Annotated in this window: 37 protein-coding genes (1 of these 37 only partly in view); 28 read left to right on the forward strand and 9 right to left on the reverse strand. The window is 44.6% G+C overall.

Annotated features, from left to right (window positions below; all coding sequences use genetic code 11):
* The first annotated feature begins 87 nt into the window (after nt 1-87).
* The 20 genes from ED312_RS09495 to ED312_RS09590 all read left to right on the forward strand — a co-directional run bounded on the left by ED312_RS09495 (nt 88) and on the right by ED312_RS09590 (nt 37,136).
* A complete protein-coding gene (locus tag ED312_RS09495; protein ID WP_123215770.1) occupies nt 88-999 on the forward strand; it encodes a DUF5777 family beta-barrel protein in 912 nt (303 codons plus the stop codon).
* Nucleotides 1,000-1,267: 268 nt separating this feature from the next.
* The gene (locus tag ED312_RS09500) at nt 1,268-1,855 is read left to right on the forward strand and encodes an RNA polymerase sigma-70 factor (protein WP_123215771.1); all 588 of its coding nucleotides are present in this window, start codon (nt 1,268-1,270) and stop codon (nt 1,853-1,855) included.
* Nucleotides 1,856-1,991: 136 nt separating this feature from the next.
* Nucleotides 1,992-2,912, forward strand: a complete 921-nt coding sequence (locus ED312_RS09505; RefSeq protein WP_123215772.1) for a FecR family protein — start codon at nt 1,992-1,994, stop codon at nt 2,910-2,912.
* A gap of 84 nt (nt 2,913-2,996) precedes the next feature.
* Complete coding sequence (locus tag ED312_RS09510; RefSeq protein WP_206363239.1) at nt 2,997-6,497, forward strand: SusC/RagA family TonB-linked outer membrane protein; 3,501 nt, start codon at nt 2,997-2,999, stop codon at nt 6,495-6,497.
* Between the two features lie 17 nt (nt 6,498-6,514).
* Nucleotides 6,515-8,278 (forward strand): RagB/SusD family nutrient uptake outer membrane protein, encoded by a 1,764-nt coding sequence (locus ED312_RS09515; RefSeq protein ID WP_206363240.1) that lies wholly within the window; start codon nt 6,515-6,517, stop codon nt 8,276-8,278.
* 207 nt (nt 8,279-8,485) lie between these two features.
* Nucleotides 8,486-9,334 (forward strand): endonuclease/exonuclease/phosphatase family protein, encoded by an 849-nt coding sequence (locus tag ED312_RS09520; RefSeq protein ID WP_123215774.1) that lies wholly within the window; start codon nt 8,486-8,488, stop codon nt 9,332-9,334.
* 228 nt (nt 9,335-9,562) lie between these two features.
* Nucleotides 9,563-10,684 carry a Gfo/Idh/MocA family protein gene (locus tag ED312_RS09525; RefSeq protein WP_123215775.1) on the forward strand — a complete coding sequence of 374 codons (1,122 nt, stop codon included), beginning with the start codon at nt 9,563-9,565 and terminating at the stop codon, nt 10,682-10,684.
* A gap of 585 nt (nt 10,685-11,269) precedes the next feature.
* The gene (locus ED312_RS09530) at nt 11,270-14,335 is read left to right on the forward strand and encodes a SusC/RagA family TonB-linked outer membrane protein (RefSeq protein ID WP_123215776.1); all 3,066 of its coding nucleotides are present in this window, start codon (nt 11,270-11,272) and stop codon (nt 14,333-14,335) included.
* A 27-nt stretch (nt 14,336-14,362) separates the two neighbouring features.
* Nucleotides 14,363-16,003, forward strand: coding sequence for a RagB/SusD family nutrient uptake outer membrane protein (locus ED312_RS09535; protein WP_123215777.1), 1,641 nt, complete (start codon nt 14,363-14,365; stop codon nt 16,001-16,003).
* 228 nt (nt 16,004-16,231) lie between these two features.
* Entirely contained in the window at nt 16,232-18,553 is a 2,322-nt protein-coding gene (locus tag ED312_RS09540; protein ID WP_123215778.1) for a GH92 family glycosyl hydrolase, read from the forward strand.
* Nucleotides 18,554-19,037: 484 nt separating this feature from the next.
* The gene (locus ED312_RS09545) at nt 19,038-20,183 is read left to right on the forward strand and encodes an acyltransferase family protein (protein WP_123215779.1); all 1,146 of its coding nucleotides are present in this window, start codon (nt 19,038-19,040) and stop codon (nt 20,181-20,183) included.
* Nucleotides 20,184-20,196: 13 nt separating this feature from the next.
* On the forward strand, nt 20,197-24,222 hold the full coding sequence (locus tag ED312_RS09550; RefSeq protein WP_240643073.1) for a hybrid sensor histidine kinase/response regulator transcription factor: 4,026 nt from the start codon (nt 20,197-20,199) through the stop codon (nt 24,220-24,222).
* Between the two features lie 284 nt (nt 24,223-24,506).
* A complete protein-coding gene (locus tag ED312_RS09555) occupies nt 24,507-25,130 on the forward strand; it encodes an RNA polymerase sigma factor (RefSeq protein ID WP_123215780.1) in 624 nt (207 codons plus the stop codon).
* Nucleotides 25,131-25,250: 120 nt separating this feature from the next.
* Entirely contained in the window at nt 25,251-26,249 is a 999-nt protein-coding gene (locus ED312_RS09560) for a FecR family protein (RefSeq protein WP_170164481.1), read from the forward strand.
* A 152-nt stretch (nt 26,250-26,401) separates the two neighbouring features.
* The gene (locus tag ED312_RS09565; RefSeq protein ID WP_123215782.1) at nt 26,402-29,887 is read left to right on the forward strand and encodes a SusC/RagA family TonB-linked outer membrane protein; all 3,486 of its coding nucleotides are present in this window, start codon (nt 26,402-26,404) and stop codon (nt 29,885-29,887) included.
* Between the two features lie 11 nt (nt 29,888-29,898).
* Nucleotides 29,899-31,386, forward strand: coding sequence for a SusD/RagB family nutrient-binding outer membrane lipoprotein (locus ED312_RS09570; protein ID WP_123215783.1), 1,488 nt, complete (start codon nt 29,899-29,901; stop codon nt 31,384-31,386).
* A gap of 17 nt (nt 31,387-31,403) precedes the next feature.
* Nucleotides 31,404-32,816 carry a purple acid phosphatase family protein gene (locus ED312_RS09575; protein ID WP_240643074.1) on the forward strand — a complete coding sequence of 471 codons (1,413 nt, stop codon included), beginning with the start codon at nt 31,404-31,406 and terminating at the stop codon, nt 32,814-32,816.
* Nucleotides 32,813-34,378, forward strand: a complete 1,566-nt coding sequence (locus ED312_RS09580; protein ID WP_123215784.1) for a hypothetical protein — start codon at nt 32,813-32,815, stop codon at nt 34,376-34,378. The genes ED312_RS09575 and ED312_RS09580 overlap by 4 nt, the downstream gene beginning before the upstream one ends.
* Nucleotides 34,375-35,238, forward strand: a complete 864-nt coding sequence (locus tag ED312_RS09585; protein WP_123215785.1) for a glycerophosphodiester phosphodiesterase family protein — start codon at nt 34,375-34,377, stop codon at nt 35,236-35,238. The genes ED312_RS09580 and ED312_RS09585 overlap by 4 nt, the downstream gene beginning before the upstream one ends.
* A gap of 8 nt (nt 35,239-35,246) precedes the next feature.
* Entirely contained in the window at nt 35,247-37,136 is a 1,890-nt protein-coding gene (locus tag ED312_RS09590) for a metallophosphoesterase (protein ID WP_170164482.1), read from the forward strand.
* 97 nt (nt 37,137-37,233) lie between these two features.
* On the opposite strand, the gene ED312_RS09595 is transcribed toward ED312_RS09590, so the two are convergent.
* Nucleotides 37,234-37,944, reverse strand: a complete 711-nt coding sequence (locus ED312_RS09595) for a hypothetical protein (RefSeq protein WP_123215787.1) — start codon at nt 37,942-37,944, stop codon at nt 37,234-37,236.
* 301 nt (nt 37,945-38,245) lie between these two features.
* Between ED312_RS09595 and ppk1 the strand changes: the two genes are divergently transcribed.
* Nucleotides 38,246-40,267, forward strand: coding sequence for a polyphosphate kinase 1 (ppk1, locus tag ED312_RS09600; RefSeq protein ID WP_123215821.1), 2,022 nt, complete (start codon nt 38,246-38,248; stop codon nt 40,265-40,267).
* 156 nt (nt 40,268-40,423) lie between these two features.
* Here ppk1 and trxA read toward each other — a convergent pair whose 3' ends face one another.
* A complete protein-coding gene (gene trxA, locus ED312_RS09605) occupies nt 40,424-40,717 on the reverse strand; it encodes a thioredoxin (RefSeq protein ID WP_123215788.1) in 294 nt (97 codons plus the stop codon).
* Between the two features lie 283 nt (nt 40,718-41,000).
* Here trxA and ED312_RS09610 point away from each other — a divergent pair, with 283 nt between their 5' ends.
* The 7 genes from ED312_RS09610 (at nt 41,001) to ED312_RS09640 (ending at nt 51,580) form a co-directional block, all read left to right on the forward strand.
* The gene (locus ED312_RS09610) at nt 41,001-41,525 is read left to right on the forward strand and encodes an RNA polymerase sigma factor (protein ID WP_170164483.1); all 525 of its coding nucleotides are present in this window, start codon (nt 41,001-41,003) and stop codon (nt 41,523-41,525) included.
* Nucleotides 41,526-41,625: 100 nt separating this feature from the next.
* On the forward strand, nt 41,626-42,510 hold the full coding sequence (locus ED312_RS09615) for a FecR family protein (RefSeq protein ID WP_123215790.1): 885 nt from the start codon (nt 41,626-41,628) through the stop codon (nt 42,508-42,510).
* Nucleotides 42,511-42,718: 208 nt separating this feature from the next.
* Nucleotides 42,719-45,844: a TonB-dependent receptor domain-containing protein gene (locus ED312_RS09620; RefSeq protein WP_123215791.1), complete on the forward strand. Its 3,126-nt coding sequence runs from the start codon at nt 42,719-42,721 to the stop codon at nt 45,842-45,844.
* Between the two features lie 11 nt (nt 45,845-45,855).
* Complete coding sequence (locus ED312_RS09625) at nt 45,856-47,259, forward strand: tetratricopeptide repeat protein (RefSeq protein WP_123215792.1); 1,404 nt, start codon at nt 45,856-45,858, stop codon at nt 47,257-47,259.
* Between the two features lie 8 nt (nt 47,260-47,267).
* The gene (locus ED312_RS09630; RefSeq protein ID WP_240643075.1) at nt 47,268-48,602 is read left to right on the forward strand and encodes an alkaline phosphatase family protein; all 1,335 of its coding nucleotides are present in this window, start codon (nt 47,268-47,270) and stop codon (nt 48,600-48,602) included.
* Nucleotides 48,603-48,817: 215 nt separating this feature from the next.
* A complete protein-coding gene (locus tag ED312_RS09635) occupies nt 48,818-50,896 on the forward strand; it encodes a CehA/McbA family metallohydrolase domain-containing protein (RefSeq protein ID WP_123215793.1) in 2,079 nt (692 codons plus the stop codon).
* A 447-nt stretch (nt 50,897-51,343) separates the two neighbouring features.
* Nucleotides 51,344-51,580 carry a hypothetical protein gene (locus ED312_RS09640; RefSeq protein ID WP_123215794.1) on the forward strand — a complete coding sequence of 79 codons (237 nt, stop codon included), beginning with the start codon at nt 51,344-51,346 and terminating at the stop codon, nt 51,578-51,580.
* A 362-nt stretch (nt 51,581-51,942) separates the two neighbouring features.
* Here the strand turns inward: ED312_RS09640 and ED312_RS09645 are convergent, their stop codons facing one another.
* From ED312_RS09645 to ED312_RS09675, 7 genes are all read right to left on the reverse strand, one after another.
* Nucleotides 51,943-52,215 carry an FG-GAP repeat domain-containing protein gene (locus tag ED312_RS09645; RefSeq protein WP_123215795.1) on the reverse strand — a complete coding sequence of 91 codons (273 nt, stop codon included), beginning with the start codon at nt 52,213-52,215 and terminating at the stop codon, nt 51,943-51,945.
* 168 nt (nt 52,216-52,383) lie between these two features.
* A complete protein-coding gene (locus tag ED312_RS09650) occupies nt 52,384-53,070 on the reverse strand; it encodes a DUF4386 domain-containing protein (protein ID WP_123215823.1) in 687 nt (228 codons plus the stop codon).
* A 4-nt stretch (nt 53,071-53,074) separates the two neighbouring features.
* Entirely contained in the window at nt 53,075-54,394 is a 1,320-nt protein-coding gene (locus ED312_RS09655; protein WP_123215796.1) for a serine hydrolase domain-containing protein, read from the reverse strand.
* Nucleotides 54,395-54,654: 260 nt separating this feature from the next.
* The gene (locus ED312_RS09660) at nt 54,655-55,230 is read right to left on the reverse strand and encodes an NUDIX hydrolase (protein WP_148044266.1); all 576 of its coding nucleotides are present in this window, start codon (nt 55,228-55,230) and stop codon (nt 54,655-54,657) included.
* Nucleotides 55,231-55,237: 7 nt separating this feature from the next.
* Entirely contained in the window at nt 55,238-56,701 is a 1,464-nt protein-coding gene (locus ED312_RS09665; protein WP_123215798.1) for a serine hydrolase domain-containing protein, read from the reverse strand.
* Nucleotides 56,702-56,704: 3 nt separating this feature from the next.
* Nucleotides 56,705-57,406 carry a hypothetical protein gene (locus ED312_RS09670; RefSeq protein WP_123215799.1) on the reverse strand — a complete coding sequence of 234 codons (702 nt, stop codon included), beginning with the start codon at nt 57,404-57,406 and terminating at the stop codon, nt 56,705-56,707.
* A gap of 46 nt (nt 57,407-57,452) precedes the next feature.
* Nucleotides 57,453-57,671 carry the final stretch of a serine hydrolase domain-containing protein gene (locus ED312_RS09675; protein ID WP_240643076.1) on the reverse strand. The gene runs 1,494 nt beyond the window's last position, so 219 of the gene's 1,713 nt are visible here — the last part of the coding sequence; its start codon lies off the right edge, out of view; the stop codon is at nt 57,453-57,455.

Consider the following 57,671-nt stretch of genomic DNA (forward strand, 5'->3'; position numbering starts at 1 on the left):
TGATTGACGGATTAGGACGGCTCATTATTACATTATCGAATTTTCCCAATGGCACATTAAATAAAAACTTTTAACCTATTAAAATCAATGAAAAAAACAATATTCATATTGCTCTTCCTGTGTGTTTACACCCAGGTTTCCGGCCAGGACCTTATGGAGATACTGGACGAAGAGACCCCGGAAAATAAAGAGTATGTAAGTGCTGCATTCAAAGGCACCCGGATTATCAATGGGCATTCCATAGAAAACCGTAAAAAAGGCGTTCTGGAATTTCTCATTTCCCACCGTTTCGGCCGGATCAATGACGGTATAGACGAATTGTTCGGGTTGGATGATTCCAATATCCGCTTTGCCCTGGAGTATGCCTTTACCGATGATCTGATGCTGGGAATAGGAAGGAGTTCTTTCGAAAAGACTTATGACGGTTTTGCAAAATACAAGTTGCTGAAGCAGGCCACGGGGAAAGAACCGTTCCCGTTAAGCGTATCCCTTTTTGGCAGTGTTGCCTGGAAGACGCTTAAGGATTACGAACCGGAAGACAAGCCCGATTTCAGCGACCGCCTGTTCTATGCCACCCAGGTACTCATCGCCCGGAAATTTAACGAAAACCTTTCCCTGCAACTTTCCCCTACCTACGTGCACCGGAATACGGTTACAATAGACGCCGACCCCCATGATATCTTTGCCATTGGGACGGGAGGCCGTTATAAACTGAGCAAGAGGGTATCTGTCAATGCCGAGTATTTTTATACCATTAATCCCCTGAAGTCCGTGGATACCAAAAATGCTTTCGCCCTGAGTGTGGATATAGAAACGGGCGGACATGTGTTCCAGCTCATGGTTTCCAATGCCATTACCATGATCGAAAAAGCGTTTATCACGGAAACAACAGACGATTTTTTTAAGGGAGATATTCATTTCGGATTTAATATCTCCAGAGCCTTTCAGATCGGTAACAAACGCCGCAAAACTCCGGAGGAAGACGAAAAAGAATGGTAGAAACGGAGGTTAAGGAACAAATGAAAATTCTCCGGTTAAATCCAGGTAAAAAGAGGTCATCTGAAAAGGTGGCCTCTTTTTTAGTTTGTGATGGTAGTGTTAACGTATGGCTTCAACGGGCATTTATCCCATAGCGTATGACACCATGCCTCTTTATATGAGCCTCTTAATACCCCGATAACCAGGTGGTCGAATGACGGATAACTTCGCCCCACTATTTTACATTTTCTTAAAGTTTGGTTAGTGTAAATTTTTATTCCTTTGTGGAATGAAAAGGGAGTCTGCTATAATCAGTACTTATGTAGAGCAGATCAAAGCTTCTGATGAAAAGGCTTTTAACAGGCTTTTCGGCCAACTTTGGGAGCCGTTGTACAATTACGCCTTTTCCTTACTTGAAGACAAGGCCCTTGCCAAAGATATGGTGCAGGATGTCTGGATGAACTTCTGGGAAAGGAGGCGGGAAATCGAAAACAACAACATAAAGGCCTATCTATACAAAGCAGTAAGGTTCCGGGTATTTAAAGAACTGCGGGACTCCAGACTCAAGGAGTCTCACTTGGAGGCTCTGAAAACCATTTATAAAGAAGATAGTGCTGAAGACAGTGTTGTTCCGAACCCGGAAGAAACAAAAGAACTCCTGGACAAAAAACTGGCCGTCCTGCCCGATAAGTGCAGGGAGGTTTTTAAACTGAGCCGGTTGGATGGCCTGAAGAACAAGGAAATTGCCGAAGAACTGGGAATCTCCGAAAGTACTGTCGAAAATCATATTACCCGGGCCTTTAAACTACTGAAAAAAAGGCCGGCCGTGCCGTTGTCCGTTTTACTTGCGGCCGTTCTCGGGTACTTCACAACGTAAACATAAAATACGGTAATTGTTAAGATAACCTGAACAAAAGAGGAGTTCAGGGGCTCTTGTGTTATGTAATGATTAACAATTCTGCAGGCGTAGGGGCAAAGCGGAAACTCCGGTATATATACACAAAGGATACCTGATGACAGAAAAACAGTTTAAAACACTATTGAACAAATTCCTCGAAGGAAAAGCCACGGAACAGGAAATAAAGGATATCGAAAAATTCGAGGATTTCTTTCTGGACAAGAACAAGGAGAAGGTAGCCGGGATCAGGGACAAGCAAGCCATAGGAAATGAAATTTATTCAGGCGTCAGAAAACGTATCGCTCCCGGGCATTTTTCCTGGGCAGGAATTGCAGCTTCCATAGTGTTTTTAATAGGTACGGCCTATGGCATATTTTACCTGGCCGCAACTCCCGGACGTATTGTAGTTTCTAACGAGTCGTTGCAGCCGAAGGAGGTGGCCCTGAAGGACGGCTCGGTAATTACCTTAAACCGGGACAGCCGGATTGTGTATACCGATGAATTCGGGATAACCGGCAGGGACGTCGAATTAACGGGAGAAGCTTTTTTTAAGATAGCCAGCGATACGCTGAGGCCGTTCCTCATAAGAACAGGAGAACTCACAACAAGAGTGGTAGGGACCCGGTTTAATATCAGGCGAAACAAAACGTCGGTAAATGTTACCGTATCCGAAGGGAATGTTAAGGTATATCACCGGAAAGATACCGTAAACCTCGCAGCAGGCTGGCAGGGCATATACAGGCTTAGGTCGGGGGAACTGGAAGAAAAACAGGTGAATGCCTCCTTATATACCCTGTGGCAAAAGGATAAAATAGAACTGAACGGCGTTACGATAGAAGACCTGTGTACCGTGTTGCATGTACTATACGATATGGAAACGGTATTTGAAGACCGGGAATCGAAAAAGGCACTGATCTCCATAACCCTGAATAGAAACGAAACACCGGAGGATATTATCAGCCGGGTAAACCTGATCAATGAAGTCAAACTAACTAAAACACAAAAAAATAAGATTATGGTAGAAAAAAGCAAGTGATCTAAGGTATAAAGAGCCTGCGGCAACAGGCTCTTTTCAGAAAGCGTCGAAGTAAACAGTTAGAAAACCACAACACTTAATTTTATGAGCTTAAAAAAACTCAGGTATAAAATAGCATATACCCTTACTTTTTTATTGATGTGCTCCACATCACATGCTAAAAAGCAGAATAACACCGAGGAAACAAAAATAAGCATTAATCTGCAGGATGTTAGCCTTGTCCGGATATTTTCCGAGATCAGTAAAAAAACGGATGCACAGTTTTCCTATGGCGAATTTGTGATAAAAAACAAGAAACGGTATAATACCGTCCATAAAAACCAATCGTTAAAAACCATCCTGACGCAACTTGGCAAAGAAGCCGGTTTTGAATTTACGGTAAAAGGGAATAATATTATTATCCACAATGCCGTGACTTCCGGTGTAACACCACCCGGTAATGCCCTTCAGCAAATGGATGTTACCGGTACGGTAACTGACGATACCGGAGTACCCTTACCCGGGGCTACCGTATTGGAAAAAGGTACAAGCAATGGCGTTACGGCCGATTTTGACGGTAAATTTTCCATCCGGGTATCAGGACCGGATGCCGTATTGCAGGTTTCTTATCTGGGGTACCAGTCACAGGAGATAAAAGTGAATGACCAGACTACCCTCGAGGTGGTTTTAAAAGAAAATAACACGGCCCTGGACGAAGTGGTTGTCGTGGGATATGGAACACAACGTAAAGTGAACCTCACCGGTGCCGTGGACCAGGTGGGAAGCGAGGTATTCCAGAATCGCCCCATTCCCAATATCACACAAGGGCTGGTAGGGGCAGTGCCCAACCTCAATATCCGGATGCTGGACGGAAAACCCACACAATCCCCCAGCTTCAACATCCGGGGTACCACTTCCATAGGACAGGGAGGGAACGCCCTTGTGCTCATTGATGGTGTGGAAGGCGATCCGCGGATGCTGAACCCTAACGATATCGAGAGTGTGTCCGTGCTGAAAGATGCAGCCTCGGCTTCTATCTATGGCGCCAGGGCAGCATTCGGGGTGGTACTGATTACGACCAAATCCGTTAAGGAAGGAAAGACGTCCATCAGTTATTCCACCAATTATTCCATAAAATCCCCCACAACCGTACCGGACAATATTACCGAATCCTACCCGTGGGCCAAGAATTTCAATGATGCCTGGTCTAACTGGAACGACAACGGTAATACCCCTACGGCGATAAACAAAACGCTGACTTTTTCCCCGGAGTACTTGCAGGAGATCAAGCGCCGGTGGGAAGATCCGTCCCTGCCCCGTGTTGATGTGGACCCCGAGACGGGAGAATATATTTATTTCTACAGTACGGACTGGTATGATGTGCTGATGAAAGACCGGTTTATGGCCCAGGACCACAACCTGACGTTCTCCGGTGGGAACGACAAGGCTGCCTTTTACCTCAGTGGCCGGTATAACGGGCAGGACGGATTGTTCGAGTACAATTCCGATAACTACAGAATGTACAACCTGAGAGCCAAGGGAAATATCCGCCTAAATGACTGGTTATCCGTTGAAAACAACATGGAATTTTCAAAGATGGATTACCATCAGCCCCTGAATGTGGGAGAGGGGAGTGGTATCTGGCGGAATATGGCAGATGAAGGCCACCCTTTGGCCCCCCTTCAGAATCCCGACGGTACACTTACATTTCCCGCAGCCTATACGGTGGGAGATTATTTCATCGGCCGCAACGGGATCGATACCGAACGCCGTTTTTTAAAGAACCAGATTGCCGCTAAGGCCGAATTTCTGGACAAAAGCCTTATTCTCAAAGGAAATTTCACTTATCAGACCACAGATATTGCAACCACCCAAAACCGGGTACAGGTACCTTACAGCCGTTACGAAGGTGTTATAGGGTACACGGGGACCAATACAAACGATATACAGGAAAGAAGGCGGACCACGGAATATATAGCTACCAACATGTACGCCGATTATACCAGGTCATTCTCCGATACGCACAACCTGCACCTGTTGGTCGGCTTCAATTACGAGCAGTCCGAGTACAAGAATCTCACCGCTCGCCGTAACGGGATCGTTTATGAAGATGCCGATGACATCAACCTCGCATTGGGACAAAGTATAGCAACCGAAGGAGGTTATGAGAAATGGAGGATCGCCGGTGGCTTTTTCCGGGTGAACTATAACTTTAAGGAGCGCTATTTACTTGAAGTTAACGGGCGCTATGACGGTTCCTCCAAATTCCCTACCGATCAGCAATGGGCGTTCTTTCCTTCCGCTTCCGTAGGCTGGCGGCTCTCCGAAGAGCCTTTCTGGAAACTGGACCCGAAAATCCTGTCTAATGTAAAATTCAGGGCTTCTTACGGCTCGCTCGGGAACGGGAACATCGATGCCTATTCATTTACGGAGAACTTTTCCATTTCCCAGTCCGGTCGTATTATAAACGGCGTTCGTCCGCAGCAAACAGGCCAGCCCGGGGTGGTACCTGCGGGACTTACCTGGGAAACTTCCACGACGGGTAATATAGGGCTGGATTTTTCCATGTTCAACAATCGCCTGACTTTTACCGGAGATGTTTATCGCAGGTGGACCAAAGACATGTTTACTACCGGGCCCACCTTACCTGCGGTATTCGGTACGGAGGTCCCCAAGGGAAATTATGCGGACCTGGAAACTACCGGGTGGGAGGTCTCCGTGAACTGGAAAGACCAGTTTTATATGAGTGGCAAACCGTTCAACTACGGGATAGGGCTGATGATGTCGGATTCCTGGGCCGTTATTACCAAGTATAACAATGAACGCAAAATACTCACCGATTACTACGAAGGGCAGCGCATAGGTGAAATATGGGGCTATCGTGTGGAAGGGCTTTTCCGTTCGGAGGAAGAAATTGCCAATTCACCGAGCCAGGCCAATGTGCAGAGTACCAATACCAGGAGAAACTATGTAGGAGATATCAAGTACAAAAACCTGGATGGGGATGATGTGATCTATCACGGTGAAAATACGGTGGACAATCCCGGGGATAAAACCATTATCGGTAATTCCGAACCGCGTTATATCTATGGAATTAACCTGGATTCGGACTGGAACGGTATTTTCTTTTCGGCGTTTTTCCAGGGAGTGCTCAAGCAGGATTGGTTTCCCTCCAGCGAATCGCGTTTCTGGGGGCAGTACAACCGTCCGTATAACCCCTATCCAAGCTGGCAGAAAAACAACATGTATCGTGAAGAACTTGGTAATTTCGATGCCTATCTGCCCCGTCTTGTCGGATATAGCCAGTTAAACGACCAGCCCAATGACAGGCACATACAGAATGTCGGATACATCCGTCTGCGGAATATTCAGCTGGGCTATACTTTGCCGGCAGACTTCGTGTCCAGGTTCGGTGCAACAGATGTTAAAATCTATATGTCCGGTGAGAACCTGTGGACCTGGTCTCCTTTGTACAAGTGGACAAAAGATACCGATGTCACGAACATTTACGGTTCGGACCGGGATTTGAGTGGCGGAAAAAGCGGGGACGGTTATAACTACCCGATGCTGAAGGCCGTTTCTTTTGGATTATCAATAAACTTTTAAATGACAAGATGACTGTTATGAAGCTATTTAATTATTTTTTGGGTGCCTTGATTTTGGTGTCTTTTATCTCTTGTGACCTGGATGAAACTCCCGTGGCTACTGCTACACGGGATGCAGTGTTCGGATCGGAGAGCGGAATGGAGCTGTATGTCAATTCATTTTACGATAACCTGCCCGGACCCGATCAGGGGGTGTTTGCCATCGATAATACATCAGATTTTGTGGCGCGTAACGGCGTGGACACCTATCTTGTTCCCAATGCACTGAGCCCTATCACCAGCAGCGGATGGAGCTGGACAGAGTTAAGGAATATCAATTATTTTATTGAAAATGCAGAGAGCAGCGAGGTAAATGAAAAGGGACATTACATAGGTGTGGCCCGCTTCTTCCGTGCATTGTTCTATTTTGATAAAGTAAAGCGTTTCGGAGATGTGCCGTGGATAGATCATACGATCGAGGTCACTGATACCCTGACCTTGAATGCTCCCAGGGACAGCAGGTTTGAAGTTATGGAAAAGGTACTGGAAGATTTAAACTACGCCATTGCAAATATTACACTCACCAGCGACCCTTCCTGCACACGTATTACCCGGAATGTGGCCCGGGCGTACAAGACCCGGATCTGCCTTTACGAAGCCTCGTTCCGTAAGTATCACACAGATTACGGTATGCAGGGGACGGCCGATACCTGGTACCAGGAAGTGGTAAATGAGGCCAATGACATCAGCGGATTCAGCCTGCATGAAGGCACCAATAGCGAATTGTCTTATAGAGAATTGTTCATTACACGTACTCCTTATACCGATGAAACCCTGCTTGCCGTGGTATTAGACCCGTCCCTGCAGGTATTCAGTTCGGCAAACAGGCGTTTTATCAGTCCCACCTACGGTAGCCGCCCGGCATTGACCCGGCAGTTTGTGAATACCTACCTCAAACTGGATGGTACCCCGTTTACAGCTGATCCTGACTATGCAACAATGCCTTTTGCAGAGGAAGTGAAAGATCGCGATCTGCGATTGAAACAAACCATCCGCCTGGGGGATTATCACCGTACGGAGAATGGTGTCCCTGTTATCGCCCCTCCGAACCTTAACCAGTCCTGGACCGGGTACCAGCCTATCAAATGGTGTTATGACGAACGCTTTCCTTACGACGATGAAAGCCGGAATGACAATGCCCATATTATCATGCGCTGGGGAGAGGTATTGCTCAATAAAGCAGAAGCCCTGGCCGAACTCGGACAAATGAACGATGCGGAGTGGGCTGCGACCATAGGTGAATTGCGCAGACGCGCGGGGATCACCGGCCCGACACTTACCGCGATGCCTACGGAAGCCGATCCGTACCTGGCAGACTATTATCTTGGGAAATTTACCGACCCGGTAATGCTGGAAGTGATGCGGGAGAGAACAATTGAACTGGCTTTCGAAGGCCTGCGTCCCGACGACCTGAGACGCTGGCACATCGGAGAACTTTTTCAGGAAGCCCCGATGAACGGGATGTATGTTCCGCAGTTAGGTGAACAGGACCTGAATGGTGACGGTATCATGGATGTATGTTTCTACCAGGGGAACCAGCCGGAACCTTCCAATCCTTCCGTAGTGATGGTAGATGTTTCTCCCAATACTGCCGCAGGACGTCGCTGGCTTTCCAACGGGACTTCGGGGGAACTCATGTATAATCCCGGTGACCGGGAATGGCAGGACCGTAAATACCTTTACCCCATTCCGCAGGCAGATCTGGAACAAAACCCGAAACTGGATCAAAATCCCGGGTGGTAGAGAGCTGTTACCCGGTGAAAGGTCGAAGCAGGACTGTGATTTGGTCACGGTTATTTCGGATTTTTATAAATTACGGCTGCGGATTCACGGATAACCGGCTTAGCTTTTGTGGAAATTATCCGTGTATCCGCAGTCACACAACCTTCCGGCCTGCCATAAAAAACTGAGGGGCCTTGGTCCGTAGTAATTTAATTAAACCTATTGGAGATGAAAACCAGATTTTTAAAAATTATCGTTTGTCTTTTGACAATATCAGCATCCGCCCAGCATAAACACAATGGAGAAATATGGGTGGCAAGCTATAACCTGCGCATGGATACTCCCCGGGATAGCCTCAATTCCTGGCCCCATCGCAAGGAAAATGTCAAGGCCCTGATCCGGTATCACGACTTTGATATTGTAGGTACACAGGAAGGGTTTTCACATCAGCTGGAGGACCTGCTCGAATTGCCCGGGTTTACCTATTTCGGGGCTGGTCGTGACGACGGGAAAATGGCCGGAGAGCATTCGGCCATCTTTTACAGGAAAGAGCGCTTTACCCTGACGGACTCCGGTAATTTCTGGTTAAGCGAAACACCGGAAAAACCGGGGAAGGGCTGGGATGCTACCTGTTGCAACCGTATTTGTTCATGGGTCCGGTTAACGGATAAACACACGGGGAAATCCTTTTATGTGTTCAACGTGCATTTTGACCACCGGGGAGTAATTGCGCGGCGGGAATCGGGGAAACTGATGGTACGTAAAATCAGAGAAATTGCAGGCAACACCCCGGTAATCTGTACCGGGGATTTCAACTCTACACCGGAAACGGAACAGATTGTAGGTATGGGGGCTGTTGTGCAGGATTCATATACGATCACTGAAACCCCACCATACGGGCCGGTCGGAACCAGTAATGGGTTCCGTTTTGAAGCTCCTATGCAGTACCGTATAGATTATGTGTTTGTGAGCAGGCATTTTAAAGTATCTGAGTACGCAGTGCTCACCGATGCGAAAGACCGGCGGTACCCTTCGGATCACCAACCGGTGGTAGCCCGTATCCGTTTTGCGGAATAAACCTGTTTGGTGTTCCCTTATTTTCCCGGAACAGCTGATTTCACTTTGTCCGCCACCGGTCGCAATTGGACTTGCGACCGGTTTTTTGTTTACAGGCAGGTAGTTATGCTTTCTTTAGTATGTTTTTTGTTTAAAAGATGCTAATTTAATATCTTGCATAGACGTTTATTTCATTTTCTAACATAACCTTTTTCCTGAACTAATCTGTATACCCCTAATTTTGAACTTATGAACCCACGTCGTGACTTCCTACAAAAACTTGCAGCTTCGGCTGTTACTTTACCTTTTTTACCCTTATATGCTTCGTCTGTCCGGTCGGACCTTTTCTACAACAAACCTTATGACGGGCCCGTATTGCGTGTGGCCATCATGGGGCTCGGGAGTTACGGCACCCGGGTGGCAGAAGCTATGCAGTCCTGCAAGCGGGCCAGGCTGGTCGGGGTTATCAGCGGTACACCCTCGAAAATCAAAGACTGGCAGGCAAAATATAATATCCCGGCGAAAAACTGTTACAATTATGAAAATTACGACAGTATTAAGGATAACCCGGATATCGATGCCGTATATGTCATTACACCTAATGCGCTTCACCACGAAGGAGTGTTGCGGGTAGCTGCTGCCGGAAAACATGCCATATGTGAAAAACCCATGGCCATCAATGCCAGGGAAGGGAAGGAAATGGTAGATGCCTGCAGGAAAGCGAATGTGAAATTACTGGTGGGTTACCGTATGCATTTTGAACCGAACACACTGGAAATTATCCGGATGCGGAACGAAGGTGAATTCGGGGATATCATGTTTTTCCAGGGATTGAGCGGCTTCCGGATCGGCGATCCCGGTCAGTGGCGGCTGGATAAGGATCTGGCAGGTGGCGGTGCTTTGATGGATATAGGTATTTATGCTATTAATGGTGCCCGCTATATGGTGGGTGAAGAGCCCGTATGGGTTACTGCCCAGGAAACCAAAACAGACCCCGTAAAATTCAGGGAAGGTGTAGACGAGACCATTCAGTTCCAGTTGGGCTTTCCCGGGGGCGCGGTCGCTTCCTGTTTGTCCACGTATAATATGAACAACCTGGATCGTTTTTTCCTGAACGGTGAAAAGGGATTTGCCGAATTGCAGCCCTCCACGGGTTATGGGCCTATAAAAGGCCGTACACATAAGGGAGAATTAACGAAACCACATGTTACCCACCAAACCGTACAAATGGATGAAATGGCCGGGATTATACTGGAAGGCAAAAAACCTGAAGTTCCGGTTGACGGAGCGGAAGGGGTGAAAGACCTGACAATCATCGACGCCATCTATCGCGCATGTGAAACCGGTAAGAAGCAGGAACTGGAACTATAAAAGCAACACCGGTAAATTATAATGTATGGCATTTTGGTACAGGAACTATGTTCCCTTTTTGCTCTATGCCGTTCTGCTGCCGGGAATCGCGGTATTCATTGCAGCTACTTTGATTTCTATATGTCTTAGCCGGAATTACAGGGATATAGCATAAGAATCACTTTCCTGCGGGCATATCGGCCGCAAAACTGATTCCTTTTTACAGGTTTAGTTTAATATAATAAAGGAAATAAGAGAGGGAACCCCTTTCGTTACGGAAATGGAATGATTTGTTTCAGACCGTGTCCTGTCCGGTAATTTTATCGGTTTACGATCTGATACCATAATCCTGGTGGATTCCCCGAATAATAGCAGGCATGAATATGTCTTTTTCCATCCTCTTCTTGTTTATCAACGATCCGATTTTCAAAAAAGCCGTGTCTTTGCTTTTTTCCTGAATAACAGTTGATAAAAATATCACAACCTCAGTTTTATCTCTGAAAACCGGTGTGTTATGAATAACGCGTCTATGTTTTTGATGATTTTGTACATCCCCTTGGGTTTATTTTAACATTACTTTGAGGCCAATCAATAAACCAAAACAATATGAAAACTTTATTACCGATCGTGACCATTCTTTTTATGGCATATACATCCATGTCATGGTCACAAACCAAAGAAATTACGGGGAAGGTCCTGGATGATCTCGGAGAACCCTTGCCCGGAGCGAATATAGTATTGAAAGGCACCCGGAACGGAGTCGTTACAGATTTTGACGGAAATTTCGAAATTACGGTCCCTCAGGCCGATGCTGTTCTGGTTATTTCTTATCTGGGATACGAATCCCGGGAAATTAAAGTAGGCAGTACAACTGATTATACTGTTCAGCTCACCGCTTCTTCATCTGCTTTGGATGAGGTGGTTGTTATAGGTTACGGTTCGGTAAAAAGAAGTGATCTTACCGGGTCCGTTGCATCAGTAAATTCCGAGCAACTGGAAAAAGCGAATAAGGTAGATGCCATTTCCGCCATGCAGGGGCAGGCTCCGGGAGTTGTCATTCAGCGTACGGACAATAAACCTGGTTCCGGAGGTTTTAATATCCGTATCCGCGGGGCCAGTACTATTAATTCCAATGAAACAGCCAATCAGGGGGGCTTTAACCCCGGCCAGAACCCGCTTTTTATCGTGGACGGGATCTTTGTGGACGATATTTCTTTCCTGAACCCTTCCGATATTGACAGAATGGATATTCTGAAGGATGCCTCGGCTACGGCGATATACGGATCAAGAGGGAGTAACGGTGTGGTTATTATAGAGACCAAGCGTGGTAAAACAGGGGAATTGAAAGTGAATTACAATGGTTATATAGGTCTTAAGGAAGCCTATCATTTACCAGCAATCTACGACGGGCCCGGGTATGTTGAGTTTATCAGGGATGTAGTTGTAGGCAATGAGTTTGCTCAGCTTAACGGCGATCTCAATTACAGGAGAAATGATGTGATCCTGTCCGATTATTTCGATGAAGAAGAGATGCAGAATATTGCCGACGGGGTGAATACGGATTGGGTAGACCTTATATTAAGGGCGGGACTTCAAACCAATCATACCATTGATCTGAGCGGAGGAAATGAAACCACTACCTATGCAGTTGGCCTGGGATATACCCGGGACGAAGGGACACTGGAAGGAGAAGATTTTAACAGGTATAACATAAGAGGAAGCTTAAAAAGCGACCTTACCCGATGGCTGAATGTGAGTTTTAATAATTATATCACCAATGCTGTACAAAATACGGGGAGTTGGGAAGGTTTCAGGAGTGCATACCGGTTAAAGCCTATCGGGCGTCCATACAACGATGACGGATCGCTGAGATTTTTTCCGACACAAAAAGAAACCCAGATCACCAATCCGCTGTTTGAAGGAGATAACGTTACCAGGGAAACCAAATACCTGCAATATATCGGGGATATTGCCATAGAACTCAAACCTGTAGACGGATTGACGATTACCTCTAAATTTTCACCTAATATTAAATATACCAGGTACGGAGAATACCGCGGGCTCTATTCAAAAAGTGTAGTTGCAAATCCCTCCAACCGAAGGGCCCAGGTAAATAATCATAATTATTTTTCATACTCCTGGGACAATATTTTCAACTATAGGTATAATAAAGGAGTACATGCTATTGATGCCACTGCGGTAATTTCGAGGTTTATGGAGCGTTCGGAAGGCTACTATGCACAGGTAAGGAATTTTACCACGGATGAATTCCTGTTCCACAATTTAGGTGCCGGACTTGATATCAGGGACCTTTCCAGTGATTTTTCCAAACAGACCCTGGAATCCTACACGGGGAGGCTTAACTATACCCTGATGGATAAATACCTGTTTACCTTAACGGGCAGATATGACGGTTCTTCCATACTTTCGGATAAGAACAAATGGGCCTTCTTCCCTTCCGCAGCCTTTGCATGGAAAATGATCGATGAAGATTTCATGCAATCACAACAGTTGTTCTCCAATGCCAAAATAAGGCTCAGTTACGGCCAAACGGGCAACAATGGCCAGGGAGGCGGGCTCGTTCCACTGGCCTCTCAATCGTTACTTGGCACAAGTGCAACCAATTTGGGCGATTCTTCGGTTTCCACTGCTTATATAACCGGTCTGGCCAATGAAGACCTTAGCTGGGAAAAAACTACAGAGATCAATTTGGGTATTGACTTCGGATTGCTCAGGAACAGGATTTACGGGTCGGTCGACCTTTATAACAGAAAAAATACGGACATTATATTTTTCTCTCCCCTGCCATCCGTTACCGGTTTTTCAGGAACATTTGACAATGTCGGGGAGTCCAGTAACAAAGGGATCGAAATTGCATTGAATACCGTCAATATTGACAACGATAATTTTACATGGACCACTAATTTTAATTTTGCTTCCAACAAGAATACCCTGGATAAACTTTACGGGGATGTTGACGAGATCATTTTTAATGTACAAGGTACCAGCTTTATCCACAAGGTAGGAGAATCCATCGGATCGATCTACGACTATGAATTTGACGGTATCTGGCAACTCGATGAAGTGGAAGAAGCCGCGGTATACGGGCAGCGTCCTGGTCAGGTAAGGGTAAAGGACCTGAACGGTGACGGTATGATCACCCCCGGTGAGGACAGGAAGATTATTGGAAATGTCACTCCCAAATGGACCGGAGGTATTACCAGTACCATGAATTATAAGAATTTTGATTTCTCTTTCTTTGTTCATATCAGCCAGGGGAATAAGATGCGGAGTAACTTCCACAATGGTTTTTCATTTCCCTGGGACGGCGAACCCACAAGGACATTCAACGGTTATGATGTGGATTACTGGACCCCCGAAAACCCCACAAACAAGTGGTATCAGCCCGGTAACGGAGGTATATATCAGCATGCCATCAAATACCGAGACGTTTCCTTTACCAAAGTAGGATACATGACCCTGGGTTACAAGCTCCCCGCTACCATACTGGACAAACTGAAATTAAGCAACCTGCGATTCTATATTACTGCACAAAACCCTTTTATATTTACCGATTACGACGGATGGGACCCTGAAAATGCCGGCAGGAATGACTGGGGTGCGGCCTTTATGTCACGTACACTTATCACCGGTGTTAATTTAAGCTTCTAAACCAACAGTCAAACAAAATTGAGAATCATGAGATATTTTAATCATAAATTCATAATAGTATTGCTCGCGGCCGGGATCTTTAGCACAGGCTGTGAATCATATCTTGACGAAGAGAACAGGTCGTCATTGAGTATTGATACGGGCAAGTCCGACCCTGAGACTTTTAACCAGTTAGTGGCCTCGGTTTATGAAAGGGCCAGGGAAACCACAACAAAATATACGGCCGATATGTATTACGTCCTCGAAGACCTGGGGACCGATGTGGTAACAAGGGGAACAACCGTTTCGGGGACCGACGAGATCAACGATTACGTAAACCTGAATTCATTAAACTGGGCTGTAGGAGTATACTGGAGCAATCAGTATAGTGTTATCGCCGCAGCCAATGTGGCCATAGACAATGCAGAAGAAATAGAAGGTGTTTCTGCCGATACCAAAACAAGAGGAATAGGGGAAGTTAAATTTTTCAGGGCTTTATCCTATTTCAACTTGGTAGAGAATTATGGTGGGGTACCTTTGGTGCTTCACCAGGTGAAAACTGCCGAAACCGAGTATTTCCGTGCCAGTGAGCAGGAGGTTTATACGCAGATCGTACAGGATCTCCAGGAGGCTCTGGCCGGAGTAGATGAAAACCCGGCCGATTACGGGAGGGTTTCCAAAGATGCTGTAAGGCACCTGTTGTCCAAAGTTCTGCTTACCAGGGGGTACAAGCCTTTCGGTTCCGCATCCGATTATACCGAAGCTGCTGCCCTAGCAGAAACGGTTATGGGCAATCATGTTCTGGTGGCTTCGTTTGAAGAACTGGTGGATATCAATAATCAGCGAAACTCCGAAGTGATTTTTGCTTATTTGTTCGGCGGTAATTCCGTGAGCAGGGGCTGGGGAAATTCAAAACATATGATGTACAAGTTCAGGTATTTCGATTACCCCGGACTGATCAGGGGTGACAAATATCAAAAAGGTCTGGGACCGGCGCTTACGCCTTTCTATTATTCCCTTTTTGATGAGGATGATCAAAGGGCCGGTGCTACATTCCGGAGGGTTATGTATGCCGATGAAGATTATGTGGCCAGGGTGGGCGGTACGGAAGTAACCGTAAGTGCCGGAGATACCGCCATATACTTCCCGAAAACAGCCTGGACGCAGGCCGATATCGATGCGGTACCCTATACGGTGATCAATCCGGGAACGTATTTTCAAAATAATGGCGTCACCACCGTGCATTACCCGATGTTTAAGAAATTTGACGATCCGGGAATTCCTTTTACACAACCCGATCAATCTTCACAGGGCGAAAGGGATATGGTAGTGATGAGAGCAGGTGAGGCCTACCTGATTGCTGCCGAAGCTTATTTACAGTCGGGTAATACCACCGATGCCGCAGCCCGCCTTACCACCTTACGATCCAGGGCCGGGCTGACCACCCCGGTAACCCCGGAAGATATTGACCTGGATTTTATCCTCGACGAAAGGGCCAGGGAACTCACGGGAGAAGTAAACAGGTGGATGGACTTAAAAAGAACAGGAAAACTTATAGAACGTACTTTACAGCACAATCCTCATGCTGCCTTAAATAATGCCCTTAGTCCAAAACATCTTTTGAGGCCAATCCCCCAGGTTGAGATTGATAATACAGGAGGAAGTATTGAACAAAACCCCGAGTATTAATACGTATTATAGTGTTTAGTGAATTTTAGTTCAGGTATAGGCAGGCAAATTTTGCCTGCTTATATTTTTAATTTTTTATATAATCTTTTATGTAACCTCAGTAAGTTGCTGTATAACATCGCAGGGCACCGGGTATTACATACAGGGCATAGAAAACTCCAGGGTTATATATCGTAATTGAAACAAATTGGTTTTATAACAATGAAAATTGCTTTAGATAAAGAATAGATGAAGTCAAAAAGCCCCCGCATAAATAACCTGATAAGAATATGCATCCTTCTTTTTTCCCTGGTATCATGCACGGTTAAGCAGGAGATATCCGCCCGGAAAGAACAATTGGTAGACAAAGTATATCCGCTTCTCGATACCGAAAATTCGAGATGGTTTTTCTTTTCGTCGGCAAGCAGGCCGTTCGGTATGGTAAATTTGAGCCCGGATACACAGATTAACGGAGCGTGGGGAAGCGGATACCGGTATAAAACAGATACCATAAAAGGCTTTAGCCATATACATGCCTGGCAATTATCCGGGCTTTCCGTAATGCCGGTGATCATTTCCGGAAGTAAAAACGGGATATATACAGATTTTTATTCGAAATTCAGCCATGAAAAGGAGTCCGTAAGGCCGGGCTATCATTCGGTAGAGCTCGATAGATATGGGATAAAAGCAGAACTCACCAGTACAAAGCGAGTGGGGTTTCATAAATACCGGTTCCCGGGAAATAAAAAAGGCCATGTACTTTTTAATTTAAATACCGTTTTGGGCTCCTGTGAAAATACCGGGGGCATACTGGAAAAAACGGGGAGTAACGAATTATCCGGTAAACTTGTAGCAGCCCCTACAACCAGGCGTCCCAAACCCCTGACCGTATATTTTAAAGTTCGGTTTAATGTTTCAATAACAACTGTTGAACGCGATCCGGGGACAGGAAACTATTTGGTAGCCCTGGATACTTCTGATGAAGCTGTTCTTATGAAAGCCGGCATTTCCTACACATCGGCGGAAAATGCGGCCAATAACATACAAAAAGAATTACCGCACTGGGATTTTAACCGGGTGATCGAAGATTCCGGAGACGAATGGAATGAATTATTGGGACGGATCAAAGTTGAAGGTGGTACTGAAAAGGCTCAAAGGCGATTTTATACGGACCTCTGGCATGCCCTGCAGGGCCGGAGGATCATTAACGATGTCAACGGGGAATATCCCGATAACACCGGAAAACAGTTCAGGATAGGGCGATTGCCGCTACGAGCCGACGGTACGCCGGAATTCAACCACTATAATTCCGATTCATTCTGGGGAGCCCAATGGACCATAAATACCTTATGGGGGCTCGCTTATCCGGAGATTATGCATGAATTTACATACTCTTTGATGCAGTATTACAAAGACGGAGGAATGATCCCCAGGGGACCTTCCGGAGGCAACTACACTTTTGTTATGACAGGGGCTTCAACTACACCCTTCATGGTCAGTGCCATCCAGAAGGGAATTGTAAAAGACAGTCTCGAAATAATTTATAAAGCCCTTAAAAAAAACCACATGCCGGGAGGGATTATGGAAAAGGCAGGATATGAGCACCATACCCATATCGGCGGAGGTTTAAATTATTATATCAAAAACGGATATATTCCCTATCCGCTTCCGGAAGGTATGGGGTTCGGTGGGCATCAGGACGGTTCCGGTCAAACACTGGAATACGCTTATCAGGACTGGGCTTTAGCTCAATTGGCAAAGAAAATAAAATACAAGGAAGACTATGCATATTTCATGAAAAGAGCGGCAAATTACAAAAATGTCTTTAATGAAAAAGTGGGCTGGATGGCTCCGAAGAATGTTAACGGCCGGTGGAAAAACGATTTTGACCCGTACCAGTACGAAAATGGTTTTGTAGAATCCAATGCCGCACAGTCTACATGGTTTGTGCCTCACGACATCGGGGGACTGGCAACCCTTATGGGCGGAAAGGAAAAAGCGACGGAAAAACTGCTCGATCAGTTCCGGTCTGCCCGGGAACTGGGGTTCACCTCCGGGAATTCCCACGAAGCCGAACTGCATCCCGAATACAGCAGAATCCCTGTCAATTACGGAAACCAGCCTTCTATTCAAACAGCATTTATATTCAATCAGTTAGATCATCCGGATTTAACACAGTACTGGTCCCGACAGGTTGTGGAACGGGTTTTTTCCGATCTGACACCTTCGGAAGGGTATAAAGGCGACGAAGACCAGGGGTTGATGGGAAGCCTGGCCGTATTGATGAAGATCGGCCTGTTCCAGATGAACGGAGGTACGGAAAACAATCCCGAATACCAGATAGGAAGCCCGGTATTTGACAGGATTACCATTCATCTTAATAAAGATTACTATCCGGGAAGGATTTTTGAGATCAAAACCGTAAATAACGGCACGGACAATGTATTTGTAAATGAAGTTCAATTAAATAACTCGCCTGTCAAATCCTTTAAAATCAAACATGAGGATATTATAAAAGGAGGAGTTCTGCAACTGCAGATGTCGGGAAAAAGTCATAAAGATAAAAACTAAAGACAACAGAGATATCGTGGTTGCTGAGCGGAATAGGAGTAAAGGCAGAGGGGGAATTCCCCTTGATTCCCGTAGGGAGAGACATTTTTGCCCGACAAACAGTCCTCCCGGGAGGAAGTCCAAAAAAATGGACCGGTGTCGAATGACAAAAGGTAACCGGTACATCATAATTAAAAAACATTAGCGTATTTGTAACAACGGATATATGAACAGTTTTTTAAAATGATTCGTGTATCCGTGACCAAACAGACTCTGATCCTGCTGCAAACCTTTGGATTTTAAACCCATAGGTTTAGTCGGACTTTTTATTTCTTTGAGAACTTTATGCAAAATTTTGTGTTCATTTGTGGATCATTAATCTCCCGGAATTTTTTTTACCACAACGGGATCAAAGCAGGCACAGAGGACACAAAGCAGATTTTCTTAGATATAAATTTAATACATCAGTACTAATTTTTAAAAACCAAAAATCCGGAGTTGTTCTATGAAAGAAAAAATATTCCAGCCAAAACCCGGACGCTTTCTGTCACTGGATGTATTCAGGGGGCTGACCATAGCCCTGATGATTATTGTAAACACCCCGGGAACAGGAGCCGGAATATACACTTACCTGGTACATGCGCCATGGTTCGGTTTTACCCTGGCGGACCTGGTTTTTCCGTCATTCCTGTTTGCCGTGGGCAACGCCATGAGCTTTTCCATGAGAAAAATAAAACACCTTCCGGCAGGAACGGTCTGGAAAAAAATAATAAGGCGGACGCTCATTATCTTTTTACTGGGATACCTTATGTACTGGTTTCCCTTCTTCAATATCGATACACAGGGGCACTGGACATTAAAACCATTAGCCGAAACACGTATAATGGGCGTGCTTCAACGCATTGCCCTCTGCTATTTTTTTGCTGCAGTTATATTTTATTATTGGTCCGAAAAAACGGCCCTGATCATTTCGGCGGGAATTCTCACGGGCTATTGGGGCATACTGTATCTTTTCGGCCAGCCGGGGGCCGAATTGACGATGGCAGGCAATGCCGTTACCCGCCTGGACCTGTCGGTTCTGGGGACCGGGCATATTTACAGGAAAGACAGCATTCCCTTTGACCCGGAAGGTATTTTGAGTACCTTACCCGCCATAGTAAACGTTATCGGAGGATATATCGCCGGAACTTTTATTCAGAAGAAGGGTAAATCCTATGAAGGCATTGCCAAACTGTTAATGGCCGGATTTTTGCTGGTTTGCCTGGGCCTTTGGTGGGACCTGATCTTTCCGATATCCAAAAAATTGTGGACCGGCCCGTTTGTATTATGCACTGTAGGCCTTGACCTTTCGATCATGGCGGTCCTGATATATGTTATTGAAATACGGAAGATAAAGGTCGGAATAAAGTTTTTTGATATTTTTGGTAAAAACCCGCTTTTTATATACCTGTTTTCAGAACTTTTTTATGTAATACTGAGAATGATCCCCACCGGTTCGGGCCTGGACATTTTTGAATGGGTCAGCGAACGCGTTTTTCAACGTGTCCTTCCGGGTCCGCCAGGTGCCCTGGCAACCGCACTGGCCTTTGTCCTGCTATGCTGGTCACTGGGCTGGTGGCTTGATAAAAAACGGATATATATTAAGATATAAGTGTGATGTCGGTATGATGAGTAAGCCCGTATTGGTCATAACAGTGATCTTTTTCACGATCAATCTTATAAGTGCCCAGAATATAACCTTTGAGCATTATAACGATTATGACGGCCTGTCCCATAATTCCGTCAGGCATATTGTCCAGGATAAAAAGGGATTTCTATGGCTGGGCACTTTCGGGGGATTAAACCGGTTCGACGGTTACGAATTCGACATTTATTCCAGCAGTGCAAAAAAGCCGTACAAACTGACTAACGATGATATCACGGCTTTGGTCCTGGACAATAATATTTTGTGGATCGGTACACGAAACGGCCTGGTACGGTTTGAACTGGACAGGCATAAGTTTACCACTTTCTTACCCGAAGAAGGGAACATGCACAGCCTGTCCGATAATGAGATCCGCTCTTTACTCGCAGACCGTTTTGACCGGATATGGGTGGGCACAAAAAATAAGGGAGTATTCCTGATGGACAAAAGCTCCGGGCGGTTTACCAAAATCGATATCAAGGGAGTTACATATGTGAAGTCCATCATAGAAGATAGTTCCGGGGCTGTCTGGATAGGGTCATACCAGGAAAGCGGAATAACAAAAGTGAATTTAAACAGTGACGGCACCATAAAGAATACAAAACAATACACCCTCCATATCCCCGGTTCTGACGAGAAGAACCCCTATATAAACTTTATCTATGAAGACCACAAGTCTGATATATTCGCGGGAACCCGCCAAGGGCTCTATAAGCTGGACCGGGAGAACGACAAATTTGTAAACCTGCATATTGAGGATGTAACGCGCAGGGAAAAACTGGGCCCCCATTTTTTATCGGTAGCCAGGTCTCCCGACGGGGAATACTGGGTCGGGACGCTGGGAGGATTGCTGGTATGCCATGATCTGGAAGACATTGAAAAAGGAAATTACCAGTGGCATTATCCGGTGCTTTCCGACAATTCTTCTCTTGTAGACAATCTGGTATATGCCCTGTATTTTGACAGATCCGGCGTGCTCTGGATAGGCACGGAAGACGGCCTGGATAAATACAACCCGTACGACAACCAGTTCAAACTCAACAAGGATATTTCCAGGTACCTCGATAACCAGGCTCCCTGGATCAGGGGATTTTCCAAAACCGCAGACGGAAAGGTCATTGTTGCTACCCGCCATAACGGTTTGTTTGTCGGACAGGAAGGAAAGTTTTCACCACTTCCCGGGCAACAACGGTATGACATTGCCAGTATATTTTCAAACGACGGGACCCGTTTTTACTGCGGGCTCTGGGATGGCAGGCTCCTTGTATATGACTATCACACTAAAAAATCACGAGTTCTGGATATCGGTTTTAACAATACCCCCGTTACGGCATTTGCAAGTATAGACCTCCATACGCTTATTATAGGCTCTTTCGGTGAAGGAGCGGTTTATTTTGACACGGATACCCGCAAAAGTACTCCCCTCGGTGATGACTTTCCGAGAGGAATAGAGATCAACCAGATTGCGATCGCTACCTCGGGGAACATCTGGTTTGCCACGGAGAACGGAGTGCTCAGGTTCGATACCGGGGCCCACAGGTTAAAGACCTACACATCAAACGATAATCCGGGGATCCCGGATGAAAATGTGAGCGGGATCTTAATAGACCACAAGCAGCGCATATGGGCCGCCACCAGGAAAGGACTGGCAGTATACAATGCAGAAACCGACAGTTTTAATACGGTCGACGAATTGCATGAGCTGGCCGGTACCTGGATCACCGATATTCTGAATGTAGGCAATAACTTCTGGCTGAACCTGAACAATAACGGCCTGGCCCGGTTTCATCCGGACCGGGGTGAACTGGATATTTACAGGGTAAAAAGCGGTAACAGGCTGGATGTATTCAGTTCCAGCGGCTTTTATAACTTTAATGACTCCAGGATCTATGTAGCCGGAAAAAAGGGAGTAATTTACTTTTCCCCCGATCGTATCAGGACCAATACCTGGGCACCTTCGCCCATAATTACGGAATTTAAGGTACAAAGCAAGGAAATACGGCCCGGAGACAGTGTTAACGACCAGACTGTTTTTACCCGGGATATCAATTACAACAAGGCAGCTACCCTGACTTATGATGACCGCAATTTTTCGATTGAATTTGCTTCGCCTTCTTTTACCGATCCGAAGCTCAACAGATTCGAATATACACTGGAAGGCTTTGACGACAAGTGGATACCGACCAACAGCAACGCCAGGACTGTCCAGTATACAAACCTGCCGTTCGGAGAATATCTGTTTAAGGTAAAAGCCGCAAACAGCAGCGGTATATGGAGTGGTGAAGAGGTCTATAAAATAAGGGTCCTGCCTCCGTTCTGGTTAACCTACAAAATGATTTTACTGATCCTGTTCACAGGATCCCTTCTTTTTTATTTTGTGCGTCGCGAAATAAAGAACCGCCTGAGACTAAAAAAAGAATTGCTGGTCGAAAAGGTAGAACGGGAACGCGATGAAAAACTGAATAACGAAAAGATCCGCTTTTTCACCAACCTCTCCCATGAATTGCGCACTCCGTTAACCCTCATCCTGGGGTCGGCTAAACAGCTTCTGGTAGAGGGGCGGGACCAGTATAACGAACAACAGACGGAAAAATTCGGACTGATCTATCAAAATGCAAATCGATTACTGATACTGGTCAATCAGATACTCGATTTCAGAAAAGCCGAAAAAGGAAAACTGGAATTAAAGGTATCCGAAACCGATATACGAAAGCACACTTTAAAGTCCTTTCATTCCTTTAAAGAACTGGCAGAAGATAAAGGAGTGCAATTGCATTTTAATTGTGAACAGGAAAGGATAACCGGATGGATTGACCGGGATAAATACGACAAAATTCTCTATAACCTGTTATCCAATGCCATAAAATTTACTCCCGCATACGGAAATGTGGATGTATTCCTGGGATGTTCGGATCCACAGAATGACCGGCTTGTTATAGAAGTAGGGGACGACGGTATTGGTATCCCGGAACAAAGTCACAAGAAAATATTTTCCAGGTTCTATCAGGCGTCAAACAGCAAGGAAAACAATACCGGGTCTGGTATAGGTCTGGCTTTGGTGAAATCGTTGGTAAAATTGCATAAAGGCAGTATTATTGTTACCAGCGAACCGCAAAAGGGTAGTGTATTTACCATAGAGCTTCCCATAAACCGGGACATGTTCAATAAAGAGGAAATTGCCGAGGTTCCGGAAAACCCGGAAGAAACGGTAGATAACTACCAACCCAAACCTTTAAAAGCCAAAGGTTCCGTAACCATAAAAGACAGGATACTGCTGGTCGAAGATAATACCGATCTCAGGAATTACCTGGCAAATTTCCTTTCCGGTCATTATAAAGTATACCAGGCGGAAAACGGGGAAAAAGGACTGCAGTTGTGTAAACAGATCAAGCCTGTGTTGTGTATTACCGATGTGATGATGCCCGGAATGAATGGTTATGAATTCTGTGAGATCCTGAAAAAAAGTGAGGCCATTAGCCATATTCCTGTTATCCTGCTTACAGCGCTGTCTGAGAATGATGATAAGATAAAAGGTTACGCTGCCGGGGCAGATGCCTATTTGTCAAAACCGCTCGATCCGTATCTGCTGAAAACGCGAATGGAGAATATCATCCGCACACGGTCCGATTTAAAGGCGAAATTTTCCCGGGAAATAGAAGGGGAAGCCTCTGATCTGGCACATTCCCCGGTAGATGTGGAATTTATAAAAAAGCTTTCCGGGTTTATTGAAGACAATATCAATAACCCGGAGCTTTCCACAGCACTGGTTTGCAGGGAAACCGGAATGAGTTCTTCAAAATTGTACAGAAAACTCAAGGAATTGACCGATCTGGCTCCAAATGAATACATCCGGACCGTACGCTTGAAAAAATCGGCACAACTCCTCAAAACCAAAAAGTATAATGTGTCTGAAGTAACATTTATGGTAGGATTTAATGACCCACTGTATTTTAGCAGGTGCTTTAAGAAACAATTCGGCTTTCCTCCAAGTAATTTATTGGGGTAGGGCGATCTTTTGAATTGGCCCGGGTTAAGCAGAAAAATGTGAAAAACGGGTGGTTTTGAAAGGTGTGAGACGGACATGGCCGTAAGCGTCTATACTTGTCTTTTGAATCAGCCGTGTTCACGTATTGATGAGGGGCTTCCCATCGGCTACAGTTGGAACTGTTCTTGTACCCCGGCGCAGTTCATTTGTTTTCCATGTATATATCTTAATTCTAGCTTAACCTTTTTGTAATACGGTATTTTTATACATTCACTAAACTTGTTGTTCAATTTTTTCATACCTCAATGAAAAGAAACTACAAGGAAGCGGATGAAACATCATTATTGATCCTGATTAAGCAGAATGAGGGAGAGCATGCCTTTCGGGAACTTTTTTACCGGTATCAGGACAGGTTATATCGTTACAACCAGAAGATACTCCGTAACCGTGAAGCCAGTGAGGAAATTCTGCAGGATGTTTTCGTGAAGGTGTGGAATTACCGTCATCAGATCGATGAATCCAGGGACTTTTCTTTCCTTCTTTTTAAAATCGCAAAAAATACCATAATCAATTATTTAAAGTCTCACAAGGCAAAACAACAACTTGCTCCGGAAACTATAAGTACTTTGGCAACTCATATATGTCCGGAAGAGACCATGATCTGGCAACAATATACTGCTATGCTGGATAAGGCTATTGCAGAACTCCCGGAACGCTGCCGTATTGTTTTTGAAAAGAGCAGGCTTGAAGGCAAATCTTATGAAGAAATAGCAGAAGACCTCGGTATTTCACGGAATACCGTCCGCTTGCAGATCATCAAGTCATTAAAGCTTATAAAAAGTTATTTTAACCATCATCCGGAAATGGATGTGGTATTCTCCCTCCTGTTGTCTTTAGCATCCTTATTTACGGTTTTTAAAGGATTTTAAACCGGTATGGAACCGGATCTATACCCGGACTAAGGTTTTTTTATACTGAAAAATAAAAAAATCCGGAAACGGAATAGACCTCTCCTGATGTTTTGTTGTATTTATAAGAAAACCCCGAAGTTGAAACCAGATAGAGACGGCATATTGCAAAAATATTTTTCAGGACAATGCACTTCCGAAGAAAAACAGTTTGTCGAAGAGTGTATATTAAACAAGGATAATGTTCTGCTGGATGACTACCTCAGTGCCGAATGGGATGCCTGTGCGGGAAAAAGAGTGAACCCGGTGCCGGAAGCCGACCGGCGCTATAAAAGCATCAATAAGAGGATACGTAAAAAACGGGATACGGACAGGAGGAGAATATGGGGTGTGGCCGCTTCCGTAATCGCATTGCTGGGGATTACGGGGTATTTTTTAATGCAGTTGTTCTACCCGGTACCCGGGAAACAGCTTGTAGTTAGCACAGGAGCCGGGGAGCAGAGAGAAGTGATTTTACCGGACAGTACCGTAGTGTGGCTTAATTGTGTATCGTCCATTACTTACCCGGAGTCTTTTAGCGGGGACTACAGAGAAGTAAAGGTTAATGGAGAAGCTCTCTTTGAAGTTACCAAAAACCCGCACAGACCTTTTGTTGTGAATTTTAACGAACATTATACCAAAGTATTGGGGACCGTGTTCACGGTAAGATCTTACCCGGGGGAACACAATGATATGGTAACCCTTGTGGAAGGCAGTATAGCGGTAGGGGAAAAACAACCCGATGTCCTGAAAGAATATGCGGTATTGATTCCCGGCGAACGTATTACCATTTCCGACAGTATCGAAAACAACTTCGCCAGGAGTAGAATACAAGATATAGCTTCAGTCGCTTCTTGGAAGAGCGGGGAACTTCGCTTTCATAAAACACCTTTGAATATGGTAGCCAAAGACCTTCAGCGATGGTATGGCAGGGATATCATACTGGAAAAAAGAGGGCAACACGCCGTAAATGGCAATATGACCCTGACCTCGATAATTAAGCCCGGAACAGGACTGGAAGAAGTCCTGGAAATATTGAGTCTTACCCACAAAATAGCATATACCCGCAAAGGAGACAAAATAATAATAACCTCTAAATAAAATATATATGAAATAAACCTACCAGAGTAGCACACGAAGAGTCCTGTAGAAAAACAGCGAAAGTGGTACCAGCACTTTCGCTGAGAAGTTTTCTACAAAGGATTACTTATTCCTAAAAAGAAACAAATAATACAGAAAATTTCATCAAAATTATGAAAAAAATAATAATGCGCTTTCGTGCCGGAATACTTTTTATGGGCATATTCTGGCTGAGCGCAGGTTTTTCCGTGAAGGCAGAAAACAGGCAGTCCGACCTCGATAAAATTAAAATTTCGGTCTCCTTCCTGGAAATTCACCTCGCAGAAGCTCTCGAAGCCATAGGAGAGAAGAGCAACCTGGGAATCACCTTTAATGACGCCGATATTCGTCAGGATAAAAAGATCTCTTACAAGGCAATAAATACGTCAGCTCAGAAAATACTCAAAGATGTGCTGAGGGGGACCGGGCTCCATTTCCGGCTGCACGGAGAAAATATCATCATTTATAAAGATCAGGAACAGACAATAGAAGGAAAGGTTTACGACAGCGGGATTGACGAACCACTGATGGGGGCCACCATTAGTGTTCCCGAAACAGGCTCGGGAACGACTTCCGGTTTTAACGGGGAATTTTCTTTGCAGGCAGATAATTTTCCGGTAAAAATCCGTATTGCCTACCTTGGGTATGAAACCCGGGAAATTACCGTATCCTCACCTGTTAGCGATCTTGAAATTATGCTTGTCCCGGTTAACGAAGAACTGAAAGAAGTGGTGGTTACCGCATTGGGGATCTCGCGCGAAGAAAAGAGCCTGGGATATGCCGTTGGTGAAGTAAGCGGGATATCTGTGAACGAGAGCAAAAGGATGAATATCACCAATGCACTTGCAGGTAAGGTAGCCGGGGTACAGATTCGCAATGTGAGTTCCGATCCGGGTTCGTCTTCCCTCATAACCATCAGAGGTGCCTCTTCCATAAACGGGGATAATCAGCCCTTATTTGTAATAGACGGAATTCCGGTAAACTCCAATAACCAGAATGCAGAGTCGTCGGGAGAAGGGTATGTGGACTATGGAAACACTTCCATGGATATCAGTCCCGATGATATTGCCGAGATTACGGTACTGAAAGGAGCGGCAGCCGCACTTTACGGTTCGCGTGCGGCCAACGGGGTCATCCTGATCACAACCAAAAAGGGCAGGAACGGAAAAAAAGGACTGGGAATAAGTTATAATTCGGCCGTAAAAATCGATAAGGCCTGGCTGTATCCCGATTTTCAGAATGAATTTGCAGCGGGCTCGGACATTCTTGCCGTAGATGAGAATGGTATTCCCGTAGCTACGGGAACGGCTACCTGGGGGCCGCGTATCGAACCGGGAGTACAGGCAGTACAAACCCTTCCGGGAGGGAAAACCACCGTTGCGGAACTCAGGGCATATCCCGACAGGTACAAAGACTTTTTCGACCTGGGATATACCCTTACCAATAATATATCGGTGACCGGGAATTACGATAAAGGTAGTTTCAGGCTTTCTTACACCAATCTGCAGAATGAGGGCATTGTTCCGGGGACCAACTACAAGAAAAACGGTTTTAACCTGAATTCTATCTATAAAATATCTGACGACCTCAGTGTTTCTGCGATGGCCAATTTTAGTATTGCAGACAGTGACAACAGGCCCACACAGGGTAAATCCGGGGAGAGTGACAACGCTACCGAAGTAATTTACCGCCTGACGCCAAATACCAATATCAAGGATTATAAATCGTATTGGGAAGAAGGGCTGGAAGGATTACAGCAGAAAACGCTGGACGGCGGTGACAACCCGTATTTTACCGCTTTTGAACAACGAAATCAATTCCATAGGAACAGGTTATTCGGAAAATTACAGTTGAATTACAAGATCAATGAGACCATGAACCTGCAATTCCGCTCGGGGATAGATACCTACCAGGAACAGCGGGTCACAAAAAGGGCTTTCAGCAGCCTGGAATTTCCCAATGGGGCTTATGGCAATAAGGTCATGGGATTTACCGAGACCAATCTCGATGCATTGTTCACCTATACCCCTGAAATAGAAGGGGATTTTGATGCCAGTATATCGGCAGGTGCTAACCGGATGGACCAGAAGCAGTATTATACCCGGGCATTTTCCGGTCAGTTGGAGATCCCGCAGTTCTATAACATTTCCAACGCTGCTGCCGGATCGGTAGAGAACAGTGACGGGCATAGCCGCAAGCGTATTAACAGTGTGTACGGGCTTATGCAACTCGCCTATGGGGACTTCCTGTTTCTCGACCTGTCGGCCCGGAACGACTGGTCCAGTACGCTTCCCCCTCAAAACAATTCTTATTTTTATCCATCCGCCTCTCTGAGTTTTATTTTTTCGGAGGCTTTCCATTTGAATTCCCGCGTGTTTTCCTTCGGAAGATTCCGGATGAGCTGGTCTGAGGTAGGGAACGACACCTCTCCTTACCAGTTGACCAATACGTATGGATTTGACGATTGGGGAGACCTGAAGCTTGCACAGAACAATCAGACACTGAAGAATAACCATTTAAAACCGGAAAAAACAAGGGTGATAGAACTCGGTTTCGACCTGCGGTGGTTGCAAAACCGCTTAGGACTGGACGTGGCCTTGTATCGCAACAAGACGTTCAACCAGATCATAAGTCTTCCGATTGCCCAGAGTTCCGGGGGGACCTCCAAGGTAATTAATGCCGGTGAAATACAGAACCAGGGTATAGAAATCACACTGAATGCCGCGCCTGTAAAAAGTTCTGATTTCTCCTGGGACCTTTCTGCCAATTTCAGTAAAAATGAAAACAAGGTCAATGCCCTGTACGGCGATATGGAAAGCATACAGCTGGGATCTGCAACCGGTATTTACCAGCGTTTGTATGTGAACGGGGCCATAGGTGATTTTTACGACCAGCGTACTCCGTTAAGGGTAGCATCCGGCCCGGATAAAGGACGATATATCCTGGAAGACGGTATGTTCGTAAGGGATAACAGTTGGGTGAAAACCGGGAACAGTACCCCTGATTTTACGATGGGGATGACCAACATCTTTAACTACAAAAACTTCAGGCTTGCCTTTACTGTCGATTGGAGCCAGGGAGGAGAATTTTATAACTACACGGCCAAAAACCTGATGTCCGACGGACGTATAGGGTTTACTACTGCTTACCGCGATCCGCAGAGCGGAGGGCTTAGCTTCGAATACGCCGGGATGCCACGTACCGACGGTGCCGTAATCCCGGGTGTTATCCTGAACGAAGACGGCACGTACCGGGAAAATGATGTGGCGCTTCCGGCTCCGTATTATTACGGGGAATACTGGGATTACGAGGAATTCCATATGTCAACCGCCACTTATATAAAACTTCGGGAACTCAGTTTCGGATATACGTTCAGGAATATCCGGTGGGCCGATAATCTTTCTGTCGATCTTATAGGCAATGATCTTATCAGCTGGTTTGCCTACAAGACCAAACATAACCGCGATGGTTTTGTGACCGGAGATTACGATAAAGGTTACGATCCCGAAACCCAGAATTACCTTTCTTCTGCCGGCCCTCTGGGCATTACCCAGGGAGTGTCTGCCTGGCAATTACCGGCTACCCGAAGTATAGGAATCAAATTAAGTGCTAATTTCTAAATTGTCCAACCATGCTGAAAAAGAGTTTATTTCTGGTCATAGTCCTGTTGGGGATGTGCAGATGTACCGATAATTTCGAAGAGATCAATACCAATCCGAATGATCCGGTAAATGTAGATGCTGCCTATTTAATGAGTTCGGTTATCGTAAATACGGCCTATAACCTTACCGAAGAGAATGTGGGTGGGGTCATGGGAATCCCTTCGCGATATGTTACCCGGGTTATTCATAATGGAGACGATACCTATCGGTGGGATGCCGAAAGCTGGGGGTTTGCGTTTAATAACCTGATCAACAACGAGGACCTTTTACAACAGGCAAGGGCAGAAGAGGACACCCATCTCGAAGCCATAGGGCTTATTATGAAAGGATATTTGTTCGGTATACTTACCGATACCTACGGAGATGTACCTTTTGAAAATGCCTTCGGGGCTCCCGGGGAAAATTATACTTCCGCATATAGTAGGCAGGAAGATGTATACAATACCATACTCGGATATTTTGACAGGGCCAATGCTCTCCTGCAGGAAGACGGACGTTTATCGCTTTACGCTGCTTTCGACCCGATGTTCGAAGGAGATGTGCTCAAGTGGAGAAAACTGGCCAATTCACTGCATCTTCGTTACCTGTTGCGGATTTCCCAGAAGAATGAAGAAGCCCTTGATACCATGCAGATGATACTTAACAATAACGACAGGTATCCGCTCATTTTATCTAATGAGGACAATGCTTTTTTGCCGTATCTCGGTGTAAGAAAGACCGACTCTTCTCCTCTGGGGTCCTATGACGGGGATTTTTATGACAGGAGGCCCAGTAAGATATTTGTGGATTTCCTGCTCGAAAGAAATGACCCCAGGTTGCCGGTCTGGGTGCGGCCTGTAGCCAATCCGGATGCCGGGACCGTAGACAATAACGAATACGTGGGATTGCCCCTGGCGATTTTCGGTGCTACAAACTACAACGGGACTACCAATCATCTCAATTACGAGTCCAGCAACTATTCTGAGTTCAGCAGTGTATTTCACGATGACAGCAATCCCTTGTTTAATGCCGTGATCTTTCCGGCCTGCGAAACCTATTTTATCCTTACCGAACTGGTGGAGGTACACAAACTCAATTATGGCGGAACCCCGGCCGGGGAACTCTACCTCGAAGGGATCCGTACCTCCATGTCGCAATACCGGGTGGAGGCAGAAGCTGAAGCAACCGGTTACTACACCCAGTCTCTTGTGGCTTACGACGGAACCCTGGAGCAGATTCTCGCTCAAAAATGGGTGAGTATGCTGTTTGTGGGCGGGTCGGAGACCTGGTTTGATCACAGGCGGACCGGGTATCCCGTTTTTCCTTTCGGGGACCTTTCCATCCGTGACGAAATACCATACCGGATGCCCTATCCTGCTGATGAAGCCAGCTATAATGCAGAAAATTATGAGCAGGCTATTGAGAACCAGGGCTGGTCCGATGATAGTAATTATGAAAAAATGTGGCTATTGAAATAAAACAAATACACTTCAAAATGAAAATATCCTATATCTTTTTCGGAATGCTTATTGTTTTTTTGACAGGTTGTTCCGATAGTAAAACAAAAAATTCACATGACCATGTCCACTCCGGGCATGACCATACCCCGTACAGTGCCCAGGATACCGTATGGAGCCATAAGCTTATCTTTCCCAGCAAGGTGCCTGACAGGATTATTCTTAACCTTACGGAACATCCGGAATCGTCCATAGCGGTGAACTGGCGTACCGATCAGCAGACAGACAGTGGGTTTGTACAGATAGCTGTGGCCACCGACGGGCCCGAATTTTCACTCGACGGAGTGAGAACCGTAAGAGCAGAAACCGAGGTTTTCGAAAACAAGAATGAAAAACATAAGGAACCTTTGGTTAAAGCCAATTATCACAGTGCGGTAATAGATGACCTGAACCCAGCTACTACATATGTCTACCGCGTAGGTTACGGAGGAGATGATGACAGGTTGTGGAGTGAATGGTTTCAGACTACCACGGCCTCGGACCGGGACAATGACGCCTTTGGTTTTATCTATTTCGGCGATGCCCAGAACGAATTGAAATCCATGTGGAGCAGGGTTATCCGGAGTTCTTACGCCAAATTTCCGAAGGTGAATTTTATGTTGCACGCGGGTGACCTGGTCAATGACCGGGACAGTAACCTGGAGTGGGGCGAATGGTTTTATGCAGGCAGTTTTATTCATGCTACCATACCGGGGATCATGACCCCCGGCAACCACGAATACCGGAAAGAAGTACTGAGTTCGCTGTGGCGCCCCCAGTTCAACCTGCCGCAGAATGGCCCGCTCGATGAAATAAGGGAAACCTGTTATTATGTCGATTACCAGAATACCCGGATCATCTCCATAGATGCCGTGTCTTTTGACGATAAGGAACATTCCAGGAAGGCACAGGGGCAATGGCTGGATTCCATACTGACCAACAACCCGAAAAAATGGTCGGTCATATTCTTGCACTATCCCGTTTTGTCAGTAGCCAAAAAACGGGGAGAAGACAATTTAAACCTGAAAACAGTACTAAAACCCATTATAGACAAGCATAAGGTAGACCTGGTGCTTACGGGGCATGATCATACCTATGCCCGTGGAGAAGTTAAAAACCTGGGAAGCGGGATCACAGCAACGGACGACACCGGAACGATCTATGCCGTATCGGTGAGCGGGCCCAAAATGTACGATTCGGAAAAAGCCGACTGGATGCAGAGAAGAGGAGAGTACACCCAGCTGTTCCAGATTATTACGGTAGACGGGGATAGGCTTTCCTATACTTCCTATACTCCTTTGGGAAAAGTCTATGACGCCTTTGAACTGGTTAAACGCAACGGTAAAAAACAACTGATCAATAAAATACCGGACACTCCGGAGCGAATGAAAAAAGATTTTATTTCCGAATGAGGAAATTATTGAAATACCTGGTATCGCTGCTTCTTTTATCTGTTTTTATTGGTGGGGTCATAGCCTGGTATCATATGAGGGACAGGAATCCCGGCTACACTTACGATAAAAAATGGGAAACCGGGGGCTCACCTGTTCTTGCAGGATTTGCCAAAAAGGAAATAAATCCCGCAGTGCCCGATACCTGGAAAGACCTTAACGGGAACGGAATCTATGAACCCGGACAGGGAGAGAAGTTTGAAGATGGCAATAATAACGGAAAGTTCGATGCCGTATACATGGCCGGTTTTCACCACAATCGGCCTGCCACGGCCATTCATGATACCTTATGGGCAAGGGCTGTGGTGTTAAGTTCCGGCGGAAAGCAGATCGGCCTGGTCGTACTCGATGCTATCGGGTTGTTTAATGACCAGGTTGTTGCCGTACGGAAGAAAGTAGCAGAAACAATCCACCTGGATTATGTGGCTGTAATAAGCACCCATACCCATGAAGCCCCCGACCTTATCGGGTTGTGGGGAAAATCCGCCTATTTCTCTGGAGTAGACAAGGACTATGAGCAAAAGGTGATATCCGGTGCTGCAGCAGCGCTTGTCGAAGCTGCCAATAAGCAGGAAGAGGCCTGGATGACTTTTGCACAGGATACTACGGATATTCTCGGGTATCTCGTTGACGATTCCCGTAAGCCACGGGTGTCTGACAACGGGCTGCGTTTGATGCAATGGAAACGGCAAAAGGATAGTACTACGCTGGGGACTGTTATTGCCTGGGCTAACCATCCGGAAACCCTCTGGAACCGCAATACCCGTATTACCTCGGATTTCCCTCATTACATACGTCAGGGCATAGAGACCGGAGTATATATAAAAGACAGTCTTGCCGAGACCGGAACAGGAGGTATTGCTATGTATATCAACGGAGCCATAGGCGGCCTGATACACACTTCTCCTAGATTCGGAATTCCGGGGATTGCCGGAGATACAATTTACAAAAAGGCTTCGTTCGATAAGGCAAAGGCACAGGGGGAAAGGATAGCCCTGCATGCTTTGAGATTGTTACGGGATACGGGACGGACAAAACATCTGGAAGAAGCCTCACAACGCCTGATTTCCAGGTCTGTCACCCTTCCGGTAGCCAATCGGAACTTTCAACTGGCAGGAGCAACGGGCCTGATCAACCGGGGATTTTCCGGACTTTTTGAAATGCGCTCCGAAATCGCGTACTGGCAATTCGGCCCGGCCGGTTTTCTCTTTGTGCCCGGGGAGATCTACCCGGAGATGGTCAACGGGGGTGTGGAAGCCCCGGAAGGGAATGATTTCGGTATTTCCCGGCCATCGCAAACACCTCCTTTAAGAAATCTGATGGATGATGAATATAAATTTGTAGTGGGGCTGTCCAATGATTTTATAGGATACATCATACCCAAAAGCGAATGGGATGAACACCCCCCTTATCTGTATAACGACCGTAAATCTCCTTACGGGGAAGAAAACGCACTCGGGTCTGAAACAGCGCCGTTATTATATAGACATTTTTCAGAGATTGTAAAAGGAACACGGAAATGAAAAAAGGCATATTGATTATCCTGTGGATGCTTCCGCTGTTTGTAATAGCACAGCAGACCCCGACAGATTTTACCTATGTAAAGAAACACCTGACCGATCCGGGAGATGAGGTGATCCTGGTCGCGGCACATCGTGCCATGCATACCCGGTATCCGGAAAATTCCCTTGCCGCGATTACCGATGCCATAGCGCACGGAGTGGATATTGTGGAGATCGATGTGAGGGTAAGCAAAGACGGTATCCCGGTATTGATGCACAATGAAACGGTCGATCATATTTCTACCGGTTCCGGGAAGGTCAAAAAGATCCGTCTTTCCAAACTCAGGACATTTCGGCTCAGGGATGATCGGGGAAAAGTAACCCGGCACCGCATTCCCACTCTGGAAGAAGCGCTTAATCTCGGAAAGGATAAAATAGTTTTTGATATCGACCTGAAAGTGAATATCCGCAATCTGAAAAAGGTGGCGGCAGTCGTGAAAAAATGTGATGCCGTAAACTCGGTGTTCTTCTACGATAGTGAGTATGACAAAATTCGGCGGGTAGAGCGATTATTGCCCGGTGTATTGAGAATGACCAAAGTGCATAATGATGACAAGGCAAAAAAATACCTGGGAGCTTTGCTTCCGGATATAGTTCACCTCGGAAATTCTGCCGTAGACAGGGAAGTCAGTTTTATAGAAACCGTGCAGCAGGATTACGGGCTTCCCGTTTTTGCCAATGCCCTGGGTGATATCGATGAGGCAGCCCTGGAGGATGTTCAAGCATATGATTCCCTGGTCGAAAAGAAAGTAAATATTATACAGACGGATGCCCCGGTATTATTGTTACAGTACCTGCGTCAAAAGAACAAACACCGATGAAAAACTATATGAGTATATTTTTTATCCTGGTCTTCAATGTGTTGTGGAGCCAGGAAGAACACTTTCAGGTATTTCCATACATACAGCAGGGAGCAACGGACCGTATGCATGTGTTGTGGGAGACGCGGATACCGGCAACCTCGGAAGTGTGGTATGGCGAAGCACTTCCCGATTCGGAAGCGGCCAATACTTCGATCTCAGTGATTTCGGATAGTCTGGGTACGATGCACGAGGTCGTTCTGAAAGACCTGAAACCCGAAATCAATTATTTCTGGAGAGTGGTCAGTATGGCCGGGAAAGATACCCTTGTTCACAGTAAGGTCTTTTCCTTTAAAACCGGGATTTCGGAAAGTTCGGATTCGGCTTTTATGTTTGCCCTGGTGGGTGACACTCAAAAAGGAAAAGATGAAGATGCCTGGGAGCGCATAGCAGAGCTGATCTGGGAAGACCGTCCCAATTTTGTACTTCACGTAGGTGATCTGGTGAGTGACGGCGACAGCAAGGAAGACTGGACCGGGGAATTCTTTCTTCCTGCCCGGCAATTGCTCTCCCGGATACCTATGTTCACGGCCTTGGGTAATCATGAGCATGACGCGCCGGATTACTATCGCTATTTCGTACATCCCGCCCCGGAATATTATTATACTTTTACATACGGGAACATGCAATTCTTCGTACTCGATACCAACCGGGATGTCTCCGAGGGCAGCATACAATACAACTGGCTGGAAAAAGAGCTATACAACTCCCGGGCATTGTGGAAGGTTGTCGTACATCATCATCCGCCCTATACTTCCGAAGAAAATGACAACGGGGATACCTATAAAGAATTGTCCGCTAACGGTTCCGAGGAGGTCCGTGACCTTGTACCGCTTTATGAACGCAGCGGAGTGGATTTTTGTGTTTTTGGTCATGTACATATGTATGAGCGGACCTGGCCCATAACCGGGGGGAGGGTGAACGAAAAAAACGGTGTGGTGTATATCAATTCCGGGGGCGGAGGGGGAAACCTGGAGCATTTTGCCCCCACCCGTACCTGGTTCAGTCTCGAACAACAATCTGTCCATCATTATTGCACATTTGCCGTACATGACAGTACCATCGTTTTTAAGGCCATAGACGAAAACCGTAATGTATTTGACAGTAACGTGTACACCAAGCCAAAGAAAAACAGGATAATCCCGCCACCGGCACCGGAAATCATATCCGGTTTTTTTGTGTTTGAAGATACTGTTTCGGTAAGCCTGAAACCTGTGGATAATCGTTTTCAGGTATATTATACCCTCGATGGTACGGTACCGGATACCTTAAATGGTATAAAATACAGAAAGCCCATACGGTTGGATGAGGATACGGAACTCCGGGCTGTTACCTGTTCACCGGAAGGAATTTCCGGACGGGTAGCGAAAAAGAAATTTATAAAAGCCAGGCGAAAGCAGCCTGTGAAACCCTTATCTGAAAAGTTAAACTCCGGGATACGATATTCATATTACGAAGGCAACTGGAAACAAATGCCCGATTTTTCACAGATCCCGGCACTAAGAACCGGAAGGGTATCCGGTATTGAGCTGCAGCAACTACGCCCGCGCAAAGATTATTGGGCAGTTAAATACGAAGGTTTTATTAAGGCAGAAGAATCCCGGCTGTATAAATTCTATACCGGGTCGGACGATGGGTCACGACTTTACATAGATGATGAGCTTGTCGTGGATAATGACGGAGACCATGCTTACCTGGAAACATCGGGAGCTATCTTCCTGGAGAAAGGATATCACCGGATAATTATCCGGTATTTCGAAAGCTATTCCAAAGAAATTCTTACGGCCGGCTATCTGGATAATGATGGAAATAAAATTCCTTTTCTTACTTCAGACTTTTTTATAGAGGAAACAGAGTAGGACCTTTATCAAAATATGATACCGGTTGCTGTAGATTGTCCGGCAGGACCAGGTATCTCTATAGGAGGTAAGAGTTTTTCGAAAAGATGGTTACCGGTTATTTTTCAGCCAGGTAAGCATCTCCGCCGATAAAAATCATTTTTGTATCCGGTTTGGCAGGATTTCCCGATGCCCCCAGAGCAAAAGAACGTTCTTCCTGTCTTCCGTCGGCAAAGCTTAAGATAAGCGTATGGCCTTGAATGGTATATGTCCCCGTATGCTTATTCTTTTTCCATGCTGCCGACGCCGGCGCAATAGTCCCGATATTGTTCCCTTCCACGAAATGCTGATTATCGATAAAGGAAATTTTTGAGATGGCCAGGGTGGTTGCCGATCCTACATCTGTAGAGCTTGTGTTTTTATATGACCTTGCCAGTTGTATATCGTGGTTGTACGGAAATGCGGGAAACCAGTTGCCGGAACCCAGTCTGTAGTCATAGGTCTTTCCTTTATAATTGGTCAGGTAAAACGTATTATTTTCCTTTTTCCATGTTCCCCAGGCTTTTGGTCTTTCCATTTTAGATTTTTCGATATTCAGGGATGCTGTGGGAGTTATCCCTACCTCCAGGTATTCTCCGTTTTCAAACAATACTACTGGTTCAAAAGTAACGGAGACAGGGTATCCTGATATAGCCTTAAAAAACCACTGTTCTTCCGATTGGATTTCTCCTGGCAAAGATGGTGTATTCCGGGTAAGACTGAAGGCGGCGCTTATAAGGACCGTATAGAGCAGAAGAACAAACAAATAAATTATTTTTCTTTTTTTCATATCCGTACATTTTTGAGATAGCCGGGTTTATACCAAAACCGATCGGGTATTGCCCTTAATTGCTTACTAAGATAGACCTTAACCTGAAAATTATTGTAAAGTGCAAGTTAACAAATTAAAATACAACAGCATACGGCAGTTTCGGATATCAGAAAAACATCGTATACTTCATGTGGAAATGAGCGTTACAATTTTTCGGGCTGAATACCATATTTTTAATCCGGTTTTCAGGGGAAAATTAACTTTAAGTTTAAGAACGAAAGAAAACTGTTATCTATCTTTCTCCGATCTAATCAGGTATATGTTGAACGAACCCGAGTTCTATAACCGCGATCTCAGTTGGTTGCAATTTAATCACCGTGTATTGCAGGAAGCTGCAGATACCGGGAACCCGTTGTATGAACGTATAAAATTCCTCGCCATTTTTTCTTCCAATCTCGATGAGTTTTTTAAAGTCCGTGTATCGGCCATCAGGCAATTGAAAAAACTGGATAAGGATTTTAGAAAAAAACTGATCTCTAAACCCAATAAACTGATCAAAGAAATAAAACACCGGGTAGAGAAACAACAGGAGTGGTTCGGGGAGATTTACCGGGACCAGATTGTCCCTGAGTTAAAACAAAACAATATCCATATCATTACCCGGAGTGAATTCAACAAGGAACAGAAAGCGTTTTCTTTGGCCTGTTTTAAGACGTTTGCAAACAGGCTGGACATCCGTTATCTTGATGATGATATGTCTATGAATGCAATAGCCCTTGAAAGTGAAGCCATGGCCATGGTTGTAGCGTTTGAAGAGGAGACTGCACCTGCATTGGTCCGGTTTCCCGAGGAGGTGGACAGGTTTGTGGTATTGCCTTCGGATGACGGAAAGTTTTTCGTCACTTTTATAGATGATATTCTCAGGGATAACCTGGATAAAATGTGTAAAAAAGATATCAGGAACATGTATGCCCTCAAACTGACCAGGGATGCGGAATTGTACCTGGAAGATGAGTATTCGGGCACCCTGGTGGATGCGATATACAATGCGCTGGATAAAAGAAAAACGGGACAGGCTACCCGGTTACTGGTCGATAAGTCCATTCCCGGGTATCTCAAAGCAAAACTGAAAGCAGCTCTGGGGATTCATGACGTCGATCTGGTAATGGGAGGGACTTATCACAATTTCAAGGATTTTTTCGGTTTTCCGGGACCTTCGGACAAGTTACTTCAATATGATGCTTTGGAACGAAAAAATCCCATATGGGGAAACGAAAAGAACATTTTCAAAGCTATCGAAGAAAAAGACCGGTTGCTGCATTTCCCGTACCATTCTTTTGATGTTTTGGTCAGGTTGATCGAAGAGGCTGCTTCCGATGAAAAAGTGACGGACATTAAGATTTCCCTTTACCGGGTGGGTAAAGAATCCAGGCTTCTGCATGCCCTGGCGAAGTGTTGTGAGCGCAAAAAAAATGTGTTTCTTTTCATAGAAGCGCAGGCCCGTTTCGATGAAGAATTCAATATACTCTGGGGCAGGACCTTTGAAGAGATGGGGGCCAGGGTGGTTTACAGTTTTCCGGGGATCAAAGTACATTCCAAAATTTTATTGATCCGGAAGAAGGATGATTCGGGCCGGATAAAAAAATACGGTTATGTAGCGACTGGTAATTTCAACGAAAAGAATTCCGGTATTTACGGAGATCTGGGGATCATTACCGCAAATGGCACAATTACGGATGAAATAGACGATGTTTTTCGGGTGCTGGCGAGAGACCTGATTATCCCCCGGGTAAAACATGCCCTGGTTTCCCCTTTCAATTCCCGTGTAAAATTCATGAAACTGATAGCAGGGGAAATAGAAAAAGCCCGGAAAGATAAAAAGGGATATATTTTTTTAAAAATGAACAGTTTGCAGGATCCTGATATGATTGAAGCCTTGTACAGGGCAAGCAACAGCGGAGTGGAGGTCGTGCTCATTATAAGGGGAATATGTTGTTTGGTACCGGGAATCAAAGGACAAAGTGAAAACATAAGAGTAATCAGTATAGTGGGCAGGTTCCTGGAACATTCCAGAATTTATTGCTTCGGGCATGGGGAACAAAGCAGGATTTATATCGGTTCTGCGGACTGGATGACACGGAACCTGGACCATCGTATTGAAGTTATTATACCTGTGCTGGACAGGGAGCTCAGAAATTACCTGGTAAAGTTTATAGAAATGCAATTGTCGGACAATGTAAAGGCGAGGGTGATCGACAAAGACCAGAGTAATTTATATGTCAGGGACGGGGAGAAAGCCATAAATTCCCAGGAGGAAACCACCATGATACAATCCACCTGAACATGGTTTAATATTAATGCTGCCTGCTGTAATAGTTCGATTTCCCTCGAAAAGGAGAAGGTTAATGAGATTGTAAAGTCAACTACCTCGGGGCAATCCCGATAATTATCGGGACACTTAGTAAGTAAAGCAGCGATAAAATAGGGTAGTGAGATATTACAGGTTTTCCTTTATCAACCGCTCCAGTTCGTTTGCAGGAAATACACCCGATTCCCGCCACTTTATTTCCCCTTTTTTGAAAATTATAAGGGTGGGAACACTGCGTACCTGATATTGCCCGGCAACCTGCGGGTTTTTATCTACATCTATTTTAAGGATACTTGCCATATCGCCGATACGTTCCTTGAGTTCATGGAGAGCGGGAGACTGCATTTTGCAGGGGCCGCACCATTCGGCAAAAAAGTCGACCAGCACAGGTTTGTCCTGGTTTATGATTTCATAGAATTTCATATTACATGCTATGGGTTAATGTTACTTTAAATTACTGAATTTTTTCGGTATTTCCCTTTATCCAAACAAATTTCTGCAAATTTCTGAAGGTATATGGTGACTAGTGTTACATAAGCCGGAGGATACCTGTTTTCAAATCTTCCCTGAAAAACAGGTAAAAACCTACATTTATAGACATAACTCCAGGTTCTAACAATAACTTTAAAGTTATTTAATATTCCTGCAAACACCGGAAGGTATAAACAGGCATAAATTTGAAATTGAATTTTAAATGTCGTTGTATATGTCTTTACTTTCGGATTTCAAAAAAGGAGATAAAAAGGCATTAGAACGCATCTACCGGAAATATTATCAACGGATTTACTTTTTAGCCCTTCATTTTACCAGGGCACCCGTGGAAGCCGAGGATCTGGTGCACGATATTTTTCTGAAGTTCTATAACACCCGGGACCGGCTTTCCGATTCGGTGACCGTTGAGGCTCAATTGGTCCGTATTGCCCGGTTCTTCATACTCGATACGCTTAAAAAGAAAAAACATCTCCTTTCTGCCGATGAATTGTCCCTTCCCGAAAGCCGGGAATTTCCTGAAACCGGGGAAGAAGCGGAGATTTTTAAAGCACAACGGCAAAAACTGCTTCATGCCATAGAGCAGTTACCTGGCAGGTGTAAAGAAATCTTTACCCTGTACAAGATAGAGGGGCTTACCCGGACGGAAATAGCAGACTACAAGAAGATATCGGTAAAAACCGTTGAGAATCAGATTTCCAAAGCCAATAAAATACTGAAAAAGGAGCTCGGGGTGCTGTAACCCCTGCTGTTTTTTGTTTAAAGAAAAGGTTAATAAACCGTAAACCCGTAGGGAAAACTACTTTGAGGATCGAATATAGGATGTATTCATTCTTTAAAGCATGGAAGAAAAAAAATATCCCTATACCTCCGAAACGGACCTGCACAAACATATCGATGAGGTATGGAAAGCTTCGGAAAATGCGAAGGTGGACGAAAGCGGCCTGGGTAACCGGGTATGGAAACGCATCTCTCTGTCCATATCTGCACAAAAATGGCGGATGTACCGCCTTACCACGGCAGCTGTAGTGGTAATTATGTTATCAGCGGGGCTGTCGTGGTACACTTTTTCCGGGAAGGAAGAAGTACTTATTGTCAATAACGAGAACAAGCCGAAACACATAAAACTGGAAGATGGCTCGGAGATCATCCTGAACCGGTTTTCCACATTGTCCTATCATCCTTCCGAAAGGAGAAAGGTAAAGCTCCTCGGAGAAGCATTTTTCGATATCACCAAAGACAGCCTGCACCCGTTTCGGGTAGAGACCGACTCGTTGGCTGTTATGGTACTCGGTACCAGCTTTAATGTCTATGCCTATAGGGAAAACCCGGATGTCAGGGTGTCCCTGTATTCGGGCAAAGTTACGATAGGTATGGCCAACGGTTCGCAAAAACAGTTATCGCCCGGTCGCGAATTTGTTTATGATTTTACGGATGCCGGCGGATATATACGGGAATTTCATAAAAAAGGGACGATAGCCTGGACTTCTTCCTCCATAGAATGTTCGGATACTCCGTTGTCAGAATTATTTGTGAAGATCGAGAATTACTATCATATAAAGTTGTTATACGATGCGGATAGCATACAACAGTGCCGGATAACGGGGACCTTTAAAATAGAAGACGATATATCGCAATTGTTTCGCCTTATCCGTTTTTCTCACAACATAGATTTTGAAAAGAAAGGAACGGACCGGTATCAGCTGGTTTCCGGTTCCTGCGAATGAACAAGAGGAAGATCCGGCCCGATCTCCCTCCTGAGTATCTGAAATTACATAGTAATAAAGAATAATCAAACATAACTAATTCCCATGAGAAATTTCAAGTAAAACCAAAGAAAAAGTCATCCCTGAAATAGGATGGCCTGAACTACTGTAGATGCTGTCACTACCGGCCCTTGTGACAGCCAAAACAATCTGTAACATAGTAATAAAGATGAAACTAAAACAATTTCTTAAACCGAAAATATGGTATGTAATCATTTTTTCGGTACACGTATCAGCTACTGCTGCCAATTTTTCAACCGTGTTTTATGAAACACAAAAGCTAAGTGCGATCCTCGAACTCCTGAAAGCAAATTACCGGGAAATAAACTTTGTCTATAACCCCGATAATTTCAGGGACATCACCGTAAAGGACTATACGCTGAAAAAGGAACTGGGAATCCGGGAAAACCTGAACAACCTGGAACGCCTGGCCCCCATTTCTTATCTTATTGAAGGACATACCATAGCTTTAAAACGAAAGACAATTACCTCAAAAACACAGCAACATATAATAAGCGGCCAGGTTCTGGATGAAAATGATATACCCGTTTTTGGTGCCAATGTGTTTGTAGAGAAAACCGGTTCGGGTACCGTAACGGATATCGATGGAAATTTTGAACTGGTTATCCGGTCTTTTCCCGCTGAACTCAATGTATCCTACCTGGGATACAGGATGTATACGGAGATCGTGGAGGCCCCGGTAAATAATATGCTGGTTCGCCTGGAACCTTCTTTTGAGAGTCTGAATGAAGTAGTAGTAACAGGACAGGGAGCGGATGTGCGTAAAAAACGCCTGTCCACCAGAGTTACCACTATCGGTTCGGATGAACTGGAACAATTACCGGCACAGCGTATAGACCAGCAGTTATCAGCTAAACTGCCCAACGCACAGATCAACCTTACCGGGGGACAGGCCGGGGCCACTTCTATTATAAGGGCAAGGGGAGTGAATTCTGCTTTTCTGAATTCCACGCCTATTATTTACCTGGATGGTGTACGCCTGGATAACCTCAACACCCAATCGGCATTGGGCGGGACTTCGCAGGGGGCTTCCATGAGTGCCATAGCCGATATTCCGATGGATAATATAGAAAAAATAGAGTATATAAACGGGGGAGCAGCAACCACGCTCTACGGATCGGATGCCGCTAACGGGGTTATCCAGATATTTACCAAAAAGGGGGGAAGACCCGGAACCAACCTCACCGTGGGGACGGAAGTAGGTTTTGAAACGCCTACAACCGATTTCCTGTATTTCGACCGGACCAAAGATCTGTTGTTCCGGACAGGAGCATACCAGAAATACCAACTGACCATCAACGGGGAGAGCGAAAGTGGTTTCGGTTATAATTTTTCCGGGAGTTTCCGTAATAGCTCCGGGGTGCAGATACACGACCAGAACGAAAATCAGAAAGCCGATTTCAGTACCGGATTCCGTGCCCGGCTGGCCGATAATGTGGACTATGAAAGTTCTTTTATCTATGTATATAACAAATATAAAAGAAACCGCAATGGTAACCAGGGCGGTTATACCGGGCTTTGGTTTGCCGAAGACGGGGCGTCTTCTATCACCGGCCCTGGTTTTAATAACCGGCTCGATGAGCTATCGGATGAAGAATTCCGGGAGATTAAGGAATTTGTGGACACTGCCGAAAAACTACAGGACAACAATATTGTCGTTAACCGCTTCACAACCTCGCAGATATTCAAATATCGTCCGATGAACAATCTGCTGATCAGATTTACAGGCGGACTGGACTTCCGGATGCAGGAACAAAACACGGTGCAGACCAATGCGTACCTGACCGCTACCCGTGGGCAGGAAATTACGGACCAGGGCAGTATCCAGAATATACAGCGCAATTACCTCGGCATAACCCTCGAACTCACCGCACAACATACCTACGAAACGGGGGATTTCTCGTTTATCTCTACACTCGGGAGCCAGTTTTTTCGGACCAGGGACCGCCAGATCATGTATAGTGGTACGAATATTCGCGACGGTGCCCAGACCATCAGTGATGCGGCCATTAAGGATAGCGATGAATTTCTGAGTGAAGTACTCAATTACGGCGTGTATTTTCAGGAAAATATAGGATACGACGATAAATTGTTCCTTGACATCGGGATCCGGGGAGACCGGAACCCGGCTTTCGGAGATAATATAGGTACGCAGTTTTACCCGAAAGCAGGGTTGTCCTATGTCCTCTCTTCCGAACCGTGGTTTACATCAGAACTTTTTACTTCCCTGCGTCTGCGTGCCAGTTATGGAATAGCAGGAAATTTACCGCCTGCGTACGCCAATGAAAAGACTATTTCTTTTGACGGGTTTCTCGGCGATCAGGCTGCTTATTTCGGCAAACCGGGTAACGACAATCTGAAACCGGAAAAAACGACAACTGCCGAAGCCGGGGTGGATATTGCTTTGTGGAATAACAGGCTCAGCCTTTCGGCCGGATATTACAGGGCCCTTACCAAAGATGCTCTTTTCTATGTCCCGCCGGCACCTTCCGGCGGATATACCGTAAGTCAACTATATAATATCGGTGAGATAGAAAATTACGGGTTTGAATTCAGTGCCAATGTAGTTCCCGTACAGACAGAAGATATTTCTCTTAGTTTTAATGTATCCGTTAACACGTTGCACAATGAAGTTATCGATGCGGGAGGGGCGCCGGCATTTAACATAAACGGATTCAGTTCCCGGACGCTGCAGACTGTGGTGCAGGAAGGCTATCCGGTAGGATTTATACGCGGAAACTACGGTGTTTTTGATGAGAACGGGGTTCTCGAAGAAACAACCCCGCAGTCGTATCTCGGTTCTACCATACCTACTCTGTTCGGGAATCTGGGACTCCGGTTTTCTTATAAAAACCTCAGTTTATTCAGTAATGCTTCTTACCAGACAGGAGGATATGCCGCCAACTGGGATGCCCAGTTCCGCTATTATTACGGGGCTTCAGAACAGTTTGTCCCCCAAGGAGAAATAGACGCCAACGGCAGAAGTAACTGGTTGAATATCACCAATCGTTTTGTGGAAAAGACAGATTTTCTGAAAGTACGGACCATAGGGATATCATATTACATGAAACCCGAAAACAAACAACTCTACAAATCGGTGGTTTTTGGTATTACCGCACTGAACCCTTTCAATTTTGCAGCCTCAACATTCGATCCGGAAGCGACTATCAGCGGGGCGGCCCAGGGACAGGGAGGAGCGAGTACCGGAGGGATTTCCTATGCCACCTATTCTGCCCCGAGACAATTTCTCGGATCTGTAAAAATTAACTTTTAAAAAAAGCAACAATGAAAAAGGAAAGTATATATCTGCTGCTCCTGATTATCTGCATGGTATCTTGTGTGGAAAATCCGAATGTTACCGAAGAGGTGTACCTGGAAAATCCGAATTCGGTAAGGAGCTGGGTCGTAGGGCTGAAACGCCGGCTGGCCGTAACCACAAATTCGGTAAACGTAAATGTAGCAATTACTTCCGATAATTATTTTAATAATTATTCGCAATACAGCAAAGTCTTTGACGTACCGCAGATAGACTATTTTGATCTGGATGTCAATAGTTTACAGGCAGATGTACAAGCACTTCGCGAAATGGCGGTTTACGGCCTGGATAAAATAATCCCTGCCGATGCGTCATCTACTCCCGAAGACGAGGCCTTTATGTTTTTCTGCCAGGCATATGCCAATATTCTGGGAGGGGAATTATTTACCGGTTTGCCGGAAGGTCATCTGGGTGAAGTACGCACCCCGGAAGAAACTCTGAACCGGGCCCTTCAGAACCTGGACGATGCCCTTAACCTGGAAAGTGATGCGGAGAAAATAGCCATGTATCACCTTTTAAAAGGAAGAGTATATTACAATCTTGGGGAAGCAGCCCTTGCCATAGAAGAAGTACAGGCTTCTTTATCCAGTCCGTCATTATTGTATCAAATAGAATTTGACGGGCAGAATGGTGTCCGCAATGAAATGCAGAATGCGGTTTTTGATGCATTGCCCAATCGCCTGGCACCGTTACCGAGATTGGATTTTCTCGATCCCAAATACTATTCGGTCGGGACACCGGAGGCCGATCAGAAACCGGTGGCCCTGGCCAAGGCCGAAGAAGCCTACCTGATTCTAGCGGAAGCCCTCCTGTCACAACAGAATAATGCCGGGGCAAAAGAGGCATTACGGTCTTTACTCTCTTTGGTTTCCGAACGCCCGGTAATCCTTGTTGACGACAGCGGGGAAACGAGAAACGGCGGTAACCGTGACGATTATCCGCTCACCGCGGTGCCTGTCAGGTTTGACAGTGCCGGTCCGTATCGCGAAGGTTTTGTTCTTGACCGACAGGCAGGAGATATCCGTGTACATACTATTTCCGGTACCAGTGTAACGGAAGAGGACATCGCAGCGGCCACTACCACAGACGAACTTCTTTACCAAATTTACCTGCTTCGTCAGGAGATATTCATCGGGGAAGGCAGGAGGCTTACCGATCTGGGGATCAGATACCCGGTTTCGCAGACCGAGCAGGATAATAATCCCAACGTGCCGGATAGTTATACCGTGGCCCAGATCCCGTCTTTTATTCCCGGAAGCGGAGGATTGGACAACTTTACTGCGGATGCTGCCGGAAAGATCACCGTGACAACGGATATGAATAAAGTGATTGTAGAGAACAAAACCTCGGCGGAAGTAATTCCGTTCTTTTAAATACCGTGATGAAATATTTTATACAAATCGTACTGCACAGCCTGGTATTGAGTATACTACCGGTAAATGCACAGGAAGTTAAACATGTTGTATTAATAAGTATAGACGGATTTCGGCCGGAATTTTATAAGGAAGAAAGCTGGCCTACGGCAAATATGGGTATCCTGGCCCGGAAAGGTGTTTATGCCGATGAAGTCCGCACCATTTTTCCTTCTGTCACCTATCCGTCGCATACTACTCTGGCCACCGGGGTTTTTCCTGCCGGGCATGGTATTTACTATAATACGAAAGTAGGAGACAACGGTAAGCCGGAAGGCTGGATATATGATTTTAAAGAAATAAAGGCGAGAACGATCTGGCAGGCAGCTAAGGAAAAAGGATTGAGCACAGCTTCCGTTTCATGGCCGGTTACTGTAAATAATCCGTATATAGATTACAATATTCCCGAAATATGGTCTATGAAGAACCCTGTAGACAGGCGGGGGGCAACTTCGAGTTATGCCAACCCGAAGGGGCTGTTCGAGGAAGTGGTAGAGAACGCTACCGGAACCCTGGGAATGAACGAATACAACCTGACTTCATTACGTATGGATGCCAATTTGGGGCGGATAGCAGCGTATATCGTGGAGCGCTACAAGCCCAATCTCTTAACATTACATCTGCCCAATACCGATGGGGCCCAGCACCGTGCCGGGAGGAACGGTGATCAGGTGAAACGGGCCATCGCCGGTGCAGATTATGTCGTTGGAGAAATATATGATGCATTGGAACGGGCGGGTATCCTGGAAAATACAGCATTGATTATTACCGGGGACCATGGTTTTGTAAGTACCCATACCAGTATTTCGCCCAATATATGGCTGAAGGAAAATAATCTTGGGGATAAAGCATTTTTCTTTTCTGCCGGGGGAGCCGCATTTTTACATGTAAAAGATAAAAAAGATACCAGGACCATTGAAAAGGTAAAACATCTTTTATGCAATCTGCCGCTCAGCGAACGGAGCCTGTTCCGGGTCATAGAGGGAGAAAAATTAAAAAAGATGGAGAGCGACCCGGGGGTAGATCTTGCCATTTCCGCCGGTGACGGGTTTTATTTTGACAATAAAACCGAAGGACCACTATTGAATAACGGTACCGGGGGAAAACACGGGTACTACCCGGATTTTCACAATATCTATACCGGTTTTATAGCATACGGAGCAGGATTTAAACACGCTAAGAGCATTTCTTTTATGCAAATGGAAGACATCCCGGCCATAATAGCCTTTTTGCTCGATATGGATCTGCCCGGAGCCAAAGGAATGGTATATCCCGGAATACTGGAAGTATCCGAAAGTGAATAATGCAATAATCCGGTTGAACCTTTCACCACATGCAGGGCCGGAATTTTTCCGGTCCTGTTCGGGTGGTGCGGATTGGCCGTAAAGAGAGTTTTTTTGCGGTCTCGTTTAAAGGCTTAAAAATCTCCGCCTACAAAGGTACAGAGTGATTTGGCTGTATTTTGTATATTGGGGGGTCCGAATAGGATTTTTGACTTTTAACCGATCAAATATTTTATATGAAAAGCCCCTTATCATTTGCATTCCTGCTACAGACATTGCTTTTAACGGCACAAATTCCTGTTTCACTACCTGATAATCCGGAAGAAAATAAAACAAAATTAAGCCATACCGGAAACAATCTGGAGATCACATGGCCATTGGCAGATGCCGGCGAGGCCAGAATGGTACTCAATCTTGAAGAAGGTAAACCGCTGTTCCGCAGTATGGGAATAGTTGAAAAAGGCAATTTAAAAGAGATAGTGCAGGAGCTCGATCCCGCTTTTATCATTAATGTGGGAAAAAGAACTTTAAAACCCGAAAACGGGTGGACTGTCTTTTTCGATAAAGTGCCCGAAAGGCCCTATACGTCCCACGTGCTGAAATTCAGTAAAAAGGATCTGAAGGTCACTAAGGGAGGACAAAGGACCAAAATTATAATAGAAGAAATAACGGCACCGGGTTTTACGGGGAATATTGAAATTACGATTTACAACGGTCAGCCGTTATTGAATATAGCTGCGGTGGTTTCTACCCCGAAAGACAGTACGGCAATACTCTACGATGCCGGGCTTGCCGGGGAACAGGCCTGGGAAAAGGTTTCATTTATCAATAATGACAATCAGTTCCGGGAAATTAGCCCGTCCGCAAAAGATACGAGCACGAACGAGGCGGTAAAGTACAGGACGATCATTGGCAACTCGAAAAAGGGAGCTATTGCCGTTTTTCCCCCTCCTCACCAGTATTTTTACCCGTTGGATGAAGCATTTAACTTAAAATTTACCTGGTACGGGTCCAATTACAGAAAAATGATTCCGGAATACGGAATTGGTATCAGGCAGGATCCGGAGGGAGATCACCGATTTGTTCCATGGTTTAATGCACCTCCCGGAACGGAACAAAGACTTAACTTTTTTTGTTTGCTGGGCACCAACGGATCACAAACACTGATGAATTCCGTTAAGGAGTATACACATGCGGACACCTATGTTCCGCTAAAGTCTTATAAAACTATGGCCAGCCATTTTCATAACGAGTTTATAATGAATGTGGTCATGGCCGATACACCCGTTCCGGAGCAGCCCGGATTTGTGGATGTTTTTAAACAAATGGGGGTGGATATCGTGCATTTGGGGGAGTTTCATTACACGGCCCATCCGACAGGCCCTGACCATCAGCGTTTATCAGAACTGGACGCACTGTTTAAACAATGCAGGCGCCTTTCTGATGCCGGTTTCCTGTTGCTTCCGGGAGAAGAACCGAATGAATTTCTGGGTGGCCACTGGATGGCGATATTTCCGAAGCCTGTTTACTGGATCATGAGCAGGGAAGAAAACAAGCCGTTTCTTACCGAAGACACAACCTATGGAAAAGTATACCGGGTAAAAGATAAACAAGAAATGCTGCGCCTGCTGGAACTGGAAAACGGGCTGGCATGGACTGCACATCCCAGAATTAAAGGTTCTACAGGGTACCCTGATAAGTATAAGAATGAAGATTTTTTCCGTTCTGACCATTTCCTGGGCGGTGCATGGAAAGCAATGCCGGCCGATTTGTCCGAACAGAGATCGGGATTACGGGTTTTGGATCTACTGGACGATATGAATAATTGGGGGCATAAGAAGAAAGTTATAGCAGAATCAGATCTTTTCACGGTTACCCATGAAAATGAAATGTATGCCCATATGAATATTAATTATTTACAAATGGACCATTTGCCGGATTTTGAAGAAGGGTGGCAACCGGTACTGGATGCGATGATCGAAGGGAGGTTCTTCTCCACTACCGGAGAAATACTGATACCATCGTTTTCGGTAAACAAGAAAACTTCCGGGCAAACCGTTGAAGCAGCTAAAAACGGAGAGGCCGATATTGCTTTGACGGTGGACTGGACCTTCCCTTTAAACTTTATAAATATTGTATCCGGAGATGGAGAAAAAGTATTTAAAGAACGGATTAATCTGGATGATACAAAGGCTTTCGGAACCAAAGAATTTCAATTTTCCGTTAATCTGTCAGGGAGAAAATGGGTACGTGTTGAAGTATGGGATGTTGCCGTGAATGGCGCGTTTACTCAAACCGTTTATTTAAAGGATTGAAATCAGGGCGGATAAGTACCGGTTACGTTAAAACAAAACATACCGGTGTGACGGGAAAGGATTTTTTGTTGCTGCTGTTCGGGGAGAAGGTCCGGATCAGCTTCTGATTGACATTTTCAATTCCCGGCGGATCTTCGTTGTTCTCACAATAGAGACTGGCATTTTTTAATAATGCGGACCTTTTTTAAGAAAGGGAGAATTTTATTTACTTTAAATTAATGTGTAACTCCTTGTTTTTTACTTACTTTGTAAAGCAACCCCTGTAATTTCTACCACGACAACACATATTGAGAATCCGGACTTTCTGAGACAATAGTTCAATCCCGGACTTACCGTATGCTTTTAACCTGTTATGGCAGGTAATTTTCATCTATTTATATGTTTTACGTCTTTTTTGCGTTTAAATATACTGTGGAGTATTGGTATAAATTTAAAACACCCCATAAAATGGCAACACACCAAAACACCGACAAGTATGACGAAGTTTTTTTTAAGGTAAGAGAAATTATAGAAAGTAGTGATTATGAAGAGTTTAATCAATTTGTTGATCATCATATAAACACTCATGATGTGAGAACACTCCATGTTATGCTATTGAGCATGCATCCCAACAAAGAGGATAAGTTTATAAAGAGCAAATACAATGCTGTTCGTGATGAATTAAAAAGACGAACAAACAGATGATAAATTGTGTAGGGAAAATTAAAGATGTATATCCGTTATGCTGTTAACAAAGATGAATGGCTGAAAGCGATATGCTCCGCAAGAAGTGAGCTGTGATCATGACGTGCGGGTTGTTGAAAGGAAAACAGGGAAGGAGCCTGATCAATTAAGAAAAGTACTCGAAACTGATTCTTACTGAAAAATTAACGTACAAACTTACTTCTGAAAGGGCCTCATATGGTTCCAGGTTTAATTGCCCTTTATCATCCTCATTCGGTAATATAAGTTCCAGGCACCGGAATTCGATTCTATAATATCGGGAAATCCGTCACTGCTCAGATCCCCGGTTTCTATTTTATAAGTATCGTCTTTTAAATCTTCTCTTAATCCGATTTCGGTGAATTCTCCGGCTTCACATTGGCGACTGCGATATCCATAAATCCGTCATTATTAAAATCAGCACTTACCATGGCGTATGAAGCATTTAAAAATTTCCCTATGGGCTGCGCCTGTTTAAAACCACCTTTTCCATCGTTGTAGAACACATAATTTTGTTCGGTCCAGTCACGGCCGTTTGCCACGAGCGCATCTAAATCCCCATCTCGGTCAATATCAGACAGGGTGATTGATGCCGTTCGGTTGGATCGGGTGCCGATCGAAAAAAACCGTCGGCATTAAAAAATGAAACTTCCTGCGATATTCCCATAGAGGAAAACGCAAAAAATACAATGAATATCAATTTTTTGAAGTATGTGTGCATAGGAGATTTATTATAATCCGAAATTATTATGGTCAACAATACTTCTTCCTTTCATTATACCATGTTATACTACTTCTGCCGATTTGTCCCGTGGATTTAAACCTTTGAATATTAACCAAAATCCGAAGACAATTTCAAATAGTGCAGTTGGGACGTTTAAAACCAGGTATTCGGGCGTTATTACATCAACTATCTTAAATAAGAGTAAAACGCTTGCCAATACGGATAGCACAGTGCCTGAAATGCCCCAGACAGAGATCCATCCCGGGATTAATTTTGCCTTAAAAAGCAGTGTATACAGCATGAGGTTACCCATACCTAATGTCAATACCATAAACACATGGTTTATATAATCCCGTGTTATTTTAAGCACATTACCCAATGCTTCAAACACCATACTGTTTTCCGAAGGACTTTTTACAAATTCCTGGCTCAGAGCCAATATTGATAATAATATTACGATTCCCAGAATCAATATGACACCGGCTGTGATCCTAAAACTCAGAAAGCCCAGGGCTAAACTTTTATTGTACCTTTTAAGTACAGGGTACAGTAAAAGTACAAAACCCAAATAGGTGAGGAACAGAACAAATTGAAAAAGAGCACTTATGATTACCCGGTTTGAACCGGCAGCTGCGCCTGTTAAATAAGCGGGAGAATCTATTGCTGGAGATATGCTAAGAATGCCTGCTACCATTCCTAGTATGATAAGCAATCCGGCTAATTTTACCTTACTCTTTAATGGGTTCATATCCTTATTCTTTATGTAAAACATTGGTTTTGCCTCCTTGTGTTATGAGCATTTGGTTTTTATCCACATCAAACACTATGGAGATAGCTGCAGGTTCGTATTTGAACTCCCCTGTGGCCGTAGCTTCTAAGTTCATTTTAGAATCTCCGGGTGCCTGTAGTTGTAATTGATTACCAGATTTGGTTACCGTTAATTTTACTGGAAATGTGTTACTGGAATACACTCCTAAATATTGATTTAACTCTTTAGCTTTTGGTTCATAAACCCTAAAATCGGGAATGTTAAAATGTTTATTAAAAAGACTGTTAACAATAGTTACCGTAATTGCGTTTAAGCTGTAGTTCAAACCATTGGAGGTAATGGCAAAAGCCACATTATCATCCGGAAAATATCTTAAAACAGAAGAAAACCCATCTATTTCTCCATTGTGGCCATAACTTGTTTTATCATAATATTCAATTTTGAAAAGTCCCATTCCAAATTTGTCCTGAATGGTTTTCATTTTCGCGAGACTTTCCGGTGAGAGTATTTCGTTGTTGAATAGTGCTTCTGCAAAACGAACTAAATCAGTTGGTGTTGATACAATGCCTCCGGCACCCATATCGATTGACGGTTCTGTTTCTTCTGTTTTTCTCCAATTTTTCTCAAAACGATACGCATAACATTCATTATTCTCTATATCTATTTTTCTCCCGAAAAATGTATTATTCAAGTTTAACGGCCTGGTAATTTCATCTTCCAAAACTTGGGCATACGACTTTTTATAAAGTTTTTCCAGGATATAGGATAGCAACACGTAATTTGAATTACTGTAGGCCGCTTTTTTATCTGGCTTAAAATCACTACCGCCCTTGGCAATGATCTCAATCATTTCCTTTTCTGTTTTCGGATGGATATGATAGCTTAAAAACTCTTTTTTATGGTCTGTAAAACTATGAATACCACTTCTATGGTTTAGTAGATTTGAAATGGTGATCTTACCTGCATTTTCTATTTCCGGAAAATATTTATCAATAGTTTCATTAAGTATTATTTTTCCATCTTCAATAGCTTTAAATACGAGTGTTGCTGTAAATACTTTAGATATGGACCCAATTCTGTATTTGGTATTACGATCAGGTTTCTGTTCCGAATCAGGGTCTGAGTAACCAACTTGTTTCGAGTACACTATATTGCCATGCTTAAGAATTGCGATACTGCCCATAAATTTATTGTTGGCTTCAAGTGTATTGAAATATTCATCTAAGTTTTGAGCATCTACGCTTTGGGCAAACCCTATATGCGTTGTTATTATAGTGAGTAATAAAGTTTTGAAAAAAGTCATGTTTTTCTTATTCTTTTTTATGGTGATATACTAGGATGCCGATAGAAGCCGGGATGATTTTCACCGATTTCATCAAATATATCCGTGGTCAAGTTTTTTAAGCTATCCGGATGATATGTTGTATGGGGATTGAAACTATCTTGTTGAGCATTGTGGTTCCCGAGCAGTGAAAAAAACACCGCAATAAGGCTGCTATTGTCGTTTTTCGATTTGATGATGTCATGATTGATATAGTTTATTTCATAGACTTTCTAAATGAATTAATGTTGAACATCCTTGACAGGACGTATTGTTAAAGTGTAAAAATCCTCTTCGATTCTTGAATTCAGTTTGTTGTTTTCCCTGAAAAGGATGAAGGAACCTCCCCAAAGGATTTCAGGGAATTCAATGGTTTGTCTGGTCATCTGTTTTAAAGAAGGAACCGTGTTCTCCAGTTTTTCCAGGGCCTCTTTGACAGGCATCCAAAAAACTTCTTCGTTTTCCGAAGGTGATTTCAAGGTGCCGCTTTCATAGTGTGCCGTATACAGTTGACGCATATCGGCCGTGGGTTTGAATTCGTATTTATAGGTAAAAAGCCCCTTTAAAAACGGTTCGGAAATCGTTATCCCATACGATTCCGAAATACTATCCAGAACCTCACGGATAGTCTGTCTCTCTTTGTAATAAACAGACGGTGTCATCCAGCCGTATGGTGTTTTCCGCATCAGGATTTTATCAGTATCCTTAATTATGGTTAGCCTGATGACTGTCTGGTTGACAGGCGGAGGTTCTTGCGAATATCCCGGGTTAGAAAAAGCAAGAAAGCCGGTCAGGGACATTAAAATGAATGTTTTCATCGTTATTTTATTGTTTAAGGTAATCGCTGTTATATCCATCTGCCTTTGTCATACGAACATATTTCACTTCGCCCTCTTTATTCTTTAAGAACTCATAAAGTGTATTGCTATCCGGCTGTATAAATGTGTTCTCTGCTACGGGAACAAGTTTTGAAGTGGTAGCTGTCTCATTTAAAAAGTGAAGGGCTCCCTCAACGACCTCAAACCCCAGTACTTCGCTTCCTCCTTTAAATTTTCTCGTAAACCTCTTCATCGCTGTCTCGCCCATTGCAATGCTATCAAACACCTTGGGTTGTAAAAAGTCCCAGTTGTATGCTACTGCGACTGCCCTGGTGATATAACTCATCAGGGACATCCCGTTATCGCTGTTGGTCATAATAACCACACCTTGTTTACGATCAAGTGACGCGACCATATAACAGGTAAATCCAGAATTACTTCCCCAGTGCTCAAAGAGCATGTCCCGGCTTTCGTTATTGTAAATCTTTGCAAATCCTAATCTTTCGGGGGTTTTAGTAAATATACTGTCTGTCATATTTTCAGACAGGATGGTATTCGTACCCGAATGATGGTCTTCCAGTACTGTCAATAAAAATTTCGCTAAATCGGTAGGGGTAGTCCAGATGCCCCCGGCCGCTTTAAAGGGAAACAGTTTGTAAGGGTAGGGCTCCTGTTTATCGGAATATCCTGTAGCCATTTGTTTTGAAAGGCGGTTCGGGACAGGCTGTTCGAATGAACTATGGGTCATATCGCACGGCTCAAATATCAGATCGGTGATGGCGGCATTAAACTCCTTGTCCGTGACATCTTCTATAAGTTTTTCAATAACGGAATAGCCCGGGTTTGAATATACTTGTTTTTGTCCGGGAACATAGACTACGGAAACCGCCGGGTCAACGGAAGGTTTTTCTCCTGCCAGCATCTGGGTTATGGTTGGCAATTCTTCATGGGGGAAAAAGGATGACTGTACATATCTTTCAAAACCTGCAGTATGGCCAATAAGTCGCCTGAGGGTTACGTTTTCATGTTCAGTGAATTTATTGTCGGGAACTTTCCATCCTTCGAGGTAATTATTGACGTTTTCATTCAAGGTTAAAACGCCTTGTTCCGTTAAATTTAAGGCTGCCATTGCAGTCACGGGTTTGCTTAACGAGGCCCCGTTAAAGACCGTATTTGGAGTGACCTTTATGGAATCTGCCAGATTGGAATACCCATATGTTTTTTGCCAGGAAATTTTCCCGTTATCAAAAAATGCGATGCTCACTCCCGGGATATTGTCCTCCTGCATGAGCTGAGGTATCGACTTTTTATGATTCCTGCCCTTCAGGTAATGCACCGGGGCCAGGTTTTTTTCGATACCTTCTATTTGAGATATGGAATCATGATGTAATGCTGCCGGTATGATCTCCGAGCTCTTTTGTTGCTTGCAGGCGGAAAAGACGATCAGAACGATCAGAAGTGTTTTTTTCATTTTTTAGTAGGTTGTTTTAATTCCTTTTTTATCAAAAATCTCAAACCGGGTATTGTCCGATTCATCTAGATAAATTTTAATCCGTTCCTTTCCCTTTGAATCATATATAAACAAGCCGGTATTTTTGTTTTCTTCATGACCCAGGAACATTCTGTACACATTAATTTCGGAGTCCAGGTGTTTTTTGAATTTCAAATATTCAGTATCTTTTTCCTTTTTTGTCATTGATTTCGTCCTCTCAAGAAATTGATCATACAATTTTTCAACCCGTATGGAGTCTGAGCGTTCCCTAAAAAACATTCCATACCATCTTTTCCACTCACCTTCTTCCAGGTATTCGTTTTTCATGATGGCCATTATCTGGTCATTTTTTTGCTGGTCGAAAGTGATGCCTGCAAAATTCTCTTCATCAGTTCCGTCATAATAAATACCTCCCACTTCATCACCTACGCGATTAAAGAATAGTATTCCCGGCAAATCTCTTTTTGAACCCGGATTATGTGGAATACCGTGGGTAGTGGCCAATGCTTGCCTTTCAGGATTGCTAATCGAAATGTATAAATTTTTATCAGGTCCGATTATGCTCAACCTTTCCGCTTGAATTTCTTTGAATGTTTTAATGTCATTGACATGGCTGTCATAAAAGAAAAAGCAAGTCAATACAATTAAAAAGATGAAGTTGATTGTTGGTAGATGTCTTTTCATATGTTTTGATTTGATGGGGTCACAATTGACAATGTACAGTCTATTCTTATTTAACAGCCGGTAAGAGGTACTTATCCAAAATTGAGAACGGTATTTCTTCCATATCCGGAAATAGGTTATAATTACCACCTGTTATGGTGATGGTCATTTCAATTTCAGGAATTATTATCAGAAACTGACCTCCGTTACCCCAGGCTTCAACAGTTTTCATCTTTTTTCCTCCTATCTCTCGTTCCCATAACCTCCATAAATACCCGTAACCGGA

Source organism: Sinomicrobium pectinilyticum (genome assembly GCF_003725735.1).
In the GTDB taxonomy this organism is placed as follows: domain Bacteria; phylum Bacteroidota; class Bacteroidia; order Flavobacteriales; family Flavobacteriaceae; genus Sinomicrobium; species Sinomicrobium pectinilyticum.

What these genes read in the sequence shown, in the direction of transcription:
- ED312_RS09555 (WP_123215780.1), top strand. Translation starts at nt 24,507, where the DNA reads ATGAAAAGAAACTACAAGGAAGCGGATGAAACATCATTATTGATCCTG.
- ED312_RS09520 (WP_123215774.1), top strand. Translation starts at nt 8,486, where the DNA reads ATGAAAACCAGATTTTTAAAAATTATCGTTTGTCTTTTGACAATATCA.
- ED312_RS09630 (WP_240643075.1), top strand. Translation starts at nt 47,268, where the DNA reads ATGAAATATTTTATACAAATCGTACTGCACAGCCTGGTATTGAGTATA.
- ED312_RS09525 (WP_123215775.1), top strand. Translation starts at nt 9,563, where the DNA reads ATGAACCCACGTCGTGACTTCCTACAAAAACTTGCAGCTTCGGCTGTT.
- ED312_RS09660 (WP_148044266.1), bottom strand. Translation starts at nt 55,230, where the DNA reads ATGAAAACATTCATTTTAATGTCCCTGACCGGCTTTCTTGCTTTTTCT.
- ED312_RS09625 (WP_123215792.1), top strand. Translation starts at nt 45,856, where the DNA reads ATGAAAAAGGAAAGTATATATCTGCTGCTCCTGATTATCTGCATGGTA.
- ED312_RS09545 (WP_123215779.1), top strand. Translation starts at nt 19,038, where the DNA reads ATGAAAGAAAAAATATTCCAGCCAAAACCCGGACGCTTTCTGTCACTG.
- ED312_RS09495 (WP_123215770.1), top strand. Translation starts at nt 88, where the DNA reads ATGAAAAAAACAATATTCATATTGCTCTTCCTGTGTGTTTACACCCAG.
- ED312_RS09590 (WP_170164482.1), top strand. Translation starts at nt 35,247, where the DNA reads ATGAGTATATTTTTTATCCTGGTCTTCAATGTGTTGTGGAGCCAGGAA.
- ED312_RS09595 (WP_123215787.1), bottom strand. Translation starts at nt 37,944, where the DNA reads ATGAAAAAAAGAAAAATAATTTATTTGTTTGTTCTTCTGCTCTATACG.
- ED312_RS09575 (WP_240643074.1), top strand. Translation starts at nt 31,404, where the DNA reads ATGAAAATATCCTATATCTTTTTCGGAATGCTTATTGTTTTTTTGACA.
- ppk1 (WP_123215821.1), top strand. Translation starts at nt 38,246, where the DNA reads ATGTTGAACGAACCCGAGTTCTATAACCGCGATCTCAGTTGGTTGCAA.
- ED312_RS09635 (WP_123215793.1), top strand. Translation starts at nt 48,818, where the DNA reads ATGAAAAGCCCCTTATCATTTGCATTCCTGCTACAGACATTGCTTTTA.
- ED312_RS09515 (WP_206363240.1), top strand. Translation starts at nt 6,515, where the DNA reads ATGAAGCTATTTAATTATTTTTTGGGTGCCTTGATTTTGGTGTCTTTT.
- ED312_RS09500 (WP_123215771.1), top strand. Translation starts at nt 1,268, where the DNA reads ATGAAAAGGGAGTCTGCTATAATCAGTACTTATGTAGAGCAGATCAAA.
- ED312_RS09565 (WP_123215782.1), top strand. Translation starts at nt 26,402, where the DNA reads ATGAAAAAAATAATAATGCGCTTTCGTGCCGGAATACTTTTTATGGGC.
- ED312_RS09640 (WP_123215794.1), top strand. Translation starts at nt 51,344, where the DNA reads ATGGCAACACACCAAAACACCGACAAGTATGACGAAGTTTTTTTTAAG.
- ED312_RS09585 (WP_123215785.1), top strand. Translation starts at nt 34,375, where the DNA reads ATGAAAAAAGGCATATTGATTATCCTGTGGATGCTTCCGCTGTTTGTA.
- ED312_RS09530 (WP_123215776.1), top strand. Translation starts at nt 11,270, where the DNA reads ATGAAAACTTTATTACCGATCGTGACCATTCTTTTTATGGCATATACA.
- ED312_RS09615 (WP_123215790.1), top strand. Translation starts at nt 41,626, where the DNA reads ATGGAAGAAAAAAAATATCCCTATACCTCCGAAACGGACCTGCACAAA.
- ED312_RS09540 (WP_123215778.1), top strand. Translation starts at nt 16,232, where the DNA reads ATGAAGTCAAAAAGCCCCCGCATAAATAACCTGATAAGAATATGCATC.
- ED312_RS09610 (WP_170164483.1), top strand. Translation starts at nt 41,001, where the DNA reads ATGTCTTTACTTTCGGATTTCAAAAAAGGAGATAAAAAGGCATTAGAA.
- ED312_RS09620 (WP_123215791.1), top strand. Translation starts at nt 42,719, where the DNA reads ATGAAACTAAAACAATTTCTTAAACCGAAAATATGGTATGTAATCATT.
- ED312_RS09665 (WP_123215798.1), bottom strand. Translation starts at nt 56,701, where the DNA reads ATGAAAAAAACACTTCTGATCGTTCTGATCGTCTTTTCCGCCTGCAAG.
- ED312_RS09650 (WP_123215823.1), bottom strand. Translation starts at nt 53,070, where the DNA reads ATGAACCCATTAAAGAGTAAGGTAAAATTAGCCGGATTGCTTATCATA.
- ED312_RS09655 (WP_123215796.1), bottom strand. Translation starts at nt 54,394, where the DNA reads ATGACTTTTTTCAAAACTTTATTACTCACTATAATAACAACGCATATA.
- ED312_RS09570 (WP_123215783.1), top strand. Translation starts at nt 29,899, where the DNA reads ATGCTGAAAAAGAGTTTATTTCTGGTCATAGTCCTGTTGGGGATGTGC.
- ED312_RS09535 (WP_123215777.1), top strand. Translation starts at nt 14,363, where the DNA reads ATGAGATATTTTAATCATAAATTCATAATAGTATTGCTCGCGGCCGGG.
- ED312_RS09510 (WP_206363239.1), top strand. Translation starts at nt 2,997, where the DNA reads ATGAGCTTAAAAAAACTCAGGTATAAAATAGCATATACCCTTACTTTT.
- ED312_RS09670 (WP_123215799.1), bottom strand. Translation starts at nt 57,406, where the DNA reads ATGAAAAGACATCTACCAACAATCAACTTCATCTTTTTAATTGTATTG.
- ED312_RS09505 (WP_123215772.1), top strand. Translation starts at nt 1,992, where the DNA reads ATGACAGAAAAACAGTTTAAAACACTATTGAACAAATTCCTCGAAGGA.
- ED312_RS09580 (WP_123215784.1), top strand. Translation starts at nt 32,813, where the DNA reads ATGAGGAAATTATTGAAATACCTGGTATCGCTGCTTCTTTTATCTGTT.
- trxA (WP_123215788.1), bottom strand. Translation starts at nt 40,717, where the DNA reads ATGAAATTCTATGAAATCATAAACCAGGACAAACCTGTGCTGGTCGAC.
- ED312_RS09550 (WP_240643073.1), top strand. Translation starts at nt 20,197, where the DNA reads ATGATGAGTAAGCCCGTATTGGTCATAACAGTGATCTTTTTCACGATC.